General features: G+C 61.3%; 53 protein-coding genes (2 of these 53 running past the window's edge). 27 read left to right on the forward strand and 26 right to left on the reverse strand.

Annotated elements, in window-relative coordinates; genetic code table 11:
- On the reverse strand, window positions 1-143 hold the beginning of the coding sequence (locus WNY80_RS01345) for a hemerythrin domain-containing protein (RefSeq protein ID WP_342885537.1). Its footprint begins 346 nt before the window's first position; 143 of the gene's 489 nt are visible here — the first part of the coding sequence; it begins with the start codon at window positions 141-143; the stop codon falls past the left edge of the window.
- A 225-nt stretch (window positions 144-368) separates the two neighbouring features.
- Between WNY80_RS01345 and ccoN the strand changes: the two genes are divergently transcribed.
- The 4 genes from ccoN to ccoP are packed head-to-tail and all read left to right on the forward strand — an operon-like array spanning window position 369 to window position 3764.
- A complete protein-coding gene (gene ccoN / locus WNY80_RS01350) occupies window positions 369-1988 on the forward strand; it encodes a cytochrome-c oxidase, cbb3-type subunit I (RefSeq protein WP_342885538.1) in 1620 nt (539 codons plus the stop codon).
- Between the two features lie 12 nt (window positions 1989-2000).
- Window positions 2001-2732, forward strand: coding sequence for a cytochrome-c oxidase, cbb3-type subunit II (gene ccoO, locus WNY80_RS01355; RefSeq protein WP_342885539.1), 732 nt, complete (start codon window positions 2001-2003; stop codon window positions 2730-2732).
- Between the two features lie 12 nt (window positions 2733-2744).
- On the forward strand, window positions 2745-2897 hold the full coding sequence (locus WNY80_RS01360; RefSeq protein WP_342885540.1) for a cbb3-type cytochrome c oxidase subunit 3: 153 nt from the start codon (window positions 2745-2747) through the stop codon (window positions 2895-2897).
- A gap of 3 nt (window positions 2898-2900) precedes the next feature.
- Window positions 2901-3764 (forward strand): cytochrome-c oxidase, cbb3-type subunit III, encoded by an 864-nt coding sequence (gene ccoP, locus WNY80_RS01365; RefSeq protein ID WP_342885541.1) that lies wholly within the window; start codon window positions 2901-2903, stop codon window positions 3762-3764.
- 281 nt (window positions 3765-4045) lie between these two features.
- Here the strand turns inward: ccoP and WNY80_RS01370 are convergent, their stop codons facing one another.
- Both WNY80_RS01370 and WNY80_RS01375 read right to left on the reverse strand, forming a co-directional pair.
- The gene (locus WNY80_RS01370; RefSeq protein WP_342885542.1) at window positions 4046-4408 is read right to left on the reverse strand and encodes a hypothetical protein; all 363 of its coding nucleotides are present in this window, start codon (window positions 4406-4408) and stop codon (window positions 4046-4048) included.
- Window positions 4409-4800: 392 nt separating this feature from the next.
- Window positions 4801-5628, reverse strand: a complete 828-nt coding sequence (locus WNY80_RS01375; protein ID WP_342885543.1) for a DUF4198 domain-containing protein — start codon at window positions 5626-5628, stop codon at window positions 4801-4803.
- A 27-nt stretch (window positions 5629-5655) separates the two neighbouring features.
- Between WNY80_RS01375 and WNY80_RS01380 the strand changes: the two genes are divergently transcribed.
- The 6 genes from WNY80_RS01380 (at window position 5656) to gndA (ending at window position 13181) form a co-directional block, all read left to right on the forward strand.
- A complete protein-coding gene (locus tag WNY80_RS01380; protein WP_342885544.1) occupies window positions 5656-6813 on the forward strand; it encodes a HupE/UreJ family protein in 1158 nt (385 codons plus the stop codon).
- A gap of 142 nt (window positions 6814-6955) precedes the next feature.
- Complete coding sequence (gene ccoG / locus WNY80_RS01385) at window positions 6956-8527, forward strand: cytochrome c oxidase accessory protein CcoG (RefSeq protein WP_342885545.1); 1572 nt, start codon at window positions 6956-6958, stop codon at window positions 8525-8527.
- Window positions 8527-9036, forward strand: a complete 510-nt coding sequence (locus WNY80_RS01390) for a FixH family protein (RefSeq protein ID WP_342885546.1) — start codon at window positions 8527-8529, stop codon at window positions 9034-9036. Before ccoG ends, WNY80_RS01390 begins: the two co-directional genes overlap by 1 nt.
- Complete coding sequence (locus WNY80_RS01395) at window positions 9033-11363, forward strand: cation-translocating P-type ATPase (RefSeq protein ID WP_342885547.1); 2331 nt, start codon at window positions 9033-9035, stop codon at window positions 11361-11363. Before WNY80_RS01390 ends, WNY80_RS01395 begins: the two co-directional genes overlap by 4 nt.
- Window positions 11360-11518 (forward strand): cbb3-type cytochrome oxidase assembly protein CcoS, encoded by a 159-nt coding sequence (ccoS, locus tag WNY80_RS01400; RefSeq protein ID WP_342885548.1) that lies wholly within the window; start codon window positions 11360-11362, stop codon window positions 11516-11518. Before WNY80_RS01395 ends, ccoS begins: the two co-directional genes overlap by 4 nt.
- Window positions 11519-11762: 244 nt before the next feature.
- Window positions 11763-13181 carry an NADP-dependent phosphogluconate dehydrogenase gene (gndA, locus tag WNY80_RS01405; protein WP_342885549.1) on the forward strand — a complete coding sequence of 473 codons (1419 nt, stop codon included), beginning with the start codon at window positions 11763-11765 and terminating at the stop codon, window positions 13179-13181.
- Between the two features lie 14 nt (window positions 13182-13195).
- Here gndA and WNY80_RS01410 read toward each other — a convergent pair whose 3' ends face one another.
- Complete coding sequence (locus WNY80_RS01410) at window positions 13196-13672, reverse strand: MarR family transcriptional regulator (RefSeq protein WP_342885550.1); 477 nt, start codon at window positions 13670-13672, stop codon at window positions 13196-13198.
- A 151-nt stretch (window positions 13673-13823) separates the two neighbouring features.
- On the opposite strand from WNY80_RS01410, the gene WNY80_RS01415 reads away from it, so the two are divergent.
- A complete protein-coding gene (locus WNY80_RS01415) occupies window positions 13824-14510 on the forward strand; it encodes a D-lyxose/D-mannose family sugar isomerase (RefSeq protein WP_342885551.1) in 687 nt (228 codons plus the stop codon).
- 133 nt (window positions 14511-14643) lie between these two features.
- Here WNY80_RS01415 and WNY80_RS01420 read toward each other — a convergent pair whose 3' ends face one another.
- Together WNY80_RS01420 and WNY80_RS01425 are read right to left on the reverse strand one after the other, a co-directional pair.
- Window positions 14644-14877, reverse strand: a complete 234-nt coding sequence (locus WNY80_RS01420) for a hypothetical protein (RefSeq protein ID WP_342885552.1) — start codon at window positions 14875-14877, stop codon at window positions 14644-14646.
- Between the two features lie 227 nt (window positions 14878-15104).
- Window positions 15105-16133 carry a helix-turn-helix domain-containing protein gene (locus tag WNY80_RS01425; RefSeq protein ID WP_342885553.1) on the reverse strand — a complete coding sequence of 343 codons (1029 nt, stop codon included), beginning with the start codon at window positions 16131-16133 and terminating at the stop codon, window positions 15105-15107.
- A 116-nt stretch (window positions 16134-16249) separates the two neighbouring features.
- Here WNY80_RS01425 and WNY80_RS01430 point away from each other — a divergent pair, with 116 nt between their 5' ends.
- A complete protein-coding gene (locus tag WNY80_RS01430) occupies window positions 16250-16723 on the forward strand; it encodes a hypothetical protein (RefSeq protein ID WP_342885554.1) in 474 nt (157 codons plus the stop codon).
- A gap of 199 nt (window positions 16724-16922) precedes the next feature.
- Entirely contained in the window at window positions 16923-18137 is a 1215-nt protein-coding gene (locus WNY80_RS01435; protein ID WP_342885555.1) for an acyl-CoA dehydrogenase, read from the forward strand.
- A 69-nt stretch (window positions 18138-18206) separates the two neighbouring features.
- Here the strand turns inward: WNY80_RS01435 and WNY80_RS01440 are convergent, their stop codons facing one another.
- From WNY80_RS01440 to WNY80_RS01450, 3 genes are all read right to left on the reverse strand, one after another.
- Window positions 18207-18818, reverse strand: coding sequence for a rhodanese-like domain-containing protein (locus WNY80_RS01440; RefSeq protein WP_342885556.1), 612 nt, complete (start codon window positions 18816-18818; stop codon window positions 18207-18209).
- A 529-nt stretch (window positions 18819-19347) separates the two neighbouring features.
- Window positions 19348-19860: a hypothetical protein gene (locus WNY80_RS01445; protein ID WP_342885557.1), complete on the reverse strand. Its 513-nt coding sequence runs from the start codon at window positions 19858-19860 to the stop codon at window positions 19348-19350.
- Window positions 19851-21362, reverse strand: a complete 1512-nt coding sequence (locus WNY80_RS01450) for an HD domain-containing protein (protein ID WP_342885558.1) — start codon at window positions 21360-21362, stop codon at window positions 19851-19853. The genes WNY80_RS01445 and WNY80_RS01450 overlap by 10 nt, the downstream gene beginning before the upstream one ends.
- Before the next feature lie 246 nt (window positions 21363-21608).
- Here WNY80_RS01450 and WNY80_RS01455 point away from each other — a divergent pair, with 246 nt between their 5' ends.
- Genes WNY80_RS01455 through WNY80_RS01465 form a run of 3 tightly spaced genes read left to right on the forward strand, consistent with a single transcriptional unit; the run spans window position 21609 to window position 26696 of the window.
- Window positions 21609-22859: a sarcosine oxidase subunit beta family protein gene (locus WNY80_RS01455; RefSeq protein WP_342885559.1), complete on the forward strand. Its 1251-nt coding sequence runs from the start codon at window positions 21609-21611 to the stop codon at window positions 22857-22859.
- 10 nt (window positions 22860-22869) lie between these two features.
- On the forward strand, window positions 22870-23199 hold the full coding sequence (locus WNY80_RS01460) for a sarcosine oxidase subunit delta (protein ID WP_342885560.1): 330 nt from the start codon (window positions 22870-22872) through the stop codon (window positions 23197-23199).
- The gene (locus WNY80_RS01465; protein ID WP_342885561.1) at window positions 23196-26696 is read left to right on the forward strand and encodes a sarcosine oxidase subunit alpha family protein; all 3501 of its coding nucleotides are present in this window, start codon (window positions 23196-23198) and stop codon (window positions 26694-26696) included. The genes WNY80_RS01460 and WNY80_RS01465 overlap by 4 nt, the downstream gene beginning before the upstream one ends.
- A gap of 88 nt (window positions 26697-26784) precedes the next feature.
- Here WNY80_RS01465 and WNY80_RS01470 read toward each other — a convergent pair whose 3' ends face one another.
- Entirely contained in the window at window positions 26785-28029 is a 1245-nt protein-coding gene (locus WNY80_RS01470; protein WP_342885562.1) for a cation:proton antiporter, read from the reverse strand.
- 277 nt (window positions 28030-28306) lie between these two features.
- Here WNY80_RS01470 and WNY80_RS01475 point away from each other — a divergent pair, with 277 nt between their 5' ends.
- Entirely contained in the window at window positions 28307-28912 is a 606-nt protein-coding gene (locus WNY80_RS01475) for a GNAT family N-acetyltransferase (protein WP_342885563.1), read from the forward strand.
- Window positions 28913-29012: 100 nt separating this feature from the next.
- On the opposite strand, the gene WNY80_RS01480 is transcribed toward WNY80_RS01475, so the two are convergent.
- A complete protein-coding gene (locus tag WNY80_RS01480) occupies window positions 29013-29294 on the reverse strand; it encodes a hypothetical protein (protein ID WP_342885564.1) in 282 nt (93 codons plus the stop codon).
- Between the two features lie 107 nt (window positions 29295-29401).
- Between WNY80_RS01480 and WNY80_RS01485 the strand changes: the two genes are divergently transcribed.
- The 5 genes from WNY80_RS01485 (at window position 29402) to WNY80_RS01505 (ending at window position 34964) form a co-directional block, all read left to right on the forward strand.
- Window positions 29402-30226: a LysR family transcriptional regulator gene (locus tag WNY80_RS01485; protein WP_342885565.1), complete on the forward strand. Its 825-nt coding sequence runs from the start codon at window positions 29402-29404 to the stop codon at window positions 30224-30226.
- Window positions 30227-30331: 105 nt separating this feature from the next.
- Entirely contained in the window at window positions 30332-30769 is a 438-nt protein-coding gene (phaP, locus tag WNY80_RS01490; protein ID WP_342885566.1) for a TIGR01841 family phasin, read from the forward strand.
- 202 nt (window positions 30770-30971) lie between these two features.
- Window positions 30972-31907 (forward strand): ornithine cyclodeaminase, encoded by a 936-nt coding sequence (locus WNY80_RS01495; protein WP_342885567.1) that lies wholly within the window; start codon window positions 30972-30974, stop codon window positions 31905-31907.
- A 256-nt stretch (window positions 31908-32163) separates the two neighbouring features.
- Window positions 32164-32856 carry a DUF6656 family protein gene (locus tag WNY80_RS01500; RefSeq protein ID WP_342885568.1) on the forward strand — a complete coding sequence of 231 codons (693 nt, stop codon included), beginning with the start codon at window positions 32164-32166 and terminating at the stop codon, window positions 32854-32856.
- A 224-nt stretch (window positions 32857-33080) separates the two neighbouring features.
- Window positions 33081-34964 (forward strand): AAA family ATPase, encoded by a 1884-nt coding sequence (locus WNY80_RS01505; protein WP_342885569.1) that lies wholly within the window; start codon window positions 33081-33083, stop codon window positions 34962-34964.
- A gap of 1197 nt (window positions 34965-36161) precedes the next feature.
- On the opposite strand, the gene paaE is transcribed toward WNY80_RS01505, so the two are convergent.
- The 7 genes from paaE to WNY80_RS01540 form a co-directional block, all read right to left on the reverse strand.
- Window positions 36162-37247 carry a 1,2-phenylacetyl-CoA epoxidase subunit PaaE gene (gene paaE / locus WNY80_RS01510; RefSeq protein ID WP_342885570.1) on the reverse strand — a complete coding sequence of 362 codons (1086 nt, stop codon included), beginning with the start codon at window positions 37245-37247 and terminating at the stop codon, window positions 36162-36164.
- Between the two features lie 11 nt (window positions 37248-37258).
- Entirely contained in the window at window positions 37259-37789 is a 531-nt protein-coding gene (gene paaD / locus WNY80_RS01515) for a 1,2-phenylacetyl-CoA epoxidase subunit PaaD (RefSeq protein WP_342885571.1), read from the reverse strand.
- Window positions 37790-37794: 5 nt separating this feature from the next.
- Window positions 37795-38571, reverse strand: a complete 777-nt coding sequence (paaC, locus tag WNY80_RS01520) for a 1,2-phenylacetyl-CoA epoxidase subunit PaaC (protein WP_342885572.1) — start codon at window positions 38569-38571, stop codon at window positions 37795-37797.
- Window positions 38571-38864 carry a 1,2-phenylacetyl-CoA epoxidase subunit PaaB gene (gene paaB / locus WNY80_RS01525; protein WP_342885573.1) on the reverse strand — a complete coding sequence of 98 codons (294 nt, stop codon included), beginning with the start codon at window positions 38862-38864 and terminating at the stop codon, window positions 38571-38573. The genes paaC and paaB overlap by 1 nt, the downstream gene beginning before the upstream one ends.
- On the reverse strand, window positions 38861-39856 hold the full coding sequence (paaA, locus tag WNY80_RS01530) for a 1,2-phenylacetyl-CoA epoxidase subunit PaaA (RefSeq protein ID WP_342885574.1): 996 nt from the start codon (window positions 39854-39856) through the stop codon (window positions 38861-38863). The genes paaB and paaA overlap by 4 nt, the downstream gene beginning before the upstream one ends.
- A gap of 95 nt (window positions 39857-39951) precedes the next feature.
- On the reverse strand, window positions 39952-40845 hold the full coding sequence (locus WNY80_RS01535; protein WP_342885575.1) for a PaaX family transcriptional regulator C-terminal domain-containing protein: 894 nt from the start codon (window positions 40843-40845) through the stop codon (window positions 39952-39954).
- A 70-nt stretch (window positions 40846-40915) separates the two neighbouring features.
- Window positions 40916-41524 carry a DUF938 domain-containing protein gene (locus WNY80_RS01540; protein WP_342885576.1) on the reverse strand — a complete coding sequence of 203 codons (609 nt, stop codon included), beginning with the start codon at window positions 41522-41524 and terminating at the stop codon, window positions 40916-40918.
- 298 nt (window positions 41525-41822) lie between these two features.
- Between WNY80_RS01540 and WNY80_RS01545 the strand changes: the two genes are divergently transcribed.
- On the forward strand, window positions 41823-43079 hold the full coding sequence (locus WNY80_RS01545) for a D-amino acid dehydrogenase (RefSeq protein WP_342885577.1): 1257 nt from the start codon (window positions 41823-41825) through the stop codon (window positions 43077-43079).
- 229 nt (window positions 43080-43308) lie between these two features.
- On the opposite strand, the gene WNY80_RS01550 is transcribed toward WNY80_RS01545, so the two are convergent.
- The 7 genes from WNY80_RS01550 to WNY80_RS01580 form a co-directional block, all read right to left on the reverse strand.
- Entirely contained in the window at window positions 43309-44109 is an 801-nt protein-coding gene (locus WNY80_RS01550; RefSeq protein ID WP_342885578.1) for a CPBP family intramembrane glutamic endopeptidase, read from the reverse strand.
- A 27-nt stretch (window positions 44110-44136) separates the two neighbouring features.
- On the reverse strand, window positions 44137-45408 hold the full coding sequence (locus WNY80_RS01555; protein ID WP_342885579.1) for a GGDEF domain-containing protein: 1272 nt from the start codon (window positions 45406-45408) through the stop codon (window positions 44137-44139).
- Between the two features lie 247 nt (window positions 45409-45655).
- A complete protein-coding gene (locus WNY80_RS01560) occupies window positions 45656-46258 on the reverse strand; it encodes an SDR family oxidoreductase (RefSeq protein WP_342885580.1) in 603 nt (200 codons plus the stop codon).
- Window positions 46259-46353: 95 nt separating this feature from the next.
- Window positions 46354-47730, reverse strand: coding sequence for an NAD-dependent succinate-semialdehyde dehydrogenase (locus tag WNY80_RS01565; RefSeq protein WP_342885581.1), 1377 nt, complete (start codon window positions 47728-47730; stop codon window positions 46354-46356).
- Window positions 47731-47853: 123 nt separating this feature from the next.
- Window positions 47854-48735, reverse strand: a complete 882-nt coding sequence (locus tag WNY80_RS01570; protein ID WP_342885582.1) for a DMT family transporter — start codon at window positions 48733-48735, stop codon at window positions 47854-47856.
- 327 nt (window positions 48736-49062) lie between these two features.
- Complete coding sequence (gene paaZ / locus WNY80_RS01575; protein ID WP_342885583.1) at window positions 49063-51096, reverse strand: phenylacetic acid degradation bifunctional protein PaaZ; 2034 nt, start codon at window positions 51094-51096, stop codon at window positions 49063-49065.
- A 56-nt stretch (window positions 51097-51152) separates the two neighbouring features.
- Entirely contained in the window at window positions 51153-53216 is a 2064-nt protein-coding gene (locus tag WNY80_RS01580; protein ID WP_342885584.1) for an FAD-dependent oxidoreductase, read from the reverse strand.
- Window positions 53217-53322: 106 nt separating this feature from the next.
- On the opposite strand from WNY80_RS01580, the gene paaG reads away from it, so the two are divergent.
- The 4 genes from paaG to WNY80_RS01600 all read left to right on the forward strand — a co-directional run bounded on the left by paaG (window position 53323) and on the right by WNY80_RS01600 (window position 56577).
- Window positions 53323-54120 (forward strand): 2-(1,2-epoxy-1,2-dihydrophenyl)acetyl-CoA isomerase PaaG, encoded by a 798-nt coding sequence (gene paaG, locus WNY80_RS01585; RefSeq protein WP_342885585.1) that lies wholly within the window; start codon window positions 53323-53325, stop codon window positions 54118-54120.
- On the forward strand, window positions 54117-54560 hold the full coding sequence (gene paaI / locus WNY80_RS01590) for a hydroxyphenylacetyl-CoA thioesterase PaaI (protein WP_342885586.1): 444 nt from the start codon (window positions 54117-54119) through the stop codon (window positions 54558-54560). Before paaG ends, paaI begins: the two co-directional genes overlap by 4 nt.
- A gap of 78 nt (window positions 54561-54638) precedes the next feature.
- The gene (gene paaK, locus WNY80_RS01595) at window positions 54639-55949 is read left to right on the forward strand and encodes a phenylacetate--CoA ligase PaaK (protein WP_342885587.1); all 1311 of its coding nucleotides are present in this window, start codon (window positions 54639-54641) and stop codon (window positions 55947-55949) included.
- A 4-nt stretch (window positions 55950-55953) separates the two neighbouring features.
- On the forward strand, window positions 55954-56577 hold the full coding sequence (locus WNY80_RS01600; protein ID WP_342885588.1) for a TetR/AcrR family transcriptional regulator: 624 nt from the start codon (window positions 55954-55956) through the stop codon (window positions 56575-56577).
- A 1-nt stretch (window position 56578) separates the two neighbouring features.
- Here the strand turns inward: WNY80_RS01600 and WNY80_RS01605 are convergent, their stop codons facing one another.
- Window positions 56579-56988: the final stretch of a citrate synthase family protein gene (locus tag WNY80_RS01605; protein WP_342885589.1), read on the reverse strand. The gene runs 769 nt beyond the window's last position; the window shows 410 of its 1179 coding nt (coding positions 770-1179); its start codon lies off the right edge, out of view — the gene reads right to left on this strand; it ends in the stop codon at window positions 56579-56581.

Consider the following 56988-nt stretch of genomic DNA (forward strand, 5'->3'; position numbering starts at 1 on the left):
TTTTGTCGGTTGATGCCGTCGGGGAGCGAATCGGCGATTTCTTCGAGCCGGTCGCACAGCAGCAATTGATCCTTGTGCGCCTTGCGCAAGGCGGCAATCGGGTCTTCTCCATGCGCCAGCTTGATGGTGGCGTTATCTGTCATGAGGTCTCTTCCCAGTCCAAGAGCGATGTTATTGTTCGTTTTGTTTCCCTCTCGGTGTAAAAAACTAGGTGGGGGAACGCTCTGCGTCCTTGACTTGGATCAATGCAGAATGAAGACGTCTCTGCGAATTGTGCCATAGTTCGGCGAAGGTTCGCAGCTTGTCTAAAGGGGGCAGGCACGGCGGCATTCCCGGCTCTATTCTGATACCCCTGGGGGATAACAACAATGAAATACGCTTTCGAAACAATCGCCGTGGGCCTCTTTGCCTTCTTGGCGTTGCTCGGCGTGGCTTTCGCCAAGGACGACCTGTTCGCGGCCCATATGTGGGTCCTGTTCTTCGTCCTGCTGGTGAGCACCGTGCTGTTGCTGCGGCGAGTCAATTTCTCACCGGTCACGGGCCAATCGGCTGACGGCAAATCAGGTTATTTTGACGAGGTGGTGCGATACGGCATCATCGCCACGACCTTCTGGGGTATCGTCGGGTTTCTGGTCGGCGTCATCGTTGCCTTCCAGCTGGCCTTTCCCGATCTCAACATCGAGCCATGGTTCAACTTCGGCCGCATGCGTCCGTTGCACACCTCGGCGGTGATTTTCGCCTTTGGCGGCAACGCACTTATCGCGACATCGTTCTACGTGGTCCAGCGCACCTCCCGCGCAAGGCTGTTCGGCGGCGAGCTCGGCTGGTTCGTGTTCTGGGGCTACCAGCTGTTCATCGTCATGGCCGCAACCGGATACCTGCTGGGCATCACCCAGAGCCGCGAGTATGCCGAGCCTGAATGGTATGTGGACCTGTGGCTGACGATTGTCTGGGTTGCCTACCTGGTTACCTTCCTGGGCACGATCATCAAGCGCAAGGAGCCGCATATCTATGTGGCGAACTGGTTCTACCTTGCCTTCATCGTCACCATCGCGATGCTGCACATCGTCAACAACCTGGCGGTTCCGGTGTCGTTCCTCGGTGCCAAGAGTTATTCCGCCTTCTCCGGGGTGCAGGATGCGCTGACGCAGTGGTGGTACGGCCATAACGCCGTTGGCTTCTTCCTGACCGCAGGCTTCCTGGGCATGATGTACTACTTCATCCCCAAGCAGTCGGGCCGTCCGGTCTATTCCTACCGGCTTTCGATCATCCACTTCTGGGCGCTGATCTTCCTCTACATCTGGGCCGGTCCTCACCATCTGCACTACACGGCTCTGCCGGACTGGGCGCAGACGCTGGGCATGGTGTTCTCGATCATGCTGTGGATGCCCTCATGGGGCGGCATGATCAACGGTCTGATGACGCTGTCGGGCGCATGGGACAAGATCCGCACCGATCCGATCATCCGGATGATGGTGATTGCTGTGGCCTTCTACGGCATGTCGACCTTCGAAGGTCCGATGATGTCGATCAAGGCGGTCAACTCGCTGAGCCACTACACCGACTGGACCATTGGTCACGTGCATTCCGGTGCACTCGGCTGGGTCGGCATGATCTCGTTTGGCGCCATCTACTACCTGGTGCCCAAGCTTTGGAACCGTCCGCGGCTCTATTCCATGCGTCTGGTCAACTGGCACTTCTGGCTCGCCACGCTCGGTATCGTTGTCTATGCGGCGGTTCTGTGGGTTGCCGGCATCCAGCAGGGCCTGATGTGGCGTGAATACGATGATCAGGGCTTCCTGGTGTATTCCTTCGCCGAATCCGTGGCGGCGATGTACCCCTATTATCTGCTCCGCGCCATCGGCGGGCTGATGTACCTGACAGGCGGCGTCATCATGGGATGGAACGTACTGATGACCATCCTTGGCCATGAGCGGAACGAGGCCCCCATTCCGGGCAGCGAACCCGTCATGCAGCCGGCAGAGTAAGGAGACAAAACCATGTCACTGTTAGATAAACACGGTATCATCGAGCGCAATGCGACGCTGCTTCTGGTCGGTTCGCTTGTGGTGGTCTCCATCGGCGGCATCGTCGAGATTGCACCGCTCTTCTACCTCGAGAACACAATCGAGAAGGTGGAGGGGATGCGTCCCTACTCGCCGCTGGAACTGGCCGGCCGCAACATCTACATCCGCGAGGGTTGCTATACCTGCCACAGCCAGATGATCCGTCCCTTCCGGGACGAGGTCGAACGCTATGGCCATTACAGCCTTGCGGCGGAATCGATGTACGACCATCCGTTCCAATGGGGATCGAAGCGGACGGGGCCAGACCTCGCCCGCGTCGGCAGCCGCTACTCGAATGAATGGCATGTCGAGCACCTCAAGGAGCCGCGCTCGGTGGTGCCTGAATCGATCATGCCAAGCTATTCGTTCCTGGCCACAACGCCGCTCAAGATTGCCAATGTCACGGCCGAGCTGAACGCGAACCTTGCCGTCGGTGTGCCCTACACCGAAGACATGATCGCCAATGCCGAGGCCGACCTGATGGCGCAATCCGATCCCGAGGCGGATACGTCCGGCATCGAGGAGCGTTATCCCAAGGCCAAGCTGGGCGATTTCGACGGCAATCCGGCCATGGTCACCGAGATGGACGCGCTCGTGTCCTATTTGCAGATGCTTGGCACGTTGGTCGATTTCTCGACCTACGACGAAGCCGCCGGTTACCGGTAGGGAGATGGTGTAATGGAAACCTATACCGCAATGCGCCATTTCGCCGACAGCTGGGGGCTTGTCTTCCTGTTCGTCGTGTTCGTGGGCATGGTGCTTTTCCTGCTCCGCCCTGGTGCCAAGAAAGCCGCCGACGAGGCAGCGCAAATCCCGTTGAAGGAGGACTGAGACATGTCCGAGAAACACATTGACGAGGTGTCCGGCGTCAGAACCACCGGCCATGAATGGGACGGCATCCGCGAACTGGACAATCCCATGCCGCGCTGGTGGCTGTGGACGTTCTACCTCTGCATCATCTGGGCCATCGGCTACGCGATTGCCTATCCGGCGATTCCGTTGATCAAGGGGGCAACCCCGGGGCTGCTTGGCTATTCGAGCCGTGCCGACGTGGTGGCCGAACTGGCTGACGCCAAGGCCGCACAGGGCGGCCTGCTTGAAAAGATCGCGGCGACCCCGGTGGGTGATATCGCGTCGGATCAGGAATTGCTGCAGTTTGCCATTGCCGGCGGATCGTCCGCCTTCAAGGTCAACTGCGCGCAGTGTCATGGCTCGGGCGCTGCCGGATCGGCCGGTTATCCGAACCTCAATGACGATGACTGGCTGTGGGGCGGGACGATCGACGAGATCTACCAGACCATTGCGCACGGCATCCGTTATGACGGCGATGATGACACGCACTACTCCGAAATGCCGGCCTTTGGCGACATGCTGGAGCCTGAGCAGATCAATGAGGTTGCTGCCTATGTGGTCAGCCTCAGCGATACACCTTCCGATCCTTCATTGGTTGCACCGGGCAAGGTCGTGTACGAGGAAAACTGCGCTGCCTGCCATGGCGACAATGCAGAGGGCCTGACCGATTTCGGCGCGCCGCGTCTGTCAGACGGCATCTGGCTGAAGGCGTCGACCGAGGCGGAGATCGTATCGCAGATCCGCAACCCCAAGCACGGCGTCATGCCCGCCTGGCTCGACCGCCTAGGCGAACCGACGATCAAGCAGCTGGCTGTCTACGTGCATACGCTGGGTGGCGGCCAGTAGGGACCATCGAGGCCCTGACCAAAGGGCCAGCTCGAACGAAACAAAACCCCGCCGGATGCAAGTCCGGCGGGGTTTTTTGATGAGGTAATTGAGCGGACAATTGACAGGAGACTGATGATATCGGCGTGACCGGTTCCTGAAGCGGGTGAGTGGCCGCCATGGGTCGTAAAGGACATGAGATTTCTTCAGCTCTCGGGCCTTTGCCACCTTGTCAAATGCGGCGCCGCGGTTGCCTGACTGTTGCCATTCGTTTGTCACACCGCATTGGTTTTACGGCAGGCCTATTTCACAGATCCAGAGAATCTCCATTTGTTTCTGAAACTGAAACGGAACCCATTTCCGGATTTAGAAGCCTTTACGAATGCGGTGGAGCATTCACCGCCGATCGGAATCTTGAATGAAGAGTTGTTAATTGCCAGATTGCCCCCTTTAAGGACAAAGGCATCAGCGGGTTGGGCCGTAATCCAGCCTTTATTGCAGCTGCCCGAAAGCTTCATTTGTGTCTTGCCCCCGGTAACCCGCAGCATCAACTTTCCACCCGAGGAATTAGCATGCCACTTGCCGGTCATTTCAGAGGCCGCAAATGATGGTGGTGTCATCAGAACAAATGCAAAAAAAACCAATAACGCTGACGTGCTTCGCATGACTTCATCCTCGCCCGTGTGTTTCTGTAAGTAGTCGTCGTAAATATTGTCGCGATGCACGCTTTATAAGTCAATATATATCGTTTTCCGGATTCAGTTTAGGTTTGAATTTTTCGAAGTGAAATCCTTGCGTTGTAATTGGTGAATTCTTGAAAACATGTCGTAATTTGACGAAGTGACCCGTTTCAAAATGTTGTTTCATGCTGGGCGGAGCTAGACATCTGGGTGACGTAAGTATGGATGAAAATCCCATGCCTGTATCCGGATTTAGCCTGAATCGGACAGGCGGCAAGGCAATGTAACTGCCAAATTCTCGATCGGTGGGGCGTTCGCTTTTCGCGAGTTTGGATAATCCCTGTTCGGCGCGGTCAATTCAGATTTCCAATCCTGTCTCACTCCACCCCAAACGTCAGCGAAGCCCAATAGCTCTGCCAATCCGCATTGCGGTCGGCGGGAGCCTCGATCATGTGCACGCTGGCGGCCATGTAGGCTCCCTGCGCCGGGAGGGTGAAGCTGGCCTGGCCGTTGTTGTCGGTGCGGGTGAGGGTTCTTGTGCCCACGCCGCCATCTTCGCCTTTGTGAAACAGCGCCACCTGCGTGTCGGCCAGCGGTTCACCCTCCCACAGCAATGTGAAGCTCATTGCCGCACCCGGCGTGAGCGTCAGCGGGTTTTGTCCGGCGACCAGCTCAAGCCGCATGCCGGTGGCGCGGTCCTGGTCCGTTGTCTCATCGCCGACGGTGACGAGCGTCTTGGCGCAGCGTGTGTAGATCTCGCTCGTATCGTCGCGCGCAAGGCCTCGGGCATCGTGACGGGCAGGGATGGCGTCGAGGCCTTCGAGCGCAAGGTATGATGCAAACTTCTCCCAGTCCCTGAAGCGGATACGCTCGCCGCCTGACACATAGGTGAAGATGCTCAGGCCTTCTGCGCGCGGTGTCAGGTTCAGCGCCGGCAGGTCTCCGGCAATGCCGTCCACATCTGTCTCGCCCAGACGGTCATGAAGCTTGAACGCGGCAAAGCGGGAGGGAATGTAGGGGAAGGCGTCGCCCTTGAAATCCTGTCCGACGCGCAGGTCTGCGCTGATTTCCGCTTCAGGGGTGACCCGAAAATCATGGGGTTCGATCCAGAATTCATGCGCAGAGACTGGACTTGCCACCAGCATCGCGCCAACTAGTGCGCATACAGTTCCAAGGGCCGCGTGGCGGCGTGCCGGTCGTTCCATGGTGTTTTCTCCAATATGGCTTTGCAGATGAAGATGTTCTCCCGCCCGATAAATCAAGTGCTTGCGAGCCTGGTGCTTGCCGTGCTGCTCCTTTTGCCGGGGTTGGCCGGCGCGCGGGCGCATGAAATCCGTCCCGCCATTGCCGATCTGGTGTTTGTTGGCGACGGCACCGTGCGGCTTGAGATTTCCCTGATCCTGGAAGCGGCGCTGGCGGAGATCGGTGTTGAGCATGGCGATACCGACGACAGCCCGAATTCCGGACGCTACGATGATCTGCGGCGTCTCGACGAGAGCGGGCTTGCGGTGGAGTTCGGGCGGTTCGAACGGCGGTTCCTGAACGGCGTCAAGCTGACCTCCGATGAGGGCGAGATTGCTCTCGACGTCACTGCCGTTGAGCTCGAGCCGGTGGGAGACACGGATTTCGCCCGGCTCAGCCGGTTGTCGCTGTCGGGTCAATTGCCGGTCAACGCCAGGGACGTGGTGTTTTCATTCAATCCGGCGTTCGGCCCGAGCGTCATCCGGGTTCCGGATGCGCAGGGCGAATACAGCTATTCCGCCTATCTCGGCGATGGCAGTCCCAGCGAGCCGATCCCGGTGGAGGGCGGGCTGACGGTCAGCGCCAGCCAGGTGTTTTTCGATTACATCGGCATCGGCTTCACCCATATCGTTCCCAAGGGGCTCGATCACATCCTCTTTGTTGTCGGGCTGTTCTTGCTGTCGCCGCGGCTCAAGCCGCTGCTGATCCAGATCACCGCCTTTACCGTGGCGCACTCGGTGACGCTGGCGCTGGCCATGCTGGGGGTGATCTCGGTGCCGGCCAGCATCGTCGAGCCGCTGATCGCGGCTTCGATCGTCTTTATCGCGGTGGAGAATCTGGCGACCAGCAGGCTCAGTCCCTGGCGGCCGTTCGTGGTGTTCGGGTTCGGGTTGCTGCACGGGCTCGGTTTTGCCGGTGTGCTGACCGAGTTCGGCCTGTCTCCGGCGCATTTTGTCAGCGGCCTGATCGGCTTCAACGTCGGTGTGGAAGTTGGGCAACTGGCTGTGGTGGCCGCCTGCTATGCACTGTTCGGCGCCTGGTTTTCCGACAAGAGCTGGTACCGGGCCCGTGTCAGCGTGCCAATGTCGCTGGCGATCGCCGGGGTTGCCGCGTGGTGGTTTGTCGAGCGGATCGGGTTGATCGCCTGAAAGTCCGGTTCCGTTTGCCCTGCCGTCGCTTTTGCCTGCGACCGCATGCTGCACCCGTCAACCGGCTGAAACGGATTGATCTTGATCAAGGCATATGGGAGGTCGCCTATGCATGGTACGCTCCAAACCAATGGTGCCCGATATGAACACGCAGACCCCCGCAAATCCTGATGAAATCGAGAGGCTTGAGGCCGAGGCGGTCAATGCCGCCTGGAAGCGCAAGCCCCTCTACGAAGCGCGCAAGAAGATTTTTCCAAAGCGCGCCGAGGGGACGTACCGCCGCTTCAAGTGGCTGGTGATGCTGGTGACGCTGGGGATCTACTACATCACGCCATGGCTGAGGTGGGACCGCGGGCCGTTTGCGCCGGACCAGGCGGTGCTGCTCGATGTTGCCAACCGTCGGTTCTATTTCTTCTTCATCGAAATCTGGCCGCAGGAGTTCTTCTTTGTTGCCGGTCTTCTGGTGATGGCCGGGTTCGGACTGTTCCTGATCACCTCGGCGGTTGGCCGGGCATGGTGCGGCTACACCTGTCCACAGACCGTCTGGGTTGACCTGTTCCTGGTGGTCGAGCGGGCGATCGAGGGTGACCGCAACCAGCGCATGAAGCTTGAGAACGCGCCGTGGACTGCGTCCAAGGTGTTCAAGCGGGTGCTCAAGCATGCCGTGTGGATCTTCATCGGGGTGGCCACAGGCGGCGCCTGGATCTTCTATTTTGCCGATGCGCCGACGCTGTTCATGAACTTCCTCACCGGCAATGCCGCGCCGATCGCCTATATTACCGTGGCGGTGCTGACGGCGACGACCTACACATTCGGCGGCCTGATGCGCGAGCAGGTCTGCATCTACATGTGCCCTTGGCCACGTATCCAGGCCGCGATGCTGGATGAAAACTCGCTGGTGGTGACCTACAATGACTGGCGCGGCGAGCCGCGCGGCCGTCACGCCAAGAAGGCAGCTGCGCAGGGGCTGGTGCAGGGGGATTGCGTCGATTGCAATGCCTGTGTCGCGGTCTGTCCGATGGGCATCGACATCCGCGACGGCCAGCAACTCGAATGCATCACCTGCGCCCTGTGCATCGATGCCTGCGACAACATCATGGACAAGCTCGACCGGCCGCGGGGACTGATCTCCTACGCCACGCTGTCCGATTATGCTGACAACATGGCGCTGGCCCAGGATCCCGAAACCGGCGCGCTCGATCCGCGGCGGGTGCGCACGCCCGACGGCGGTTTCGTCGATGCGGTCAAGCATTTCAACTGGCGCATCATTTTCCGCGCGCGGTCGCTTTTGTACATGGGCGTGTGGTCTGCGGTCGGTATCGGGCTGATTGTTGCGCTGCTGTCGCGTGACCGGCTTGAGGTCAATGTGCTGCACGACCGCAATCCGCAATATGTGCTGGAATCCAATGGCGACATCCGCAACGGCTACTCGGTCAAGATCCTCAACATGATCCCCGAACCGAGAACCATCTTCCTGTCGATCGAAGGCCTGCCGGGCGCAACCATGAAGATCCCGGGTATCGATCAGCCGGCGGGTGTTTCGTTCGCGATCCCTGTCGAGCCCGACCGTTTGCGTGAACTCAGGGTCAATGTGCTGCAGCCGAAGGAATTCGTCAGCTCTCAAACCGCGACGTTCCGCTTCATCGCCGAAGACAAGTCCAGTTTCGAGCGCGATTCCTACACGGCCAATTTCCACGGACCGGAGGCAAAGTGATGCAGATGCTGCGCTCGATATTCCAGCCCAAGGAATTCACCGGCAAGCACATGCTGGCGACGATGGTGGCGTTCTTCGGTGTCATCATCACCGTCAACCTGGTGATGGCGCGGTTCGCGATTACCAGCTGGAGCGGCCTGGTTGTGCCCAACACCTATGTGGCCAGCCAGGAATTCAACGCCAAGGCGGCTGAATCGCGTGCCATCGCCGCGCTCGGGTACCAGGCCAAGCTGATCCCGAATGTCGACGGACTGGAGATCGATTTCATCGATTCTGCGGGAAACCTCGCACTGGCAGATTCCATCGTTGCCGAGTTGCGCCGTCCTGTGGGCGAGCATCATGACCGTCACATGGTTCTGACCCGAGATCCGGACGGGATCTACAGGGGGGCAGGCGAACTTGCGGAAGGCGAATGGATCGCCACCGTGACGGCGATACGCAACGGCCAGACGATCTACAAGAAGGGCCGGCGGTTTCACGTCAAGGCAGACGGGAGCATGAGACCGTGAGCTGTTGCGCGGCGGGCACGGAAAGCGCTGCGGAACTTGAGGCGCTGAAATCGCAGGCACCTTCGCCCGAGGAAATGTGGCTGTCGAGCCGGGCGCTCGGCGATGGATTGCACCAGGTCGACCTGATCGTTCCGGGTGTGCATTGCGGCGCCTGCATTGCGCTTCTGGAGAAGGAATTGCCAAAGACGCCGGGCATCGATCACGCCCGGGTCAACCTTTCCACCCGCCGGGTCTCGGTGGTGTTCGACGGTTCCGATGACGCGGGGAGGCGGGAAGCCACCCTGACCGCGCTTGGTGAAAAACTCAATTCCCTGGGCTACCCCGCGCATTTGCCCGGCGGTGCCGACGAAAGCGCCGACCCTGTCATGCGCGAGTTGCTCAAGGCGCTGGCGGTGGCCGGGTTTGCCTCGATGAACGTGATGCTGCTTTCGGTGTCGGTCTGGTCGGGAGCGGAGGCTGCGACGCGGGATCTGTTTCACTGGATCTCGGCCCTGATCGCTGCGCCGGCGCTGGTCTATTCGGGCCGGATCTTCTTCACATCGGCCTGGGGTGCGCTCAGGCACGGACGCGCCAACATGGATGTGCCGATCTCGCTCGGGGTGATCCTTGCCTACGGGATTTCTCTGCATGAGACCATCACCCATGGCGAGCACGCCTATTTTGACGCCTCGGTGACGCTGTTGTTCTTTCTGCTGGCCGGGCGCACGCTTGACCACATGATGCGCGAGAAGGCCCGCTCGGCGGTGCGCAATCTGGTGCGTCTGTCCCCGCGCGGGGCGATGGTGATCCGCGATGACGGTCGCCGCGAGTTTCTCGCGCTCGACGAAATAGAACCCGGCATGCGGCTGGCGATCGCGCCGGGCGACCGGCTTCCGGTGGACGGACGGATTGTCTCCGGCCGGTCGGATATGGATTTTGCGGTGGTCAATGGCGAAAGCGCGCCACAACTTGTCGAAGCCGGATCGCTGGCGCCTGCGGGCACGCTCAACCTTACCGGCCCCCTGGTGCTCGAGGCAACGCGCAGCGCCCAAAATTCGTTCCTGGCCGAGATGGTGTCGATGATGGAAGCGGCGGAAAGCGGCCGCGCGGGCTACCGGCGCATTGCCGACCGGGCCTCGGCCATCTACGCGCCGGCGGTGCATCTGCTGGCGCTGGGTACCTTCATCGGCTGGATGGTGGTTTCGGGCGACTGGCGCACGGCTATGCTGACAGCCGTTGCCGTGCTGATCATCACCTGTCCCTGCGCGCTGGGGCTCGCCGTACCTGTGGTCCAGGTGATTGCCGCAGGCCGTCTGTTTGAAAACGGCATCATGGTCAAGGACGGCTCGGCGATGGAGCGGATGGCCCAGGCCGACCACGTGATTTTCGACAAGACCGGAACGCTGACACAGGGCAAGCCGCAATTGATCAATTCCGCCACGGTGGACGCTGATCACCTGGCAATCGCTGCGCGGATCGCCAGGGCGTCGCGCCATCCGTTGAGCCGGGCGCTTGCAAACCTTGATCAGCCGGGCAGGGACCTGCCGGATTTCGAGATCACCGAAGTCCCCGGCGACGGGGTTAAGGCGGTATCGCCCGATGGCACCGTCTACCGGCTGGGCCGCGCCGCGTTCGCGCTTGAGGAACGGGCCGACGGGATCGAGCGTGCTGCCGATGCCAGTCAGGTGATCCTGTCGCGCAACGGCCAGTTCCTCGATGTCTTCCTGTTTTCCGATCAACTGCGCCGGGGTGCTGCGCAGGCGGTCGCGCGGCTGGCGGAGCTTGGCGTTGATGCCGAAATCCTCTCGGGTGACCGCGAGACGCCGGTGAAGGCGCTGGCAGCGGAACTCGGCCTGGCCGAATATGTCGCGGGCGTGCGCCCTCGCGGCAAGGTCGAACGCGTTCAGGCGCTGGCTGCGGCCGGCGGCAAACCGCTGATGGTTGGCGACGGTCTCAATGATGCGCCCGCCCTGTCGGCAGCCTATGTGTCGATGGCGCCGGCAAGTGCTGCCGACGTCGGACGCATGGCTTCGGATTTCGTGTTTCTGCATGATTCCCTTGAAGCCGTGCCGCTGGCAATCGCGGTCTCGCGCAAGGCGGGCAGCCTGATCCGGCAGAATTTCGCGCTGGCCGTGATCTACAATTGCGTGGCGGTTCCGGCCGCGGTTCTGGGTCATGCCACTCCGCTGATCGCGGCACTGGCGATGTCGTCCTCGTCAATCCTGGTGGTGTTGAATTCGCTCAGATTGCGCCGCAAGACCAAGGTTGAAAATTTCGCCCGGTCATCTGCGCCCGATCCGGTTTCTCCCATGGCTGTTGCCGGCACTGGTGTTGGCGCTTCGGCATGAGCAACCTGGTTTTCCTGATCCCGATCGCGCTTTTTCTCGGAGCCTTGGGGCTTGGCGCGTTCTTGTGGTCGATGAAAAGCGGTCAGTATGACGATCTCGATGGTGCCGCCTGGCGGGTGCTCGATGATGGCGACGACAAACCGAAGCCGGATTGATCCCGCCGCGAAGCTTGCAGAGGCGCACGTGCCCCATTGCAAAACTGTGACAATGGAACAAGATAACCGCCGCCGGAGCTTGCTGCTTGGAGCGGCTTCGGTCACTGTTTGATCCGGCAATTCCGCGCTTCAAGCGTCGCGTTGAACGCGGAAAGGATGCGGTGAAACCGGGCATTCGTATTCTCGTTGTTTCCCCGAGACATTGCATCCGGTTCTGAGCCGCCAACATGAACGGGAGGCCGGGATGGCTGAAGCAGAAATAGGTGTGATCGGTTTGGGCGTCATGGGCGCCAACCTGGCTCTCAACATCGCCGACAACGGTTATCACGTTGCCGTCTACAACAGGACCACCTCCCGCACGGAGGAATTTGCCGCCGCTGCGGGTGACTTGTCCGAGCGGGTGACAGCCTGCAGCACGCTTGAAGAATTTGTCGCCGCCATCCGTCCGCCGCGACCGGTGATCATCATGGTCAAGGCCGGGGAGCCCGTTGATCAGCAGATCGCCGCGCTCAAGCCTCTGCTTGAGGCCAATGACATCATCATCGATGCAGGCAACGCCAATTTTCGCGATACCATGCGACGGTTCACCGAGCTTGAGGGCTCCGGCCTGACCTTCATCGGCATGGGCGTTTCCGGCGGTGAGGAAGGCGCACGCCGTGGGCCGTCGATCATGGTCGGCGGCAAGCAGGAGGCCTGGCGCCGGGTGGAACCTGTGCTCACGGCGATTTCCGCCAAGTACGAGGGCGAGCCGTGTGCAGCCTGGCTTGGCGAGAATGGCGCCGGGCACTTCGTCAAGACGATCCACAACGGCATTGAATATGCCGACATGCAGATGATCGCCGAGGTCTACGGCGTCATGCGCGACCATCTCTCGATGGATGCGGCCTCAATTGCCGCCGTGTTCTCTGCCTGGTCGACAGGGCCTCTGGATTCCTACCTGATCGACATTACCGCCGAAGTGCTCAGGGTGTATGACGCTGCAACGGAGCGCCCGATTGTCGATATCATTGTCGATGCGGCAGGCCAGAAGGGCACCGGCCGCTGGTCCGTGATCGAGAGCCAGATGATGGGTGTGCCGGCGACCGCAATCGAGGCGGCCGTGGCGGCGCGCAGCCTGTCGGCCATGCGTGAGCAACGGGCGCGTGCAGAAGAGCGCTTCGGGCTTCCCGCGCAGCAGAACCGGCGTGAAGGGCAGCTGGTGGTCGATGATCTCGAAAAGGCGTTGCTTGCGGGAAAGGTCGCGGCTTATGCGCAAGGGTTTGCGGTCATGGCTGCGGCTTCCGATGAGTTCGGCTGGAACCTGCCAATGGCCACCATCGCCCGCATCTGGCGCGCCGGCTGCATCATCAGATCCCGGTTTCTCGATGAAATTGCGACCGCCTTCACCCGGGATCCCGATGTGGAGAACCTGGCGCTGACCCCGGCCTTCTCGAAAATGATCGAAGATACCGACATGAGCCTGCGGCGGATTGTGGCCGAGGCGGCGCTGAATGGCCTGCCGGTGCCGGCGCTGGCAAGTGCGCTTGGGTATTTCGATACCTACCGGCGCGGACGCGGAACTGCCAACCTCATTCAGGCGCAGCGCGATTTCTTCGGTGCGCACGGGTTTGAACGGCTTGATGCAGACGGTGAACACCACGGTCCGTGGGGCGGTTCAGTCTGATTGCGAGGCGCTGGTCAGGAGCCGGCGACCTTGGTTTCGATGGCGCTGATGCCCTCTTCGAGCTGGTCGGCACCTGACTTGCCCAGCATTTCAATCAGCTTTGCCTCGTAGGTGTGGGCAAGGCTGACCAGATCCCGGTAATGGGTGCGGCCATCACGCGTAAGTTCAATGTGTTCGACACGACGATCGGTCTGATCGACCTGGCGTGTGATCCACTTGCGCTCCTCGAGTGCACGGATGGCGCGGCTGACCTTGGTCTTGTGCATGGAAGAGTGGGCGCCGATCTCCGTGGCGGTGATCCGGTTGAACTGGCCGATGGTGGCCAGCGTCCGCCACTCGGGCCGGGTCAGGCCATGCCGTTCGCGATAGAGGGTGGCGAACTGGCGGCTGATGATCTCCGCTGCCCGGGCCAACCGGTAGGGGAGGAACCCCTCGAGCGCAAGCGAGCCATCGCCAGGAGTGTCTGCGGATTGTCTCTGAGGCAAAGTCATTGTCGTTTGCTGGTCCCGCTATTGTTGCAACTGCGACTGTTATGCCGGCCCCGCATAGCGTGAAAGTTTGACCGGTGCAATTGCCACACCGGGAGCCAGGTTCTAAATCTGGATTCATCGGGTGAACCAGCCGGCCCGGTTTGGGGATGTCATGGAACGCAGTCAGATCAACGAAATCCTGGAAGAAAGCGACCGCTTTATCCGTTCTTTCGGTTATGTGATGCCGCCCTTTGCCTATTGGAGCCCGGCGGAAATGCGCGCGCGGACAGCTTCGGACGCAGGAGCCATCCGCGACAACAGGCTGGGCTGGGACATCACGGATTACGGGCAGGGCAGGTTCGATGATTTGGGCCTGTTCCTGTTTACCGTCCGCAACGGCTCGGCGGCAGACCTGGCCGCAGGCCGGGGCATGCTCTACGCCGAGAAGATCATGATCTCGCGCAAGGACCAGCTGTCGCCGATGCACAGGCACAACATCAAGGCCGAAGACATCATCAACCGTGGTGGCGGCAAGCTGGTGCTGGAACTGTTTGCTGCTGCCGAGGACGGATCAATCGATCCTTCGGCTGAGGTTTCTGTCCATACGGATGGGGTGCTGCGGACAATTGCCGCAGGCGGCCTGCTCAAGCTCGATCCGGGCGAAAGCGTCACCCTGATGCCCGGTGTCTGGCATGCGTTCTGGGGAGAAGGCGGCGATGTGCTGATTGGCGAAGTCTCGACCGTCAATGACGATCTGACGGACAATGTGTTCCGCGAGCCGATCGGCCGGTTTTCGATGATTATCGAGGATGAGAAACCACGCCATCTGCTGGTCTCGGATTACGACACCTGGCTGTAGGCCGCAATCGCAGGGGCTGACGGATTTGACGTCAGCCGGAACCCCGCATGGCTCCGGCTGACGTTACGGGAAAACCGCGCCGCAAATCCTGACCCCGCCCCCGAGGCGGATGGGCTGCGGTTTTCCGGTAGGGTTAGGCGTCGACTTTTTCGAGAAGACCGATCCTGGCGGCCTTGGCCAATCCGGCGAGCCGGTTGGGGACGCGCAATTTCAACAGCACGATATTGATGACGGACGCGATTTCCGCTGTCGTCATTTCCAGTTCCCTGCCCATCTGTTCATCGGAGTGGCCTTCGGCGCATCCGCACAGACAATGCAACTCGATTGCCGTTAAGGGCAGAAACCCGATATTGTTTCCGAGATCCATAATTGTGTTCCTTGTTGCCGGGTGGGCCGGCCGTAGCGCTGGTGTGAGAAAAAGCGGCGGAACCCGAAAGCCCGTCGCGTAAACCACCAGAGTTTGTTTCAGATGATGGGAGAGTTATGCCTCGTCCTGGCACAGTGCGCATTCACGCCACGCGCCAAAAACTTACGCGGGTCAAGTTTGCGTAAACAATGAAGCTGGATTGTTCTCGAATTGGCCGAACTGGCTGCTCAGGGAGCTTTCCGGTTCTCTTTCCGGTACTGGCTGGGTGTCATGCCGTACCAGCGGATTGCCGAACGGGTGAACGCGGCGGGTGCGGAAAATCCCAACTTGTAGGTGATGCTCGAAAGAGTGAGATCTGTTTCGGAAAGCAGTCGTGCAGCCATTTCCCTGCGGCACTCGTCGACGATTGCCTGCATGCTGGTCCCGGCGTCCGTCAAACGGCGCTGCAGCGTGCGCGGGCTCATGCCAAGCCGTTCGGATTCGCTTGCCAAGGTAGGCGTGTTGCTGGCCAGATTTTCGGCGACATGAAACCGTATGGCGGCCACGGGATCATCGGGATCGGTCCTGCGCAGAGGTATCGCATCCATCTGCTGGGACATCATTGCAAACAGCCGCGGGTCGGCATCGGGATTGATGCGCTCAAGACAATCCGCAGGAATGATCATGGCATTGACCGGGGCATTGAAGCTTACATTCTGAGTTAGTAACTGTTTGTGTAAACTTGTATTTATCGGTTTCTTGCGCTCCAGCTCCAGCCGAACCCTGTTGATGTCGTCGCCAAGAAACATCCGCAATATATTGAAACCCTGGGCAGTGCCGAGATCGACATACTGGCCGCGATGCAAGATCAGTGGCGAGAACGTCCACTCAAAATGGGCGGATCGTGCGCCGATCTCCAAAGTACAAAGCCGGGTCTCGCTGATCTTGCCCATGTTGCGGCCAAAGAACATGAGAAAGTCACGCACGGTGGGCGCGTTCATCAGCCCGTAACCGAAGGGGCCGGAAGCGCCCTTTTCAAAACCGGCAATCGATTTCAGGCCAAACAGGTCATCGCCCGCTATCAGGGCGAGCGCTTCCATGTAGCGGCACAACCGGTCCAGGCTGATGCGCTTGTTGATGTCGTCGAAACACGCGGGATCCAGAGCGCAGGCGCGCGCGATCGGGTCTGCATCAATTCCCAAACTTTCGGCATACCGACTTATTCCGGACGCAAGGCCGGCGGCGACTTCAAATTGATCTGCAAGAGTCGTAATCATGAACTTGGCGTCCAAAGTGAAGAGTTTGGCATGAAATGTAAACGCCAAAGACGCATCGCTGTCGAGTTCAAAGCTATGTTGGTCTCAATAACTGCATTCCAACCGGCACTTTTCCTATGACCTCGCATTTTGCACCAACCGAATTCCGGCTGCCCGCCGGTGCGCACCCGCGAATTGAAGCGTTTCATGCGCTCTGGCAAGACAAGGGGCAGGGCGACTTGCCAAGGTCCTCACTGTTTGATGTTGCCACACTCGATGCGCAGTATCCGCTGCTGACGCGGATCGGAATGGATGAGTCGGGCAAGAGCCTGATGTGGCTCGACGTTGCAAATGCCGCGCAATGGCCGTTCAAAACTCCGGTCAAGAACCGTCCGGTGATCGAATCCGTGCCGCAGACCAGCATCAAGCGGGTGATTGGCGCATTCAAGCAGACGCTTGCAAGCGGAATTCCGGATTATTATGAGACCACGTCCTGGACCGACATCGGTCGCACCGTTTCACTGGCGCGCATCGCGGTGCCGGTAAAGGGCGAGGCTTTGACAGAGCTGATGGTCTATTGGGAAGTGATCGAGGCGCACGAGGTATCCTAGGCCGCCGTGCGATCCTGTTGGCGGCTTGGTCCGCCGATGGCTTTGACGGTCTGCCCGTACGGTCTTCGGGATCCGGTATCGAAATTTATTTTAAGCCTATAGTATCTCGGGTAATCCATGTTAAAGAAGGGGCAGAGGCTGTAACGTGCCCTTGAACAAGGGCGGATGCCGCCCTTCTGGATCAAACTGGAGTTTTGCAATGTCCGTGTCGCCCGCCGCTTCGACCAAATCCTCTAAATCCTCGTTTCAGTGGGACGATCCGTTCCTGATCAATGATCAGCTGAGCGAAGAAGAGCGGATGATTGCGGATGCAGCCAGGGCGTTTGCCGCCGATAAGCTGATGCCGCGGGTGACGGATGCCTATCTCAACGAAGTGACCGACCGCGACATCTTCTCGGAAATGGGCGAGGCGGGCCTGCTGGGCGTGACCGTGCCGGAGCAGTATGGCGGTGCGGAAGCCGGTTACGTGTCCTACGGCCTGGTGGCGCGCGAAGTCGAGCGGATCGATTCCGGCTACCGCTCGATGATGAGCGTGCAGTCGTCGCTGGTGATGTACCCGATCCAGGCTTACGGCAGCGAAGAGCAGCGGATGAAATATCTGCCGAAACTGGCAAGCGGCGAGTGGGTCGGCTGTTTCGGCCTGACCGAGCCGGATGCCGGTTCCGATCCGGGTGGCATGAAGACCCGCGCCAAGAAGGTTGACGGCGGTTACGTGCTCAACGGCGCCAAGATGTGGATTTCCAACGCGCCGATCGCCGATGTGTTCGTGGTCTGGGCCAAGTCGGAAGCGCATGACAACCAGATCCGCGGCTTTGTGCTGGAAAAGGGCATGAAGGGCCTGTCGGCGCCGAAGATCGGCGGCAAGCTTTCGCTTCGCGCCTCGATCACCGGCGAGATCGTCATGGATAATGTCGAGGTTTCCGAAGATGCGCTGCTGCCGAATGTCTCGGGCCTGAAGGGTCCGTTCGGCTGTCTCAACCGCGCGCGCTACGGCATTTCCTGGGGCGCGATGGGTGCGGCGGAAGATTGCTGGCACCGGGCGCGGCAGTATGGCCTTGACCGGCACCAGTTCGGCAAGCCGCTGGCCGGCACGCAGCTGTTCCAGAAGAAGCTCGCCGACATGCAGACCGAAATCGCACTGGGGTTGCAGGGCTCGCTTCGCGTCGGCCGGCTGATGGACGAGGGCCGGTTCGCGCCGGAGATGATCTCGATCGTCAAGCGCAACAATTGCGGCAAGGCGCTCGACATCGCCCGGATGGCCCGCGACATGCACGGCGGCAACGGCATCCAGGCCGAGTATCACGTCATGCGTCACGCGCAGAACCTTGAAACCGTCAACACCTACGAGGGCACGCATGATGTGCATGCGCTGATCCTCGGCCGGGCACAGACCGGCATTCAGGCGTTTTTCTGAGGTTTTGACCGTCAGGTTTTGAAGTTACGGTTTCGGGCTCAGGTGCACTCCACTTGAGCCCGAAATGTTTCAAAGACCGCCTTCGACCGTGGTCAGGCCAAGGATCTTCCAGGCCTGCATGCCGCCGCGATAATAGAAGATGCGATTGGCGGGATAGGTTTCGCGCAGCATGGCGCGGATGGCGGTGGGGGACTGGCCGCACCACAGGCCGTTGCAATAAAGCGCCACATTCCTGGCATTGGTGCAGTCCCAGGCTCCGTTGCTGCCGGTGCAGCCCAGTTCATCCAGGCGTCCGGCGATTTCGGTGTAGGGAATGTTGAGCGCGCCGGGAATGGTTTCCTCGGCATGCCAGTCGACCGTGCGCGCGTCGACCACCATGGCGGTGTCGTCAGAGAGCATGTCGAGCAGTTCGAGTTCGCCGATGGTGGCGACGCCCTCGGCGACCTGTGCCGGCTGGATGCAGAACGGCGGGCAGGCGCGCGAGGTCTGGGCAAAATAGCCGGTGATCTCGTGATCGGTGTCCTGGATGCGTTCGATGGTCACCGGGCCGTCTTCTGTCTGAACCTCGACGCTGGCGATGCCGGGGCGGATGTTGACCTCTTTCTTGTCGTCCGCGGCAAGGGCGGCCGCTGATCCAAGCAGCAGCCACATCGCCGATACGAGAGCAATCATCCGGGTCATCAGTCTTCTCCTCACTGGCCCGGTGTGACGCGGCAGAGCTGCGCCGGTTCCGGGTAAAATATTCAGATGCGCCTATGTAATGGGCTGGGTTCGGGCGGGTCAATGCTGGTGGTTGTGTATGCGGCAATCGAGTTTGCAGGAATGTTGGCGGGGCAGGTGTCAGCTGAATTGTCGTTTAGCTAGGACTGCCAATTTGGGCATGCTGTGCCCGGGATGTGGCAACCTGTATCCATTTCACGCGTGCATTGGGGAAGCAGGACCGCGAAAGCCTACCTCCGCCAAGTGATCCGCGGACCCGCAATATCCGATCTGGCGGAGTGCGGGTTTAGGTGTAGCGTGAGGAGTGATGGTCAAAATGCGGCGGGGCGGCGGATAGGGAAAGTGCTGGGAGTGAGCAGGCGAATGGAGGCTATGCGATGGATTAGCCCCTCCCACCTGTTGAGAGAGGCATTGCGGATGCCTGCTGGCTTACGCTCGTACTTAAAGAAACAAGATTCGCGCCCTGCCTTATCGGATCCCGCATAGTTTATTAGATAACAGGAAGTGGATTCGGGGTTGGTATCTGTGCAAGTTCACGAAGAAGCTCTCTGGCTCTATCTATCCGTCCATTTTCGGTTTTCTCTGGCTTTCGCCTTGAAGTTTCATCCCACGGATCCGGAAATCCTTCTTTGGCAAGAAAGACTGCTGTAGCAGCCAACTCTAAGTCAATGGCGTCAGCATTAGCAGCTGCCGTTGCGAAGCGGCGACGATTTTCATCCGCTGCGATATTGGCAAAGGCTTCGGTCGTGAAGATGGAATATGAGCCACCCCAAGATGCAGAGTGTTCGGCTTCATGTAGATCCCCAATTAAATGTCCCAGCCGTGCTGCAGAAGCCAAATCTTCGCTGTAGGGTCCATAGTGTTTGTATTTGAACTCTAATCCGCTCTCCATGCCGGTTACAACTAGTAAATACGCAATTTTTTGCAGGCGGGTTCGACCTACTATTTTGCCCCCGGCATCAGATATAATGCCCGCAATTTTTTTGGTTTGTGCTAGCGACATTTCTCGACCTCCTCTTGAATTATACTGTTGATAATTTCAAAAGCTTCAGTGTCATCGTGGTTGTGGTAGGCACGGAGGAGCGTAAAATCTGTAAGGTTTGCAACAACGGTAGAACGTTGTTTGAGGTCCACGAGCTCTCCTCCGTCAGTCCGTACATTGATTCTTTCTGTGGGTCCAATGGAGCCGATACTTTCCTTGTAGGGCGAGCGCTTTGCTTCATCGATCAGGATGCGAGGGATATCCGCTGAATTAGCATTGGACCACTCGGTTAATATCTCGTTTACTTTCGCGCAGCAGGTCTCAATTCTCGCCTTAGGCTCGGGTTGGTTCCTGCTTTCAGGATCAAACTCGTGACTGATACGTGTTCGAACATCAACACATTTGTAAAGCTTACGATCTCTAAGCCTAACGGCGAAGGCTTGCACGAGGGTGTCCTTCGCTTCCGCCATAAGAGAAAGTGCGCCCCAAATAACCGTGTCGTCGAGACAAAGCGCGATTTCCAAGGAATTAGGTTCTTGAGCAAACCTGATAAGGGGATGATTATCAGGCAACCCCGTTTCTATTGCACTGCCATCTCTGACGAGCGCAACAACACGAACGAGAAGTTCTGAGAATATTTTTTCTGCGCCGCGCGTTGCCTTGTGAAAATAGACAGTTGGGTAAAGTTGAAATAGTCCCAATACGTAGGCTTCTGCTGCGTGAATCGCTTTCGGCCCAATAACAAAAGTTTCAACAGAACCGGTTTGTTTCTCATCGACCCCAGTCGGTAGGGAGCCGATTTCAAGGTTGGCAGCCAGCCAAGTGAAGTCGATAGCCGCATGCTGTGACCCGGTCATAAGCCGATCTCGTCGCATGTAATCCAGTCGGTCCGCATCGAATTGACTTGATACGACAGCATTGTGAACGGTTATACGACCTTCCTTTTTCACCATATCGGCAACATCTATTGCAAACCCGCTGCCCATTTCATTTAAGATTTCAGCGACTTCGCCATCGCGTATCAGCAAGTCACTCACATGTTCGTGATCTGCGAGCCGTAAGCCAAGCCGTTTTCCTACTGTTTCGAATGCATGACTGAATGGTCCATGGCCTAGGTCGTGAACCAACGCCGCCGCCAAGGCTCGATTCTCTCGGGACTCAGACCTATCGCCAACCGTTCGCACGACAGTCATCAGTTGCCTCGCTGTATGAAAAACACCGACGCTATGCGCAAACCGAGAGTGGCTAGCGCCCGGATACACCAAGTCTGAAAAACCGAGCTGCTTGATACGACGCAGTCGTTGAAATGGCCGAGTTTGAAGTACCCGCCAAAGAGCACGTTCGAGTTCATCGTGTAGATCGAACTCAATTAGATTATGAAGAGGATCGCGAATCCTTTGAAGAGTCATTTCAAACGCGATACGCGATTCTTTGTATTTAGTCAGCAATTGAGTTGTAGCTGAGCCTTCGCTCAGCTTGTGCGCGTGGAAGCCTCCCGGTGCGTGAATGCTGTGTAACTTCATAGAACAATTGTAGAACAAAAAGATCGATTTGGCGAATAGAAGATCAACCAAATGTACGCAATGCGCTGCCAGCCAATTAGAGTTTTGAACAAAATTGGTTATGTGGTGATCGGTAAACGCGGTTTTCGGCGATGGACAAGACGCACACGTCCCCCAAAACAATCCCCGCCTTCGTCGCTCGCCGCCATTGACTCCGTACCCCCTCGGGCATTCCTATGCGGGTGAATTCGGGGCAGGGCTTGGCGCATGAAATATTCCGCATTTTCCATCTTCCGGCAGGGGCTGTCGGGCAACAAGGGCTGGCAGCCGGCGTGGCGGGAGCCGGAGCCGAAAAGCCATTATGACGTGATCATTGTCGGTGGCGGCGGGCATGGGCTGGCGACAGCCTATTACCTGGCGAAAAACCACGGCATCACCAATGTGGCGGTGCTGGAAAAGGGCTATCTCGGCTCGGGCAATGTCGGGCGCAACACCACCATCGTGCGGGCCAATTACCTGCTTGAGGGCAACGAGCCGTTCTTCGCGCATTCGCTGAAACTGTGGGAAGGGCTCGAGCAGGAGCTGAATTTCAACGCGATGATGTCGCAGCGCGGGGTGATCAACCTGTATCACTCTGACGGACAGCGCGATGCCTATGCGCGGCGCGGCAACGCGATGCGGCTGGCGGGCGAGGATGCGGAGCTTCTGGGGCGCGAACAGGTGCGCGAGATGGTGCCGTATCTGGACTTCGACAATGCGCGGTTTCCGGTGCATGGCGGGCTGCTGCAGCGGCGCGGCGGGACGGCGCGGCATGACGGCGTGGCCTGGGGCTATGCGAGATCGGCGGACAGCCGCGGCGTCGACCTGATCCAGAATTGCGAGGTGACCGGCATTCGCCGCGAGGGCGGACGGGTGGTTGGCGTCGAGACCTCGCGCGGCTTTATCGGCTGCACCAAGCTCGGGCTGGCGGCGGCCGGCAATTCGGGCCGCGTGGCGGAAATGGCGGGGATGCGGCTGCCGATCGAGAGCCAGGTGCTGCAGGCGTTTGTCTCCGAGGGGATCAAGCCGTTCATCGACCAGGTGGTGACCTTTGGCGCGGCGCTGTTTTACATGTCGCAGTCGGACAAGGGCGGGCTGGTGTTTGGCGGCAGTCTGGACCTGTACAATTCCTACGCCCAGCGCGGCAACCTGGCGACGGTGGAAAGCGTGATGGAGGCGGCCTGCGCCATGGTGCCGTCTGTGAGCCGCGTGAAGGTGCTGCGGGCCTGGGGCGGGGTGATGGACATGTCGATGGATGGCTCGCCGATCATCGATCGCACGCCGGTCGACGACCTCTATCTCAATTGCGGCTGGTGCTACGGCGGCTTCAAGGCGACGCCGGCCTCGGGCTGGTGTTTCGCGCATCTGCTGGCCACCGGCGAGACGCATGAACTGGCGAAAGCCTTCCGGCTCGACCGGTTTTCGCGCGGTTACCAGATTGATGAAACCGGGCATGGCGCCCAGGCAAACCTGCACTAGGGGCGGAGATATGGCCAGTCTGATCACCTGTCCCCATTGCGGGGTTCGGCCCAAGGAAGAGTTCACCATTCGTGGCGATGCGAAGCCGGTGCGGCCCAAGCCCGAGGCGAAATTTGCCGCCTGGGACGAGTATGTGCATTTGCGCGACAATGTTCGTGGCGTCATGCATGAGCACTGGCAGCATTCGGGCGGTTGCCGGCGCTGGCTGGTGGTGGAGCGGGATACGTTTTCCCATGATGTGCATGGGGTGACAGATGCGGCGGAATATACTCGGGCGCGGGCCAAGGCAGGGACGACAGGCAAAGCGTCGAAGAGCGCCAAGGGGAGGGCGAGATCATGAGCTTCTCCCGGTTTGACAATGGCGGACTGATCGACCGGTCGCGCAAAATCGGCTTTTCCTTTGATGGAAAACAGTTCGAGGGCTTTGCCGGTGATACGCTGGCCTCGGCGCTGCTTGCCAATGGCGTGGGCCTGATGGGCCGCTCGTTCAAGTATCACCGGCCGCGCGGGCTTTTGAGCGGCGGGGCGTCGGAACCCAATGCGCTGGTGACGCTGGGCGATGGCGCGACGCGGGAGCCGAACTTGCGCGCCTCGATGGTGGCTCTTCGCGACGGGCTCAAGGCGGAAAGCCAGAACCGCTGGCCATCGCTCGGGTTTGACGTCGGTGCGGTGAATTCTGCGCTGTCGCCGTTTCTGGGCGCAGGCTTTTACTACAAGACCTTCATGTGGCCGGCGGCCCTGTGGGAAAAACTCTATGAGCCGGTGATCCGCCGCGCGGCGGGGCTGGGACGGGCCAGTTATGTGCCGGACGCGCAAGAGTATGAAAAGCGCTGGGCGCATTGCGACCTGCTGATGATCGGCTCCGGGCCTTCCGGGCTGATGGCAGCACTTGCGGCAGCCCGATCCGGGGCGCGGGTGGTGCTGTGCGACGAGAATGCTGATTTTGGCGGGCGGCTGATCCGCGACCGGGTGGAGATCGGCGATGCCGACGGGCCGGGGTTTGTTGCGGGCGTCATCGCGGAACTGGCCGGCAATGCGAATGTGCGGCTGCTGACCGACACCACGGTGTTTGGCGCCTATGACAGCAGCGTGTATGGCGCGGTCGAGCGGCGCGATGGCGCGGGGTCCGGACCGGCGCAGCGGATCTGGCGCATCGCGGCCAAGCGTGCGGTTCTGGCGGCAGGCGCGGAAGAACGGCCACTGGTGTTTGGCGGCAATGATAGGCCCGGCGTGATGACGGCGTCCGCGATGCGCGGGCTGGTCAACGCGCAGGCAATCCGGCCGGGGGACCATGTGGCGGTATTTGCCACCGGCAGCTCGGGCCACGAGACGGCGCGCGATCTTTTGGCGCGCGGGCTTGCGGTGACGGTGATCGATGCGCGCAACGATGTTCCCGCTGCCGAGCTTGCGGCGTCGCAAGGTGCGCGGGTGCTCAGGGGCCACGTGGTGGCGGATGCGCTGGGCGGCAAGGCTGTTTCAGGTGTCGAGGTGGTCGACCGGACCTCGGGCAATAGGCAGGGGATCAAGGTCAGCGCGCTGGCGATGTCGGGCGGCTGGAACCCGGTGGTGGGGCTCGCCTGCCATCGTGGCGACAGGCCGGTGTGGGACGAGGATAAAGGCATGTTCCTGCCGCCAGCTGAACGGGACGGTTTGAGCGCTGCGGGCAGTGCGGCCGGGGTGCTGGATCTGGCGGGATGCCTGAAAAGTGGGGCGGACGCTGGCGCGCGGGCCGCAAGCGAGCTCGGGTTCAAGCCGAAGGCGGTTGCGTTGCCGAAGGTACGCGAGGCCTGTGGCGGGTCCGTGGGTTTCACGACGCTGTGGCATGTGGGCGAGGCACGCGGCAAGGCCTTTGTCGATTTCCAGAACGATGTCACCGTGTCCGACCTGGGGCTGGCGGTGCGCGAGGGCTATGGCCATGTGGAGCTGGCGAAACGCTACACCACCACAGGCATGGCGACCGACCAGGGCAAGCTCTCGAACGTCAACGCCATCGGCATTCTGGCGGAAAACCGCGGCGTGAGCCCGGATCAGGTCGGCACCACGACATTCCGGCCGTTCTACACGCCGGTGAGCATCGGCGCACTGGCAGGCGAGCATCGCGGCAGCCACTACCGTCCGGTGCGGCGCTCGCCGCTGCATGGCTGGGCGGAGAAACACGGTGCTGTGTTCATCGAGGCCGGGGCCTGGATGCGGGCGTCGCATTTTCCGCGCCAAGGCGAGGCGGGCTGGAAGGAAGCCTGCGACCGCGAGACATTGGCCGTGCGCGCGGGCGTCGGCATCTCCGATGCCTCGACGCTGGGCAAGATCGATCTGTCGGGTAGGGATGCGGCCAAATTCCTCGATCTGATCTACACCGGCAAGATGTCGACCCTTGCCGTCGGCAAGGCGCGCTACGGCCTGATGCTGCGCGAAGACGGATTGCTGATGGATGACGGCACGGTGAGCCGGTTGGGCGAGAGCCATTATCTCATCACCACCACGACGGCGGCAGCCGGCGAGGCGATGGCGCATATGGAGTTCTGCGCGCAGGCGCTGTGGCCGGAACTGGATGTGCGGCTGGCGTCTGTGACTGATCAATGGGCGCAGATCACGGTTGCTGGGCCGCTCTCACGCGATGTGCTGGCGCGGGTTGTCGATGCGGATCTGGGCGAGGAGGCGATGCCGTTTCTGGCGGCGCGCGAGGTGAGACTGCATTCGGGGTTCGAGGCGCGACTGTTCCGGATTTCATTTTCGGGCGAACTGGCGTTCGAGCTGGCGGTGCCGGCGCGGCACGGTGAAGTGGTTGCCGATGCGATCATGGAGGCGGGGCAGCCCTTCGGGATCACGCCTTACGGGCTGGAAGCGCTGAATGTGCTGCGGATCGAGAAGGGCTTCATCACCCATTCCGAGATCGACGGGCGGACGACGCCGGGCGACCTGGGGCTTGGCAAGATGGTGAGTGCCAAGAAGGACGATTTCATCGGCCGGGTGATGCTGGGCCGCGAAGGCCTGCAGCGCGAGGATCGCGAGCAGCTGGTGGGCTTGCGGCCGGTCAATCCGGAAAACAGGATTCTGGCCGGCGGGCATCTGCTCAAGCCGGGGACCGATCCGACCATGGCCAATGACCAGGGGCATGTGACCTCGGCCTGCTGGTCGCCGCATCTCAAATCGACGATTGCGCTGGCGATGCTCAAGCGCGGGCGCGAGCGGCATGGCGAGCGGCTCAACGTGTGGGATCCGTTGCGCGGAATCGAGACCGAAGTGACGGTCTGTGCGCCGGTGTTCCTGGATGCATCAGACAATCGCGCTGATACGGCGGTGGGTGAGCATGCGCCGGTGCGGCTCACGCACCGGACGGCTGCGGATCTGCTCGAGGGGCTTACCGCCAGCGCGTCAGACAGGGTATCGTTGACGCAACTGGCAGACGCGCCGGTCTGTCTTGTCGCCGGGCCGGTGGGCAAGGATGCGGCGGTGCGGCGGGCGGCGAAGGCTGGTGACGGCCTGGATCGTTCGGTGCAGCCGGGGCAGGCGCTGGCGGTCGGCGGGGCCGGAGAGAGCTTTGCCGACCTGGCGGCGCGTCTGGGCGCGGCGGAAGAGCTTAGCCTGTGCGATCTGTCGGATGCGCGGGTCAGGTTCTCGATTTCGGGGCCGGAGGCCTGCGGGATCATCGCCACCCAGTCGGCGGTCGACACGGATTTGAAGGTGTTCAAGGCCGGAGCGAGCGCGCCGACCCTGTTTGGCCATGTGCCGGTGCAGCTGACGCGGCTTGGCAGGGACGAGTTCGAGGTGATGGCGTTTTCGACCTATGCGCGGGATCTGACTGAGAGCCTGTCGCGGGCGATCCGTCTGATTAGCTAGCCTGCGGTTTTGCTCTGCCGGGAGATCACGCGGTACGGGGTCAGGAAGCCGGATATGCCAACAGTTGCCGGGGCGCGGTTCGTTGCGGTCATTCTTCCTTCAGGCGATCCATGGCCCAACCGACGGTGAAGCCGTGCAGGATCGTCGACATCAGGATGACGAGCGCAATGAGGGACCAGAGCTGGCTTTCGTTGATGAACTCCACATGGCTGCCCGCATAGCACAGGTAATAGATCGAGCCGACGCCGCGCACGCCATAGACGGAAATCACCGCCCGGCTTCGGCTGTCGAGATCGGTTTTGGACAGCGCGATCCATCCCGACAGCGGGCGGATGACCAGAATCAGCAGAACGGCCATGGCAAAGTGGGTCCAGGTCAGATCGACGAACAGGATCGGCAGGACGCTGCCCAGCGCGATCAGAAGCAGCGCGGTGAGCGCGTGCTCAATGGATTCCGAGAAATCATGCAACTGGCGATGGAATGGATGATCTTCCTCGATACGCCGCAATGTCAGCCCCAGAACAGCCACGGCAATGAAGCCATAGCCTTCGATCAGTTCGGTCGAGCCATAGCAAAGCAGCACGCCCGCCAGCGCGATGACGCCGGAGCTGGTGTTGGCGAGAACAGCGCCTTTCGGCACGGAAAAGAGGACAAATCCCAGCGCCCGTCCGCCGAGCCAGCCCATGCCGATACCCAAAGCGATGCGGTAAACGATGTCGCGCAGGAACCAGTCCAGAGCCCAGGTGCCGGGGTTGAGGCCTTCGGCGGCCACGATCAGCCCGAGATAGACGAAGGGAAAGGCCAGCCCGTCATTCAGGCCTGCTTCGGTGGTCAGGGTGAAGCGCACCGGGTGCTCCGCCCCTTCATGCGGCGGTCCGACTTGAACATCTGCTGCCAGGACCGGGTCTGTCGGCGCCAGCACCGCGCCGAGCAATATGGCGCCGGCCACCGTCAGCCCGGCGAAGCCGATGCCCAGCAGGGCGACGGCCAAGATGGTGAGGGGCATGGCGATCAGGAGCATGCGGGAGGTGGGTTTCCAGCGTCTCCAGGGGCGCAGGCTGTCGATGCGCATTCCGGCGCCGAACAGGGCCACGATCACCGTCAGTTCGCTCACCAGTTCCCAGGGCAGCGGCGTCTGGCGCGGATCGGGCAAGGTCGGCAGTCCCGGTATCAGCAAGGCGGCTGCAGCTCCAAACAGGATCATCAGCGGGGCAGCCGCCGGCTCGCGCCTGGAGACCAGGCGCGGCAACCAGCGGGCAAGGATGACGACTACGCCGATGACAGCCAGCGCGATGTGATATGAATTGAAGGCGAAGAACGGTTCGTGCTGCAAAATCGGATCCCGGGCCAGAGTGTGGGCAATGGTTTTACCACACCGGGTAAGGGGAGCGAACAGCTGGAATGATCGCGTCCAACCGGACAGCCGGCTGCCATGGCGGGCATCGCGGCTATCTGATCTAGCCCGGCCATCAGCCTGCCGATGGTGGCGCCTGTTCCGGGCCTGAACACGAAATATGACTTTAGTCACATAAACGTGTCTTGATTTTGCTGCGTTGCAGCATTAGATCGGGTCAGGATATTTCGGGAGGAATGACCGTTGGAGGTCGACAATGCTCTTGAAGTTTCTTCTCAAACCGCGTGAACCGGAATTCGCCCTGGGCGATGACATCAAGCTGAGATATCTGTGTCCTGCGGACGCAGAGGCTTTCCGCAACCACATCCATGCACTTCATTTCGAGGATTTCCGTGACCGTTTCAACGGTCTGGTGTCCGACTACTGGCTCGACAAGTATATCGAGCGGTCGCTGAACGAGGCCATCGTCATCGGTGCGTTCGAGGGCGACACCCTGGTTGCGGTCGCGGAATTGCACACCGGCGGCAAGATCGAGCCGGGTCAGGGCGAAGCGGCTTTCTCGGTGGCGTCGGACTGGCGGCACAAGGGGCTGGGCACGATCCTGCTCAAGGCGCTGCTGCGGGCTGCATCGGAAAACGACATCTCGACGATCATCGTCATGACCGGGGCGCAGAACCACGCGATGAAGGCACTGGCACGCCGGTTTGGCGCAAGGATGCAGTTTGCCGGAGACCAGTCGGTCGGGCGGATCAATGTCGCTGACGGGCTCAGGCTGGCTGCGCGCAAGCTTGCGGACCGGAACTTCCCTGCACCACCGATCCCGGTTGCCGAAGCGCCTTCGGTTCCGGCGCCTCTCGTATGAGAAACTGATTCAACTGTCTGCGAATTTGATTCCGGATGCTCCTTTAAGTGTCAGAAATATAACGAGAATTCATTTGCGCTCCCTGTGTCCGGGGTGGTGCTCACTCTCCCTTGTTGGGATGAGAGAGCTTTGCCGCCGGGGCTGAATCATGCCGCCTGTCGTGGCTTTTCAGGCGGCGATTCACGTGTCTGACAACCAAGGCTGGCGAGCGGGCTGCTGCGACCAGGCTTGCTTCAATCCAGCTGACGGCCAGGTAAATGGCGCGGGCGCTGGCGCCGCCGTGGGCCTGCATGAACCGGTCTTCATCGCGCAGTGCGCGGCCAGGGTGTTCGTCCCGGAACGGACTGCCGCCGGTCGGTCTGGCTGATCTGTCGTGGTGCATGACGCGGGTCCTTTCACACATTGCGGCGATGCCGCCGGGCTTGACCTGAGGCAGGTTTACTGGCTCGGTGGCCGATGTGAAATGAAACGGATTGAAGGGTTCTTTTCATGAATGAAGCGATGGCCGGGTGGGACGATCTTCAGCTGTTTCTCGCGGTGGCGCGCGAAGGCGGGCTGTCGCGGGCGGCGAAGGTGACCGGGCGCAGTGCGGCAACGCTGGGCCGGCGGATGCTGGCGCTGGAGCGGGCGATGGGGTGTGAACTGTTCATCCGGCACGATCGCGGCTATGAGCTGACGGCTCACGCGCGACAGCTGCTGGGCGAACTGTCGGAGGTGGAGGCGCGCATTGTCCGGCTGACGGCGGCAAGCGGCGACGCGGAGCGGCCGCTGGTCAAGCTGTCGGCGGGGTCGTGGACGACGCTGGCGCTGCTGGACAGGTTCGACGAGATTGCCGGCAGCCCGGCCGATATCAGGTTGCGGTTCATCTCCACGGAAACCGAGCTGGACATTCCCCACCGCGAAGTGGTGATCGGCGTGCGCAACCGCCGCCCGAGCGAAGAGGGGCTGGCCGGGCGCAGTCTGGCGCGGGTGGAGTTCGCGGCCTATGCCCGTGCGGATGCGCCGGAGCGCTGGATCAAAGTGCTGGCCGACACCCCGTCGGCGCGCTGGCTGGACAAGAAGACCGGCAATGATGCGGTCTGCGAAGTCACCTCGCCGCGCAACAGCCTCGATCTGGCGCTGGCCGGGAAAGGGATGGCGCTGCTGCCGACCTTCATCGGTGACCGGCACGAGAGCCTGCAGCGCCGTGGCAGCACTGTCACCGAGCTTGGCCACGAGCGCTGGATCGTCACCCACCAGGACGACCGGCACCTGCCCGAAGTGCGGCGCACGATCGACCGGCTGTGCCGGGTGCTGGGCGCGCCGCATGGATGATGTGGTGCGAGCCCGGATAAAGCATTGGGGCTTGGGCCCGGGATCTGTATAGTCGGGGCAATTGCAACCGGCGGGCCGCGCCCTGCCGCAACCGGGAGACATCCGATGGCTGAGAAGAAATCAACCGACGATCTGGTTTCGATGTTCATGAATTTCGGCAAGGACATGAAGCTTCCTTCGCCCGACCTTGAAGCGCTGGTCGAGCGCCACAAGAAAAACCTGCAGGCGCTTGATACGGCTGCCAAAACCGCCGGTTCTGGTGCGAACTCGATTGCCGCGCGGCAGCGCGAGATGGTGCAGGAAGCGCTCAGCGAGATTTCGGCGATGACCGAGAAGGTCAAGGGCGGCAGCGACCCGCAGGCGCTGATGGCGGCGCAGGCGGACTTTGCCAAGCGCTCGTTTGAAACGGCGATCAAGAACACCAGCGAGATTGCCGGGCTGGCGCAGCAATCCTCGAGCGAGGCGTTCAAGGTGCTGCAGCAGAACATGCAGGAAACGCTTGAGGAAGTGCGCAAGGCGATGACCGGCCAGACGAAGAAGTAGGCGGCGACCGCCAGATGAGTGAAGCCCGGCCGGTGGCGCAAGTGCGTCACTGGCCGGTTTTCGTTTGGGCGGCTGCCGTGAGCGCCTCCCGGTGTTCCTCCGGCCTTGCAATGCTCCGGACCACCGGCCCGGCGAGGCCTTGCGGCAGGCGCGGACCGGGCCTAAATCGGATGCAGGCATTGATTGATTGATAGGACTGAACATGCGCATTGTTACCGGAGACGATATCCGTTCGACCTGTTCCTGGCCGTTTGCGGTGGAGGCGTTGCGCGCCGGCCACCTGATGCCACCCGCGGACTTGCGGGATTCGCTGGTGGAGAATGCCGGCCGCAAGATGCTGGTGCGCACCGCCTGGATCCCGGGGCTGGCATCCGGCGTCAAGGCGGTGACGATCTATCCCGACAATCCCTCGGCCGAGCCGCCGATGCCATCGGTGCAGGGGCAGGTGCTGCTGTTTGACGAGGCGCAGGGCAATGTGGTGGCCGTGCTCGAGGGCGTTGACCTGACCGCCTGGAAGACGGCGGGGGATTCGGCGCTGGGCGCATCTTTCCTGGCGCGGCAGGACGTGAAAACCATGCTGATGGTCGGCGCCGGATCGATGGCGCGGCCGCTGATCGACGCGCACCGGACGATGCGGCCGTCGCTCGATCACGTGATGGTGTGGAACCGCAGCAAGGGCCGTGCGCGGGCCCTGGTGCATTCGCTCGAGGCTTCAGGGATCGAGGCTGAAACAGTGGACGATCTCGATGCGGCGGTCTCCCGCGCCGACCTGATTTCCTCGGCCACCATGTCGACCGAGCCGCTGATCAGGGGGGCGGCGCTGAAACCCGGCACCCATGTCGACCTGGTCGGTGCCTACACGCCGGCGATGCGCGAGGCGGATGATGATGTGCTGACAAGCGGGCGGCTGTTCGTCGACAGCCATGCCACCACCATCGGCCATATCGGCGAGGTGATGATCCCGATGCAAGCCGGCGTGATCGGCAAGGCCGACATTGAAGGCGACATGCATGATCTGGTGCAGGGCCGCGCCGGCCGGCGGACCCCCGACGAGATCACCGTGTTCAAGAACGGTGGCGGCGCGCATCTCGACGTGATGATCGCGCATGCGGTGTATCTGGCGCTCGAAGGGCGCTGAGGGGGCTGACGCATCAGGTTCAGCGATCCGCCTGCCTCACCCCATGCCAGGACAGGCTTGCGCAAGGCCTGGCGGGCACTGCTTTCCAGGCCGCTTGTCAGTCGCGACCGCGCGCGGTGCAGGGATCGCGATTGCATGCCGGAGGGTTGCTGCAGGGCCAGCCAACGCCGAGTGGCGCGTTTGTGCGGTGCCTGCAGGAATTGATTAACCATTTAAAGCCATAATTTCACTCAGGAAACCAGAGCTCGTTCTCACAATGTCGATGTTCAGATACTACGCGGCCAAGACCACAGGGAAGGACCTTGTTCCTGCCAAGGCGGTCCACACCAATTTTCTCAGGACCGGGCGGATTGCCCGCCAGGAGGACTGGGTCGAGGAGGAACGCCGCTTCCTGACCGAGGAAGAGGTGGCGGCGCGGACCGGCCTGCGGCTGGAAAATGCCGGCAGGAAGACGCACCAGCGGCTGAACCGGTTCCACCGCAAGATCAGGTTCCCGGAAATCATCTTTCACAAGACGCTGGCCCAGGCGCCGCACCTTGGCTATGTCCATGTGACGGCATCGAAAGCCGACTTTGCCGAGTACAAGGATGTTACCTGGGGATTCTACATCGCCAATTTTTCAGCCCAGATCGGGGCCCCGATCGGGGCAGAGACCGGGGCCGAGATCCGGGTTGGCACCGTTGCCGGCCAGGTTGCGGACGGTTCCGACGACACCCCCGCGGGCGAGCAGTTCTTCCACCGCGTCGAGCCGGGTTACTCACGGATGTATTTCGCCGTGGCGATGAAGGATGGCAAAGACGGCACGTCGCGCCAGCAGGTGATCAACCGCGATGTGCGCGAAAACGGCGTGCTGTTTCGAACCACCGACCCGAAAACGGCACTGAAAAACGTGCTGATGCTCGGCGCGCGGAACGCGGAGTTGCGCAAGATCGTTGCGGCGATCGGGTGAGGGGCTGTGGGGATGATTGTGGGAGGCTACATTTTTACTGCGTTTTTTGAAACAATACTATAAAATAGTGAATGCAAAAGCGATAACTGTGGGGCTCTCAATTCTTTGCGGAAGGAAGCTGGGGGAAGTGGTGAACGCACTGATAAGAAAACCCATGATTGGAAGATGTCTCTAGGGAATCTAACATTTCAACTCTGTTTAACCAGAAATAGTCGGAATCATCAATGCAAGTGCGCTCTTTGGAGGTGTCGGGTCTACGCTCGATCCGGAATGCAAAACTGACATTTGACGATGTGACAGTACTGATCGGTGGGAATAACGCAGGAAAATCTACGATCCTGCATGCTCTCCGGCTTTTTTTCGATGCTGCGCCTAAAGTGACAAAGGATGACTTTCACAAACGTACCACAGAATCGATAGAAATTGTCATCACATTCGATAATTTAACGAACAGTGAAGTAGAAGAGTTTGGGTCTGCTGTAGTTGACGGAAAACTCACTATTTCAAGAACCTTGTCAAACGATAAGGATAGCAATCTAACCTATAGCGTTCGGGCTCGAACATATCCTCCATTTAATGCTATTAGAGCTGAGTCGAACAAAAATGCGATGCGAACGGCGTTCAATAGACTTGTAGATATTACAGATGGACTTGAGCGGGCCGCAAACGCGGATCAAGTTGTTGAACGGATGGATGCGTGGGAGCGAGCAAATCCCGATAAGCTCAGTTTTTCTTATGTCCGAGGTTTTTTTGGGGCGCCGAATGTGGCGAATGGGAAGCTACGCAAGAAGACGAATTTGCACTTCATTCCAGCCGTAGCAAATGTCCCGGAAGAGACATCTGATACAAAACGAAGCCCCATTATTAGTTTGCTTGCAGATATCGCAAGGCAAACCTACGAAAACAGACAAGAAGTAAAAGACTTTATCGAAAAGACCGAATCTGACTTCGAGGGTATCGTTGCACCAGAGAATTTTCCTCAACTTGGAAAAATTAGTGAACGCCTGACCTCAACGATCAAAAAGTATTATAGCGAATCCCGTTTGGTCGCTGACTGGCAATCCGAAGAGGGAGTCAAATTCAGCTTCCCGCAACCTGTTATAATGGTCGAAGATGGTGGGTTTTTGAGCGGTTTAGAGCACGTTGGTCATGGGCTTCAGCGAGCAGCTCTCTTCTCGGTAATAGAGTTTTTGGCCGAAAGCAGTGCAATGTCCAACGATGAGGGTTTTGACGAGGCGCAAAGCGATATAGTTCTCCTAATTGAAGAACCTGAAATTTATCAACATCCTCATAAGCAAAAATTGATTAGTGATGCTTTTCGAAAAGTTTGCCATTCTTATAGTAAATCAACCGGAATAAGATTTCAGGTTGTTTTTGCTACGCACTCAGAGAAGTTCGTTGACATCGAAAACTTCCATACCGCCCGGATAATTCGGAGGCAGACCGTGGAGGACGATGTCGTGCACAATATATCTGCTATGACAATCGGGGAGTGTTCGAGGTATTTCGCGGAATTGCTTCAAAGGGCGCCGATGCCGGATCATTCCTTCCGTGCGAAGCTTCACATCTTCTCAAGAGAAATATGTGAGGGCTTTTTTGCTAGGAAGATAATTTTGGTTGAAGGGGTGACCGACAAGGCGATCCTCGAAGGGGTTTACGGTTCATTTCAACGTGGCAACCTCGCTGAGGGTATTGTGATTGTGTCTGTCGATGGGAAGACCAAGATGGACAAGCCTTTTTACATATTTAACAAATTGGGTATTCCGACCTACGCTGTATTTGACTCCGACGCGAACAGTAATGAAAAAAAGACTGTAGCAAATAAGATTTTACAGCAGATTGCCGGCGTCGATGAGCCTGAGGAGTTCCCAAACGGTTGTTTTGATAGATTCGCGGCTTTCGAAAGAAATTTGGAAGGGTACACAAAGCATGTTTGCGGCGAGCAGTGGCATAGAGCTTTTGAAACTGTTGCGAACGACTTAGAGTTGCATCTCTCCGACATTTGTAAAACTCCACTGGCAGTCAGCAAAGTTGTAGAATTGCTGCGCGCGGAAGGTGTTCAGTTTCAAATGTTTGATGAAATTGTCGCCAAGGTGGATGCATTGTAGTTCGATAGATTGTTATGTCTCTGGAGATGCAGGCGCTGTATTTTTGCATTGATGATGCTGAACAAACAATCATACCAATTCCCAATTGAAGCAGAGGATCATGTATTGCCCGAAATCCACGATTGGGCGACAAACTTTAGCACTAGATTTTCCGTATCTGGCCTTATCTGACAGTTCAGCGTAAATCTGGCTTTGATTTTCCAGAGCTTGTAGAGAGAAGTTATCCTCCATGGTAGCGATGCCGCCGTTGGTGCGTATTCCTCGGTGGTCACTACGGACCTCTGTTTTCGTCATCCTCGGGCGCAGACCCGAGGATCCATTCCGTGATGTTTCACAATGGTTTGCTGGTGGATGCGGCACGGCATGGATCCTCGGCTCGGAGGCCGAGGATGACGACGGAGAGAGGCGGAGTGCAAGGAGACAGTTTACTTTCTCGAGCGTCGCCCGAAAAAGTAAACTGTCCCCGACCTGTCCGGTCTTCGCCGCTACAGGCGGCGGCTCCGCTACCAGCCTCCTATTACGGGCTCGATATGTGCACATTCCCACCCCATCACCCCCACCATTCCTGCCCCTTTCCCCACCAAACCCGCCCCATTTCATCCACACCCTCCACCGCCGTGCCAGACTCGGTCCGCTTCCGCTGCCGGATGGATCGCGAACGTTTCGATGCAGGCGGGAGGGAATGCCCTCTGTTCCAGCGCAAACGTCAGCGTGACGGGCAGGGGGAGGCGATGGCCAACGCGGTTCCGCTGGCGGCGTGCGCTCCTTCGGGAGGGCCGCAAGCCAGCCACCGGGCCGGGGTCCAGGGGCCTGTCTGCATCTTGCGGGCGAGGCGGGACCAGCGGAACGGGCCTGTGGCGGACATGTTTGCAAAAGGCAAGCAGGGTCCGTGCCGGAACACGCGCCCAAAGCATCTCCCGCGGCCTGTCCATGCCGCGGCCGGGGCAACCCGGGCGGAGGGCCCTGAAGAGGGGCAGGTGAGTAAGCCGACTTCCGTGTCTTGCGAGGCCGACGCCTGTCGGATGGGGACGCCATCCGGCGAATTCCGGGCCGCGCGCGCGTAGCGCCACCCTATTACTAACTTACCAGAGGCACTGCCCGCGCGCGGCCCTCCGGACCTCACTTCCCCTCACACCCCGGCGGCACAGTCGCGCGGGCTGCGCTTGCGGCTGTCCGGATGGATATCGCGGCTACACCCTATTGCGCATCAAAATCCAGCACCAGCCTGTCCGTGTCCGGCCGTGCCTGGCAGCTCAAGGTAAACCCGGCTTCGATTTCCCAGGGTTCGAGCGAGAAGTTTTCGTCCATGGTGGCGGAGCCTTCGACGATCTTGCAGCGGCAGGTGCAGCACATGCCGCCGGCGCAGGAAAAAGGCAGGTCCATGCCGGCCTTGGTGGCGGCTGTGAGCACGGTGTCGGTGCTTGCGTCGACCTCGATGGTGCGGCGGGCGCCGTCGAGGATGATTTCCACCGCAGCGCCGTGGCTGGCGCCATTGGCACCCTTGGCGGCTTTCGGCTTGGGCGCGGGTTTAGCGCCGGGGGCGGGGGTGAAGAGTTCGAACTTAATCCGGTCTTCGTCAACGCCGAGGGCGGCCATGGCGGTGGATGCCGAGCGGATCATCGGCTCGGGGCCGCAGATATAGATGGCGTCGGCTGATTTCGGGTCGATGACGCCGAGGCTCGCCAGGCTCTCGAGCTTTTCGGCATCGAGCCGTCCGTTCATGATCTCGACGTCCTGGACTTCCTCGTCCATCACGTGCAGCAGCGTGAAGCGGGTGGTGTAGCGGTCCTTGAGATCATTGAGATCATCGCGGAACATCACGGACGAGGAATTGCGGTTGGCGTAGAGCAGGGTGACGGTGGAATTGGGCTCGCCGGCGAGCACCGACTTGGCGATCGACAGGCAGGGCGTGATGCCGGAGCCCGCGGCCAGCAGCAGGTAATCATGGTCGCCGCCGATCTGAGCGGTAAAGCGGCCCTGCGGCGGCATCACCTGGATGCGGTCGCCTTTTTTGAGCGTCTGGGCGAAGCTCGAGAAGCGGCCATCCTCGATGCGCTTGACGCCGACGGTGCGGTGGCCGGTTTCATTCAGCGGCGAGCAGATCGAATAGGAGCGGCGCATGTCCTCGCCATCGATGTCGGCGCGCAGCGTCAGGTACTGGCCGGGCAGGAAGGCAAAGGTGTCGCGGCTGTCTTCGGGAATGGCGAAGGTGATGGCGACGGCGTCCGGGGTTTCGTTGCGGACAGCGGCAATTTCGAGTTCGTGAAAGCGGGGAGCGGCCATCGGTGAAGTCCTCAGATGCACTTGAAATAGTCGAAGGGTTCGGCGCAGGCGTTGCAGCGGTAATGCGCCTTGCAGGCGGTGGAGCCGAATTCGGAGACCTTGGCGGTGTCGGTCGAGCCGCAGCGCGGGCAGGCAACCGTGTCTTCGGCAAAGAAGGCGCGACGGCCGCCGGAGGAACCCACCGGCGGGGCGATGCCATAGGTGCGCAGCTTCTCGCGGCCTTCGTCCGTGATCCAGTCGGTGGTCCAGGGTGGCGAAATGACACGCTCGATTGTGGAGTCGATTCCGGCGCTTAGCAGCGCTGTTTCAACCGCCATCTCAATGGCAATCACCGCCGGGCAGCCGGAATAGGTCGGCGTCAGCCTGACCACGATCCTGCCGGTCTCGTCCCGGCTGACCGAGCGCAGGATGCCGAGATCGGCAACGGTGACGCAAGGCACTTCCGGATCGGGGACAGTGCTTGCCACCTCGAGCGCGCGGGCGAGCTCGAAGTCTGCAACACTGCCCGAAGGCTTGCCGGAGGTTGGTGCCGGGGCGGACATTCCGCCTACCAGGTCTGGCCGGGATAGGCGCGCTGCATGAATTGCAGCTCTGCCAGCAGGTGACCCATGTCCTCGCCATGAATGCCGTCGCGGCCGCCCTTCTGCATGACCCGGATCTCGGGCGCGGTCAGTTTGGCGGCAGCGAACACGGTGGCGATGGTGTCGTCCCATTCCGCGCGCATGCTCTCGGGATCGGGCAGCAATTTGGCCGCCACGGCGTCGGCGCGGGCGGGCGAGGCCATGAACAGCTCACCGGTGTAGCGGTGAAGCTCGATGACGGCGTCGGCCATGCGCCGGGCACTTTCTTCGGTGCCGTCGCCCATGCGGATGACCCATTCGCCGGCATGGCGGAGATGATAGGCCATTTCCTTCTCGGCCTTGGCGGCGATGCCGCGCAGGGTCTCGTCGGACGAGGTGGCGGCAACCGTGCGCCAGAAGGGCTGCATGAAGGCTGAGAAATAGAGCTGGCGCAGCATGGTGTGGGCGAAGTCGCGGTTTTCGCGCTCGACCAGCAGGCAGTTGCGGTATTCGCGCTCGCGGCGCAGGAAGGCGAAATCATCCTCGCTGCGGCCCTTGCCCTCGATCTCTCCGGCATGGGCATAGAGCGCGCGGGCCTGGCCGAGCAAATCGAGCCCCATGTTGGCCAGCGCCAGTTCCTCCTCGAGGATCGGCGCGTGGCCGCACCATTCCGACAGGCGGTGGCCGAGGATCAGGCAGTCATCGGCGATTTCGACGATGGCGGCGACGGTGGTCGCTTCAGCGCTTGCAGCGGCGGCGCCCATCACATGTGCCCCACTTCATCGGGGATGTCGTAAAAGGTCGGGTGACGGTAAATCTTGTCGTCGGCGGGCTCGAAATTCGGCTCTGCAAAGGACGGATCGGAAGCCGCTATGTCGGACGAGCGGACCACCCAGATCGAGTTGCCTTCGCCGCGGCGGGTGTAGACATCGCGGGCCGACTGCAGCGCGAGCGCTGAATCAGCGGCGTGCAGCGAGCCGACATGGCGGTGATGCAGGCCGTTGCGCGGGCGGATGAAGACTTCCCACAGCGGGGTCAATTCGTGCTTGTCGGTCATTCGGCTGCCTCCTGGGGGATATGCTTTTGTTCGGCGCGCTTATTTGCGTGGGCGAGGGCTGCTTCGCGCACCCATGCGCCATCGTCCCAGGCCTTGTTGCGGTCGCGCAGGCGGTCGCGGTTCATCTGGCCATTGCCGGAGACGACGGCCTTGAACTCGGCCCAGTCGATCTCGCCGTGGTCGTAGAGCTTTGTCTCCTCGTTCCACTTGAGATCGGGATCGGGCACGGTGAGGCCGAGATACTCGGCCTGGGGCACGGTGGCGGTGATGAATTTCTGGCGCAATTCGTCATTGGAGAAGCGCTTGATCTTCCACTTCATCGACTGGTCGGAATTGGTGCTGTCGGTGTCGGAGGGGCCGAACATCATCAGCGACGGCCACCACCAGCGGTTCAGCGCGTCCTGGGCCATTTCCTTCTGCTCGTCGGAACCCTTGGCCAGCGTCATCATGATCTCGTAGCCCTGGCGCTGGTGGAAGCTCTCTTCCTTGCAGACACGGATCATGGCGCGGGCATAGGGCCCGTAGGAGCAGCGGCAGAGCGGGATCTGGTTCATGATCGCAGCCCCGTCGACGAGCCAGCCAATGGCGCCAATATCGGCCCAGGTCGGCGTCGGGTAGTTGAAGATCGAGGAATACTTGGCCTTGCCCGACAAAAGCTCTTCGGTCATCTGCTCGCGGGAGACGCCCAGCGTTTCGGCGGCGGAATAGAGATAGAGGCCGTGGCCGCCTTCGTCCTGCACCTTGGCCAGAAGCGCGATCTTGCGCCTGAGCGATGGCGCGCGGGTGATCCAGTTGCCCTCGGGCAGCATGCCGACGATCTCCGAATGCGCGTGCTGGCCGATCTGGCGCACCAGGGTGCGGCGATAGCCTTCGGGCATCGGGTCGTTGGGTTCGATTTTTTCCTCGCGGTCAACGCGTGCCTGGAACGCCGAAAGAAACTCTTCCGATTCCGTGGTGCTTGAGTCCGCGCCGATTAAGCCCTGGCTGTACATATCGAGATCCTCCGCAGTGAAGGATAGCATATGTTACAAGCTTAAAGAATGTCAAGTGTATCGTGTAACACGTTGTCGAGGGACGGGGTTTTGCATTAGCTGCCGCCAAAGCGCTGGGCCAGGCGCTTGTCCGGCGGCGGCAGGGCGCCCGAAGGGGTGGCCGCATTGGCATCGAGCCAGGCTTCCGAGGGTGCAAGCACGCGGGCATAGATCGAGGCGACAAGCGCGCGGGTTTCGGGTTCGGGGTCGCCGGGCTGGACCAGGTCTGCCGGCACGGCGAGCACGCGCAGCGCAAGGCGCCGCCATTCATGGATCATCAGGCATCTGAGCGCCATGGCGTCTTCCGGTGAAGGTGCCGGGGCGTGGTCGAGCGCAGCGCTGACCGGCAGGTAGGCCTGCTGCAGGGCCTCGATCTCGTCGGCGCGCCGGGCCTTGGCCATCTGCCCGATCATGGCTTCGCCCGGAACGAGGGCAGATGCATCCGCAAATGTGGCGCCGGACAGAAGCAGTTTTTTGGGCAGATCCGCGGCGCGGGCAAAACAAAGGACAACCTGCGGCGCGAGCTGCAACGCCCCTGCGGTGTCGAGAGCGCGCAATGCAGCGTCCGGCAGCGGGTCGGCGGCGATGACCAGGGATTTCGGCGTCTTGGCAGGCAGCAGGGAAGATGCGGCATAGATCCGGCGCTCGGCGCTCAGCACCGTCTCTCCGACATCGCCGGACAGCTGGTAGAAACTGTTGCGGCCCTCGCGGGAGCGCTCGATCCAGCCATCGGCGGACAGCCGCGAGATCGCGGTGCGCACCGCGCCATGGCCGATGCCGAGCCGCTGCAGCAGGGTCTGCACCGTGCTGGCCGAGACCACGCCGCCGCGCGGGCCGATGGCATCGCCAAGAAAACTGACGATCAGCGACCATGCCGACAGGTGCTGCGCGGCCTGCAGGGCCGTCAGGCGGGCGGTGATGAGTCTGGCTATCGGATCGGGTTCAAGCATGGCGGAAAGGCAATAACCGGATTTGGGCGGGGCTGGAAGGGGGGGGGCAGGGCCGTGCTGCCATCCCGCCTTACTGCCGGGTGAAGACCACGCCGAGATTGTTGGCGGGCATCTCGGTGACGGAGGTCAGGGTCAGGCCGGATTTCTTTGCAAGGCTTTCGACATCCTCGAGCAGGCGGATGCCCCATTCCGGATTGCGGGCGCGCAGGCTGGTGTCGAAATCCGCGTTGCTGGGAACAAGCGGCTGACCCCGGCGCCGGTAGGGGCCGTAAAGCACCAGAACGCCGCCTGACGGCAACAGCTTTCCCGCACCGCCGAGCAGACCCTGTGTGGCCGGCCAGGGGCTGATGTGGACCATGTTGATGGCGATCATCGCGTCGGCCGCAGCAATCGGCCAGGTCTCGGCCGAGGCATCGACATCGAGCGGCGGCAGAACATTGGCCAGGCTTTCGGATTTCACCCAGTCCTGAACCGAGGCGCGGGCTTCCGGTGACGGATCGGAGGGTTGCCAGACAAGGTTGGGAAACAGGCGGGCGAAATGGATGACGTGCTCGCCGGAACCGCTGGCAATCTCGAGCACGGTTCCGCTGTCGGGCAGGACGTGGCGCAACAGCTCGGCGATCGGGCCGCGGTTGCGAAGGGCGGATGGGCTGGAGAGTTTGGCGTCCTGTGATGACATGTCTGGTCCTTGTGGCCGTGCAGGGCGGTGATGGCCGCTGGCGCAGCGCAATCTGCAACCGTTACCCTGCACAGGACGCCAGCGCCATGCAATCCGAAATCCGGGTCACCCGGGTTCCAGGCTTTCGCGCAGGGAATTTCAGACGATTCCGAGGCTGTATGCCGGGGCTGCGCCGGATCAGGATGATGGCCTGTCGGCGACTGGTTTATCCGGGTTGCACTGCAGGTTGTTTGCACTAGGGTGGGCGTTTGATTTGCTTCACCAGACACGTTCGAAACACCGGGAGGGACCGCCAGTCATGAGAGTTATCGTTATGGGAGCTGGCGTGATCGGCGTCACCACGGCCTACTATCTCGCCAAGGGCGGGGCGCAGGTTGTGGTGCTTGACCGGCAGAACGGGCCGGGGCTGGAAACAAGCTATGCCAATGCGGGCGAGCTCAGCTACGGCATGACCTCGCCCTGGGCCGCTCCGGGCGTACCGATGAAGGCGGTCAAATGGCTGTTCATGAAGCGGCGGCCGCTGTTCATCTGGCCGCTGATCAGCCCGACCATGTGGAAGTGGGGGCTGCAGATGATCGCCAACTGCAACGACGAGAGCTACCGGATCAACAAGGGCCGGATGGTGCGGGTGTCGAATTATTCGCGCGACGTGATGCCTGATCTGATCGCGGAAACCGGCATCGAGTATGACGGGCGGGCGCAGGGCACGCTGCAACTGTTCAGGACTGCCAAGCAGCTCAAGGATTCGCGCGCCGACCAGGAGATCCTGGCGGAGTATGATTCCCCCTTCGAGGTGCTGGACCGCGACGGCTGCATTGCGGCCGAACCGGCGCTGGGTCAAGTGCGCGACAAGTTTGTCGGCGGGCTGCGGCTGACGGCGGACCGGACCGGCGATTGCCGCCTGTTCACCATGGCGCTGGCGGAGAAATGCGCCGAGATGGGCGTCGAGTTCCAGTATGGCCAGTCGATCCGCTCGATCGCGGTCGAGAATGGCAGGATCGCCGGGGTGGAGACCGAGATCGCCGGGCGGATTAGCGGTGACGCCTATGTCTGCGCGCTTGGCAGCTACGGCCCGAAGCTGCTCGACCCGATCGGCATCAAGTTGCCGGTCTATCCGGTGAAGGGCTATTCGGTGACGCTGCCGGTGACCGACGACGAATTCGCGCCGCAATCGACGATCATGGACGAGACCCACAAGGTGGCGATTACCCGGCTGGGCGACCGCATCCGCGTGGCCGGCACTGCCGAGATCGCCGGCTATTCCAACCGGCTCGGCCCGCACGCGACGGATACGGTCAAGCACGTGATCAGCGACCTGTTCCCCAGGGGCGGCGACATTTCAAAGGCTGAAGGCTGGACCGGGCTGAGACCGATGACGCCGGACGGCACACCGGTGCTCGGGGCCTCGCGCTACGACAATCTCTATCTCAATACGGGCCACGGCACGCTGGGATGGACCATGGCCTGCGGCTCGGGCCGCGCGGTGGCGGACGTGGTGCTGGGCAAGGAGCCCGAGATCTCGTTCGAGGGGCTGACGGCTGAGCGGTATGGCTGAGGCACACATTCGGGTGTGCACTGCATGGCCTTTGCATGTGGGGCTCAGGTGCGGCCGGGGAAAACCGCCAGCGACCGGGTAACCGACGGCGTGGTCTCATCGTCCGGCCGGCCAGAGGGCGGGTCGGGCTTTTTGCGTTTGATGGTCGTGGCTTTATCGATCATCACCCGAGACGGCTTGCGCCCCGCTTTTCTTTTGCCCAATGCGCGCCGGTGCCGTCCATGACGGATCAATCCATGGCTGACTGGGGTATAACTTCGGTGCTTGCATCCTCCCGGTTAAACATCGAGTCCCTGTTGAGCCAGATGGTGCCAAGTGCTGCGAAGACGAAAAAGATCGTGTCATAGGGCTGTGCATCCGGCCAAAGCGGATTGTTCAACTGAAAATGAAACAAGACGGCGATCAGGATGCTGCCGCGTGCATTGTTGAAAAATGGCGTCAGTATCAGGCTGACCGCGATGGAGCCGATGAAGAACGGTGTAAATCCCCAAGCGCTTTGCGGTGTGCCGCTCAGGAAAAACGCGGGCAAATGCCAAACGCCCCAAATCATGCCGAGGACAAGCCCTGCCCAAATCGGCGCCATGTGTCTTTGCAACAGTGGCAACGCCACGCCTCTCCAGCCAAATTCCTCAACCGGCCCAAGGATCAGCATGAAGCCCATGGCGGCAAGCGCTGCACTTACGTTCTCAAAAGGAAACGGCGTATCAAACAGGTTACCTTTCACGGCGGAGCCGGCGAAATAGGTCAGCGGAATGCCGAATACCAGGAACGCATACCAATAGGGTGATGCCCGCCAGAGGAAAAGACGCGAGAGAAATCGTTTTGCCGCATCCAATCCTCCAGTCCACAGCACCAGCGAGACAGCGGCAATCGCAGGTGCGTAGACTGATACGATAAAGAGCGGATTGGTTGCGCTGACCGGTCCAAATATCGCGACAACCCGATCATGATAAAGCACCAAGATCGCGAACAGCCCCCATGCCAATCCAAAGGTGATGATCAGATAAGGGATCATTGCGCGTGTGGTCATTTTCATTCCCCGCGGCCAGCCCGGTTGTCAGGCCACGCTGCGCGGGTTTTGCTTTTTCGCAGGGTGCTTTCTGGCCGGATGCGTCTTGTCCGGGCCGGAGCGGGCGCCGACGCCGTCGGGCGGCGGGGCGATCACGGTCTGGTTCTTGCCCTTGTGCTTGGCCAGATAGAGCGCCTCGTCGGCGCGGCCTATCAGCATTTCCGGCGTCTGCTCACCTTCCCACAGGGCGAGGCCAATGCTGACGGTTACCCGGCTTGCGGTGGGACTGCCGGGGTTTTCAAGCCGCAGCGAAGCGATGGACTTGCGGATCCGCTCGGCGACGGCAAGAGCGCCGCTTGCGGTGGTGCCGGTCAGCACCACGAGGAATTCCTCGCCACCGTAGCGCGAGACGATGTCGCCATCGCGTACGGCGTCGCGGATCTTGTTGGTCACCGTCTTGATGCATTCGTCGCCGGCGGCATGGCCGAGGCTGTCATTGAGGTTCTTGAAGTCGTCAATGTCGATCATCAGGAAGGCGATGGGCGGCCTGTCGCCGGCAGAACTGCTCCAGATCCTGTCAATATCCTCCTGGGTCGAGCGGCGGTTCTGAATGCCGGTCAACGGGTCGAGATTGGCGACAAGCTGCAACTCGGCAAAGAGTTTGGCCAGTGCCTCCTGATCGCGGAGTTCGCGGATTTTCGATCTGAAGCCCTTCCACTGGCTTCTCAGTGTCGCCTTTCGCGTCGTGGCGAAGGTGAGGATGGCGCCGCTGTAAAAGCAGCTGATGCCCAAGGCCAGCAGCGGATCGGCAACCGGGCCGATGATGATCATCCCGGCATGCAGGGTGACCGCCGTGGCAACCGCCGTGACCGTCCAGCGGAACTCGATGGGGAAAAACAGGATTGCGGTGGCAAAGGTGAACAGCCCCGCCGTCAGGTAGCGTTCGAACAGGGGCACGCCGCCGAGTGCGCCCAGCGCACCGGACTCGAGCATGATGGTTGCCGCCAGCACGGTCAATGTCGCGCCCTGGACCCAGTTTGGCCGCTGCCGTCCCCAAAGCATGTAGAGGCCAATGAGAATGGCCGAGGCAATGATACCGCGGATGACCAGTGTCGCCGTCAGCAGGGACGGCTCGATGAGGTAATCGAACGGCATCAGGAACAAGTTGAAGACGAAGGCCGCCTGCAGCCATGCGCGGGCCTTGAGCGAATGCGCGGCCCAGGAATAGGCATTATAGATCGCGGCGAGTTTCGGAGGGGCGGCTAAAACGCGGCTTTCCTGCGTCAGCAAGCTGTCAGGCAGCATGACACGATCCGTCATCGCTGTCTCAAGCGCGTCGTTGTAAACCTGCCGGCTGTGTGCCCGGTGACTGGTTTGCGCGGTTTTCCTCATTTGCTGAAGAGTGTAGCCCCGCTTTGTTAAAAATGGCTTTCGGGCTGAAAACGCGCTCCAAAGCGTGAAAATGCAGCAATTTTCGACAAAACCGTATTTCGCCGGGTGGCGGAATGGTGCGGGCGAGGTGGCGCTGAAGCATTTGACAGCGCCTCCTTCTGCATGGGGCACGGGCTTAGGCCGACTGCATGTTCAGTACTTGCCCGTCATAGCACCCTGTCGTCGTGGCTTGGGCCAGCACATGGGCCACATCGGCGCGCGAGGCTTCGGTGGACTTGTCGACATCCTCGCCGAGGATCACATCCGCGCTGCGGCCGTTGTCGGTCAGGGCGACCGGACGCAGGATGGCGTAGGTCAGGCCGGAGGCCTTGAGGTGTTCGTCGGCTGCGTGCTTGGCCTTGAGATAATGCGCCAGCTTGCCCTCGGGGTTGGCCTGGTCGGCGCCGAAGGAGCTGAGCATCACAAAGCGGGCAACGCCGGCCTCGCGGGCCAGATCGACCAGACGTTGCGCGCCGTCGCGGTCAACCTTGTCGGTCATCTCGGGACCGGTGGAGCCGCCGGAACCGGCTGCAAACACAACTGCATCCATGCCGTCGCACACACCTGCCTTCAGATCGGTCAGGTCGCCCTGACGCAAGCCGGTGCCCGCGGGCAGGGCGCTGGTGTCCGAGCTTTCGCGCACCAATGCGGTGGGCCAGTGGCCCTGATCAATCAGGTCCTGGACAAGTTTGCGACCGGTCTTGCCGGTTGCACCGGCAACGAGAATATTCATGTTCATACTGTGCTCCTAGGCTCAGAGGTGGTCCGGATGGCGCATTCGCGCGGATTTAGGGGAGGAGGTGTGCGGCGGGGCAGACCGGGGCCGCCGCCTGGTCAGGGCAGGAAGATCGCCTTGGTGTTGACGAACTCCTTCATGCCAAAGCCGCCATGTTCGCGGCCGTAGCCGGAATCCTTGACCCCGCCGAACGGCATGTTGGGATCGGCCGCGCCGAAGGAATTGATGCGGATCATGCCGGTGTCGAAGTGGTCGCGTGCCAGTTCCAGCGCGCGCTCTTGGTTTTTCGAGAAAATGCCGCCGCCCAGGCCATAACGGCTTTCATTGGCCAGACGCATGGCGTCTTCGTCGTCCCTGGCGCGGATAACCGATGCCACGGGTCCAAAGATCTCGTCGTCATAGGCTGGCATGCCCGGCGCCAGATCGGCCAGCACCGTGGCCGGGTAGTAGGCGCCTTTCCGGTCCGGTGCGGTTCCGCCGCAGAGAATTTTGGCTCCCTTGGCGACGCTCTCATCGACCTGGCTTTTGACCGTATCGAACTGATCCTGGCTTGAGAGCGGGCCAAGCTGGCTGTTCTCGTCGGTCGGATCACCCAGTGTGATGCCCTTCATCTGCGCGACGAAGGCATCGACAAAGGTGTCGTAGACTTTCTCGGTGACAATGAAGCGCTTGGCCGAAACGCAGGTTTCGCCATTGTTGTAGAGCCGGCCCATGACCGAGTATTTCACCGCTGTCTCGATGTCGGCATCCTCAAGCACCAGGTAGGCGTCGTTCGAGCCCAGTTCCAGCACGGTCTTTTTCAGCGCCTTGGCAGCGACCGCGCCGATATGTCTGCCGGCGCCATCGCTGCCGGTCAGGGTCACGCCGCGGACTTTCGGGTGGGCGATCAGCTTGTCGCTGATGTCGTGGTCGATCAGGATCACCTGGAAAAGGTCTTCGGGCAGGCCTGCCTCGATGCACAGTTCACGCAGGCGCAGGCCCGAACCGGTGCAGATGCTGGCGTGCTTGAGCACGCAGCCATTGCCGGCCATCAGGTTGGCGGCGAGCACGCGGACGGGCTGGTAAAGCGGGAAATTCCAGGGCTGGATCGAATAGATCACGCCAACCGGCTGGTAGCTGACCACGCCGCGCTTTTCCCTGGTGCCGTGGGTGCGTTCCTCGTCGGAAAGCACGTCAGGCCCATTCCGGGCGGTGTATTCGAAAATCTGGGCGCAAATCTCGACTTCGGTATGGCCGTCCCTGAGCAGCTTGCCGGTTTCCCGCGTCATCAGGGCGGCAAGTTCATCGGCATTGTCGCGCAGTTTCTGTGCAATCTCGTTGAGATACGGCGCGCGCTCCGCATGGGACAGGTTGCGCCAGTCCAGAAAGGCTGCGTGGCAAGCCTCAAGCCGATCAATCGCTTCAGCCTCGCTCATCCGCTCGTAGGTGTGGATTTCCTCTTCGGTGGCGGGATTGATTGTGGTGATCGTTGACATGCTGGCTCCTTGTGAAACTCGAGCGGTCAACGAACGGCGCTGCCATAAGTTCCTTTCCGGAGCCGTGTCCGATGTGCCGGATGCCAGCTAACGCCGGTTCGCACCATGCCGGAAGCCATTTGCTCACCGGCCCGTCCTGTGTTCCCTCCAGATGATGAACACGCCGCTGGCGATGATCACGGCCGCACCGGCGAAAGTCAGCGCGTCGGGGATTTCGTTCCAGAACATCCAGCCCAGAAGCGTGGCCCAGATGATGGCGGAGTAATCCAGCGGCGCCACCACCACGGCGGGGGCGAGGCGGAAGGCCTGGGTCATCATGGTCATGCCGGCGGTGCCGAAGATGGCGATTGCGCCGAACAGCCAGAGATCCTGAAACCTGACCGGGGTCCAGATGAAGGGCATGATGAACAGGCTGATGAGCGCGCCGGTTCCGGTCATGTAGAGAAGCAGGGTCCAGACGCTTTCGCGGCTGTCGACCCAGCGCGCCGACAGCATCAGCAGTGCGTAGACGAAGGCGGTGGCGACGGGCAGCAGCGAGACGGTCTGGAAGGCCGATGTGCCGGGCCGGACGGCGATCAGCACGCCGGCAAAGCCAACGAGGACGGCGAGCCAGCGGCGCCAGCCGACATGCTCGCGGAAGAGCAACGCTGAAAGTGCCGTGATGAACAGCGGTGCGACAAAGATCAGCGCCGTGGCTTCGGCGAGACCCATATAGGTGATGGAGGTGAAGAACAGGAAGGTGGCGCCGACCCAGAGCCCACCACGCATCAGATGCGCCAGTGGGCGGTGTGACCGCAGCGCTGCGGTGCCGCCCATCCTGTGGGCGATCAGGATGGCGAAGGGCAGCGCAATCAGGTTGCGCAGAAACTGGATCTGGAACGGCGAATAATGCGCCGTCAGGGTCTTGGCCAGGGCATCATTGACGCAGAGACAGGCGACGCCGACGCACATCAGGATGATGCCGGCAGAGGTGCGGGCGCGCGGCTCGGTCGGTGTTTGCAGCAAGACTCTCTCCCCTGGCTGTTGACGCGACCCTAACAGCATCGGCCCGGAAATCGAGCCTGATTCTTGGTGCGAGATAGATGGGTGGGTGCAGAGCAGGACAGGTGTTCGGGATCGGGACGTTGTGCCCTTGGATGCCGTCATTTCCTGCCTCGAGCCGGGATCCAGCGACCCGGCGTCTGCCGGGTCAAAGACCCTTTTCAGCCCAAAGACCTGGTCTGGCTGGATACCGGAGGCTATGACGTCGCTTCGCTTGTCTGGATCAAGTCCGGTAAGACGGGAGGTGGAAGGGGCCGACGGATTGCCAGGGGCGAACGTCCCCAAAATCCATCAGCCGTACTGGTTCATCGTGTGCAGCTCGTATTCGGCTACGTCGTCGCCATCCTGGTTGGTGACCGCGACATGCCAGCGGACTTCACCGTATTCGTCGGTGCGGCGGGTCTTGCGCTTGACAGTGAGCGCCACGGAGATGGCGTCGCCGGGCGAGACGGGTTTCATGAATTTGAGCCCGTCGAGACCGGTGTTGGCGAGAACCGGGCCGGGATCGGGCGAGACGAACAGGCCGGCTGCGAAGGACAGAAGCAAATATCCATGGGCGACGCGGCCGGGGAAGAACGGGTTGGCCCTGGCGGCTTCCTCGTCCATGTGGGCGTAGAAGGTGTCGCCGGTGAAGTGGGCGAAAGTCTCGATGTCCTCAAGCGTCACGGTGCGCGGGCCAGCCTCGATGGTGTCGCCGATTGCGAGCTCATCGAATGTGCGGGTGAAGGGGTGGGCCGATGACTTCGGCCTGGCGGCACCCTTGACCCAGGTGCCGGTAATGCCGGAGATGATGTCGGGGCTGCCCTGGACCGCTGTGCGCTGCATGTAGTGCATGACGCCGCGGATGCCGCCGAGTTCCTCGCCGCCACCGGCGCGTCCCGGTCCGCCGTGAACCATATGCGGCAAGGGCGAGCCATGGCCGGTGGCCTCCTTGGCGCTGTCGCGGTTGTTGACATAGATGCGGCCGTGGGCGGCGCCGGCATCAATCAGCAGCGAGCGGGCGACGGCGGGATCATGGGTGATGACGGAGGCGACCAGACTGCCCTTGCCGCGGTTCATCAGGGCGCCTGCGTGGGCGAGATCGCGGTAGGGCATCAGGGTTGCCACCGGGCCGAAGGCTTCGACCGAATGTACGGCTTCGGCTGCATCGGGATCATCGCAGGCAAACAGCATAGGCTTGACGAAGGCGCCCCTGGCCTTGTCTGCGCCATCGACTTCGAAAGTGTCGGGATCGCCGGTGAGAACCCGGCATTCGGCTGCGATCTGGCGGGCCTTGTCGAGCACGTCGGCTTTCTGGGCGGCGGAGGCCAGCGCGCCCATGCGGGTGGTTTCGAGCGCCGGATCGCCGATGCGGATGGTGCCCAGTTTTGCGGCGATGGCGTCGCCGACCGAGCCAAGCAAGGCCTCGGGCGCGATGATGCGGCGGATGGCGGTGCATTTCTGACCGGCCTTGGCGGTGATTTCGCGCACCACTTCCTTGACCAGAATGTCGAATTCCGGGCTGCCCTCGGTAACGTCCGGGCCGAGCACAGAGGCGTTGAGGCTGTCCTGTTCGGCAACGAAGCGGACGCTGTTTTCCAGCAGGACCGGATTGGAGCGCAGCATCAGCGCTGTTTTGGCCGAACCGGTGAAGCCGACCACGTCCTGATAGTCCAGCCGGTCGAGCAGATCGCCCAGCCCGCCCGAAACCAGCTGCACGGCGCCTTCGGGCAGGATGCCGCTTTCGATCATGCGGCGGACGGCCTGCTCGGTGACATGGCAGGTGGCGGTGGCCGGCTTGACGATGGCCGGCATGCCGGCGAGCAGGGTGGGGGCCAGCTTTTCGAGCATGCCCCAGACCGGGAAATTGAAGGCGTTGATGTGAACGGCAACACCGTGCAGCGAGGTGGCGACATGCTGGCCGACAAAGCTGCCATTGCGCGACAGCATTTCCAGATCGCCATCGACATAGATGTGGCCGTCGGGCATCTCGCGGCGGCCTTTCGAGGCATAGACCAGCATGGTGCCGATGCCGCCATCAATGTCGATCATCGAGTCGGGCTTGGTGGCTCCGGTGGTGTAGGACAGGGCGTAGAGTTCGTCCTTGAACTTGCCGAGTTCCAGCGCCAGTGCCTTGAGCATCCGGGCGCGGTCATGGAAAGTCATGTCACGAAGCGCCGGTCCGCCCTTGGTCCGGGCGAAATCGATCATGGCCTGCGTGTCGAGCGACGACTGGCCGGCAATCGCCAGCGGTTCGCCGGTAACTGCACTGGCGATCGGGCGGGCGCCGTCATCGGCGGCCAGCCACTGACCGGCGAGATAGCTGTGCACATTGATCAAACCCATTTCTCTCTCCCTTTTGGCGGTGGGCCGCCTGTCGTCCTGCAGTCTATGTGGATGCGTCAGCTCTTGAAGACGCCTGCGGCTTTCCACGAGCCGGGGCTCTGCGCCTCGATGGCGGCAAAAGCCTCGCGCATCCGGTCCATGCCTGTCTCCTCGGCCCAGAACATCGGGCCGCCGAGATGTTTGGGGAAACCATAGCCCTCGGTCCAGACGATATCGATGGCGGTGTCGCTGGTGGCGATGCCTTCCTCGAGGATCAGGTTGGCCTCGTTGACGATGGCCGCCATGATGCGGATGACGATGTCATCGGCGCTGAACGACTGCTGCGCGGTGCTGTGCTCGGTGCGCCAGGCTGCGACCATGGCTTCGATATCGGGATCGGGCTTGCCGGAGCCGCTTGTGTGATCGTACCAGCCCTTCTTTGCCGGGCTGCCACGGCCCTGGCGGCCCATTTCGCAGAGCTTGTCGGCGATATCGACATAGCGGCCGGGCCAGGTGCCGGCCGCCAACTGCCGCTTGCGGTTGGCCCAGCTGATCTGCAGCCCGGTGCGGTCCTGCAATTCATACGGTCCCATCGGCATGCCGAGGCCGCGCATCGCCGCATCGACATCATAGGGCGAGGCACCGTCGGCGACCATGTAATCGGCCTGGCGGCGATAGGCCGAAAGGATGCGGTTGCCGATGAAGCCGTCGCAGACACCGGTCTCGACCGGGATCTTGCCGAGGCCGCGGGCGAAGGCAAATGCGGTCGACATGGTCTGGTCGGTGGTGACCGAGGTGCCGACGACTTCGACCAGCTTCATGATGTTGGCGGGCGAGAAGAAGTGCAGGCCGAGGAAACGGCCAGGCCCGGGCATGCCTTCGCTGATCATGTTGGGATCGAGATAGGAGGTGTTGGTGGCGATCAATGCCGTCTCGGACATGACATCGGCGAGCTGGCTGAACACGGCGCGCTTGACTTCGGGGTCCTCGAATACGGCCTCGATGGCAATGTCGGCATCCGCGGCAGACGCGTAATCGGCGCCGGCGGAGAAGGCCGCGCGGCGGGCGTTGGCCTTGGCTTCGGTGATGCGGCCTGACGCCAGGTCCTTGGCGATGATGGCCTCGACGCGGCCACTTCCGGCGTCTGCGCTCTCGGTGTCGCGCTCAAGCATGGTGACACGATGGCCGGCGGCGAGGCTGGCGGCTGCGATGCCTGCGCCCATCAGGCCGCCACCAACGATGGCGACATGCTTGATTTCGGCAGGCTGAAACGCTTTCAGGCGCTCGGGGCGGGTGACAGAGCGGCTGGCGAAGAACAGCCGACGCAGTGCTCGGGACTGGGCGCTGGTGCGCAGATCCAGATGGGTCTGGCGCTCGATCTTGCTGCCTTCCTCAAACGACACTCTGGCTGCGAGCGCGGTGGTTTCGAGCGCGATCATCGGGGCGTCTGCGCCCTTTGCCGATTTGGTGATTTCCGCCTTCAGCGCTGTCAGATCTGCATCTGCAACCGGGCGGGCCGAGGTGTTTTGCGGCCGGGCGGGCAGGTTGTCCCTGAAAGACGCGATGGCCTGCACCGGATCGCCCGAGAAGACCAGATCCAGCCCGCCGAACTCCTCAAAGGTCCTGGCGTTCACCGGCTTTCCGTTGGCGGCCATGCGGGCTGCACGTTCCAGTCCGATGACGCGGGGTAGGCGCTGGGTGCCGCCGGCGCCGGGAATCAGGCCGAGATTGACTTCGGGAAGACCGAACTTGGTTTTCTCGTCGGCAATGCGCCAGGCGCAGGCGAGCGCCAGTTCCAGCCCTCCGCCAAGCACTGTGCCGTGCATGACGGCGATGAACGGCGTTTCGCTGGCTTCTATGGCGTTGAGCACATCCGGCAGATGCGGCAATGGTGGCGGTCCGGCAAATTCGGAGATGTCGCCGCCGGCAACGAACGTGCGCCCGGCGCAGACAAGTGCCGCGGTCTTGCATTTGGCCTCGTTGACCAGGCGGACGGCCTCCATCAGATCTTTTCTGACGCTGACGGAGAGCGGATTGACCGGCGGATTGTCGATGGTCACCAGGGCATGACCGTTGTCTATGGCAACGTCGACCACCCTTGTTTCCGGATCGGTCTGAAGGGTGGTTGAAGGCGTGGTCACGGTGGCGGCTCCTGGCGTTTCGAGGTGAAATTTTAAGTATCAAATACCGTCAGATTATTAATTGACCAACCGGTCGGCTTATGCAACCATTATTTTCAGGAGGACCATGGCCATGAGTGAACCGGTACTACATTCCTGGAACGGCGGCGTGCTGGAAATCACGCTGAACCGTCCGGATAGATTGAATTCTTTCAACGATGACATGCATCTGGCTCTGGCCGAATGTTTGGAGACCGCGCGGGACGATGCTCGCTGCCGGGCGGTGTTGCTGACAGGCGCGGGGCGCGGGTTTTGTGCAGGTCAGGATCTTTCGGCAAGGGACCCGGCCAAGATGTCGGGTCCGCCGGACCTGGGCGATACGCTGACCCGGTTCTACAATCCGCTGATCCGCCGCATCCGCACGCTGGAAAAACCTGTGGTTTGTGCCGTCAACGGGGTGGCTGCAGGTGCTGGCGCCAATGTGGCGCTGGCCTGCGACATCGTGCTGGCGGCACGCAGTGCGAAGTTCATTCAGTCTTTCGCCCGGGTTGGCCTCATTCCCGATGCGGGTGGCAGCTGGATGCTGCCGCGGCTGATCGGTGAGGCGCGAGCCAAGGCGATTGCCATGACCGCGGAGCCGGTCCTGGCCGAGAAGGCCGCAGACTGGGGCATGATCTGGCGGGTTGTCGAAGATGCCGAGCTGATGGCAGAGGCGAGGGCGCTTGCCGCCCGTCTCGCAGCCGGGTCCACCACGGGCCTGGGGCGGATGAAGGTTCTGATCCAGGCCGCTGCCGGACAGGAGCTCGATGCCCAGCTCGACCTTGAGGCCGTGACCCAGCGCGAAGCCGGGTTCTCCGCCGACTATGCGGAAGGCGTTACTGCCTTTCTTGAAAAGCGCGAGCCGAAATTCGGGGGCCCGAAATGAGCGGCATTTCCGATCAGGAACGCGCCGAGCGGTCGTCTGCGGCAATGCTGAAGGACGACCACACCACCAAAGGCATGGGCATGACCATCGATGCGGTGGGACCGGGCATGGCGACGCTGTCGATGGTGGTTCGCAAGGACCATCTCAACGGTCATGGCAGCTGTCACGGCGGTGCAATCTTCACGCTGGCCGACAGCGCTTTCGCCTTTGCCTGCAACAGCCACAACACGATCACCGTGGCGCAGCATTGCTCGGTGACCTTTCTTGCCCCGGGCCGGGAAGGTGACCGGCTGACCGCTGCCGCGCGGGAGGTGACACTGGCCGGACGATCAGGCGTCTACGACGTGACGGTGACGCGCTCGGATGGCACCGTCATAGCCGAGTTCCGCGGGTTGTCGCGGACTGTTTCGGGCACGCATTTCGAGGAGCCTGCTGCCTGAGCCGGCGGCAGAACAAAATTTGGGAGAGGACGCGCCGGTTCAACGGGAACGGCCGTCCGGGTATTGCAGGAGAACCCGATGCTTGACTTGACGCCCGACCGGGCAAGCCTGGATCCGATTGAAACCGCGTCGCGTGACGAGATATCCGCGCTGCAGCTCAAACGCATGAAGTGGTCGCTGGCGCATGCCTACGAGAACGTGCCGCACTACAAGGCGGCGTTTGACGAAAAGGGCGTGCATCCGGACGACCTGAAGACGCTGGCTGACCTGTCGAAGTTTCCGTTCACGACGAAAATTGACCTGAGGGACAATTATCCCTTCGGCATGTTCGCGGTGCCGCGCGAGAAGGTGGTGCGGGTTCACGGCTCGTCGGGCACGACCGGCAAGCCGACCGTGGTCGGCTACACCGCCGGCGACATCGACATGTGGTCGGACCTCGTGGCGCGCTCGATTCGCGCCTCGGGCGGGCGTCGCGGCGATATCGTGCATGTATCCTACGGCTACGGGCTGTTTACCGGCGGGCTTGGCGCGCATTACGGCGCCGAGCGGCTGGGCTGCACCGTGGTGCCGATCTCGGGCGGCATGACCGAGCGGCAGGTGTCGCTGATCACCGATTTCAAGCCGCAGGTGATCATGGTGACGCCGTCCTACATGCTGTCGATCCTCGATGAATTCCGCCGCCAGGGCGTCGATCCGCGCGAGAGCTCGCTTGCGGTCGGCATTTTCGGGGCAGAGCCGTGGACCAATTCGATGCGCAGCGAGATCGAGCAGGCCTTCGACATGCACGCCGTCGACATCTACGGGCTATCGGAAATCATGGGGCCGGGCGTTGCAAACGAGTGCGTCGAGACCAAGGACGGATTGCACATCTGGGAAGATCATTTCTATCCCGAGGTGATCGATCCGGTGACGGGCGAGGTCTTGCCCGATGGCGAGATCGGCGAGCTGGTGTTCACGACGCTCTCCAAGGAAGCCTTGCCGATGGTGCGCTACCGCACCCGCGACCTGACCCGGCTGCTGCCCGGGACCGCACGGTCGATGCGGCGGATGGAGAAGATCACCGGGCGGTCCGATGACATGATCATCCTGCGTGGCGTCAATGTGTTCCCGACGCAGATCGAGGAGCAGATCCTCAAATGCGCTGGGCTGGCGCCGCATTTCCAGATCGAGCTCTCCACCAACGGCCGGATGGACGACATGACGGTGCATGTGGAATGCACAATCGAACGTGCGGACGCGGATGCGCGGGCGGCATCGGGCAAGGAGCTGGCGCATCACATCAAGAGCGTGGTCGGGGTGACTGCCCGGATCAATGTCCAGGAGCCGGGCAATGTTGCGCGCTCCGAGGGCAAGGCCAAGCGCGTGGTCGATAACCGGAACCGGACCTGAGGCCATGGCCCGGACCATCGCCAAGGATCACGAAGCAAAGCGCGAGGCGATCTTGAAGACCGCCGCGGTTTTCTTCGCGGAACAGGGCTTTGACCGGGCCTCGATGGGCAAGCTGGCAGAGGCGTGCGGCGTTTCCAAGGCTTTGATATACCACTATTATCCGTCCAAGGATGCGCTGCTGTTCGATATACTCGACACGCATCTGACCGCGCTGGTGGATGTGGTGGAGACTGTGGCCAGGCAGCCGGGTACCGCCTCGGAACGGCTTCGCGCCCTGATCCGCGCGATCCTGATCGCCTACCGGGATTCCGATGCCGAACACAAGGTGCAGCTTGATGCGCTGTCCTCACTGCCCGAGGACAACCAGGTTCATCTGCGCGCGCTGCAGCGGCGGCTGGTTGCCTGCATGTCGGAATGCGTGCGGGAGATCGAGCCGGAACGGTTCAAGGCGCGGCCGGAACTGCTGGCGCCGGTGACGATGTCGGTGTTCGGCATGCTCAACTGGTTTTATCTCTGGTACAAGCCCGGCGGACTGGTGGACCGGGACGCGTATGCCGATATCGTTGCGGATCTGGTCATCGGCGGGCTGCCTGCGGTGTGTGCCGGGGCTGCCGGCAGCGCGAGCTAGGTCAGGGCCGCTTGCCGGTATAAAGCGCTCTTGGCCGGATCAGCTGGTTCGTGGCCCGCTGTTCGAGCCCGTGCGCGATCCAGCCGGCCGAGCGGCCGATGGCGAACAGCAGAAATGCTGCGCCTTCGGGCAATTGCAAATGGCGTCTGAGTGCAACAAGCGCAAAATCGATCGACGGGGCGGCGCCGGTCAGATCGGCGGCTGCGGCAACCAATCGCGCAGCCTCGGGAAAATCAGGCGTTATTGCCGACAGCAGTACCTTGGCGCGGATATCGCCGTCGGGGTAGAGCGGATGGCCGAAGCCGGGCAGGGCGCCGCCGGCCTGCAGCCTGTCGCGCAGGGCTTTTGCCGGGGCATCGGGGTCGATGCTGTTCCACAGGGCTTCAACCTGCGTGGTGGCGGCACCATGCC

Origin of the sequence: Hoeflea sp. AS16 (genome assembly GCF_038900095.1) — a bacterium.
Classification (GTDB): Bacteria; Pseudomonadota; Alphaproteobacteria; order Rhizobiales; family Rhizobiaceae; genus Hoeflea.

Bases quoted from the DNA above. Each gene is read 5' to 3' on its own strand.
- ccoN (WP_342885538.1), top strand. From the start codon at position 369: ATGAAATACGCTTTCGAAACAATCGCCGTGGGCCTCTTTGCCTTCTTG.
- ccoO (WP_342885539.1), top strand. From the start codon at position 2,001: ATGTCACTGTTAGATAAACACGGTATCATCGAGCGCAATGCGACGCTG.
- WNY80_RS01360 (WP_342885540.1), top strand. From the start codon at position 2,745: ATGGAAACCTATACCGCAATGCGCCATTTCGCCGACAGCTGGGGGCTT.
- ccoP (WP_342885541.1), top strand. From the start codon at position 2,901: ATGTCCGAGAAACACATTGACGAGGTGTCCGGCGTCAGAACCACCGGC.
- WNY80_RS01370 (WP_342885542.1), bottom strand. From the start codon at position 4,408: ATGCGAAGCACGTCAGCGTTATTGGTTTTTTTTGCATTTGTTCTGATG.
- WNY80_RS01375 (WP_342885543.1), bottom strand. From the start codon at position 5,628: ATGGAACGACCGGCACGCCGCCACGCGGCCCTTGGAACTGTATGCGCA.
- WNY80_RS01380 (WP_342885544.1), top strand. From the start codon at position 5,656: ATGAAGATGTTCTCCCGCCCGATAAATCAAGTGCTTGCGAGCCTGGTG.
- ccoG (WP_342885545.1), top strand. From the start codon at position 6,956: ATGAACACGCAGACCCCCGCAAATCCTGATGAAATCGAGAGGCTTGAG.
- WNY80_RS01390 (WP_342885546.1), top strand. From the start codon at position 8,527: ATGCAGATGCTGCGCTCGATATTCCAGCCCAAGGAATTCACCGGCAAG.
- ccoS (WP_342885548.1), top strand. From the start codon at position 11,360: ATGAGCAACCTGGTTTTCCTGATCCCGATCGCGCTTTTTCTCGGAGCC.
- gndA (WP_342885549.1), top strand. From the start codon at position 11,763: ATGGCTGAAGCAGAAATAGGTGTGATCGGTTTGGGCGTCATGGGCGCC.
- WNY80_RS01410 (WP_342885550.1), bottom strand. From the start codon at position 13,672: ATGACTTTGCCTCAGAGACAATCCGCAGACACTCCTGGCGATGGCTCG.
- WNY80_RS01415 (WP_342885551.1), top strand. From the start codon at position 13,824: ATGGAACGCAGTCAGATCAACGAAATCCTGGAAGAAAGCGACCGCTTT.
- WNY80_RS01420 (WP_342885552.1), bottom strand. From the start codon at position 14,877: ATGGATCTCGGAAACAATATCGGGTTTCTGCCCTTAACGGCAATCGAG.
- WNY80_RS01425 (WP_342885553.1), bottom strand. From the start codon at position 16,133: ATGATTACGACTCTTGCAGATCAATTTGAAGTCGCCGCCGGCCTTGCG.
- WNY80_RS01430 (WP_342885554.1), top strand. From the start codon at position 16,250: ATGACCTCGCATTTTGCACCAACCGAATTCCGGCTGCCCGCCGGTGCG.
- WNY80_RS01435 (WP_342885555.1), top strand. From the start codon at position 16,923: ATGTCCGTGTCGCCCGCCGCTTCGACCAAATCCTCTAAATCCTCGTTT.
- WNY80_RS01440 (WP_342885556.1), bottom strand. From the start codon at position 18,818: ATGACCCGGATGATTGCTCTCGTATCGGCGATGTGGCTGCTGCTTGGA.
- WNY80_RS01445 (WP_342885557.1), bottom strand. From the start codon at position 19,860: ATGTCGCTAGCACAAACCAAAAAAATTGCGGGCATTATATCTGATGCC.
- WNY80_RS01450 (WP_342885558.1), bottom strand. From the start codon at position 21,362: ATGAAGTTACACAGCATTCACGCACCGGGAGGCTTCCACGCGCACAAG.
- WNY80_RS01455 (WP_342885559.1), top strand. From the start codon at position 21,609: ATGAAATATTCCGCATTTTCCATCTTCCGGCAGGGGCTGTCGGGCAAC.
- WNY80_RS01460 (WP_342885560.1), top strand. From the start codon at position 22,870: ATGGCCAGTCTGATCACCTGTCCCCATTGCGGGGTTCGGCCCAAGGAA.
- WNY80_RS01465 (WP_342885561.1), top strand. From the start codon at position 23,196: ATGAGCTTCTCCCGGTTTGACAATGGCGGACTGATCGACCGGTCGCGC.
- WNY80_RS01475 (WP_342885563.1), top strand. From the start codon at position 28,307: ATGCTCTTGAAGTTTCTTCTCAAACCGCGTGAACCGGAATTCGCCCTG.
- WNY80_RS01480 (WP_342885564.1), bottom strand. From the start codon at position 29,294: ATGCACCACGACAGATCAGCCAGACCGACCGGCGGCAGTCCGTTCCGG.
- WNY80_RS01485 (WP_342885565.1), top strand. From the start codon at position 29,402: ATGAATGAAGCGATGGCCGGGTGGGACGATCTTCAGCTGTTTCTCGCG.
- phaP (WP_342885566.1), top strand. From the start codon at position 30,332: ATGGCTGAGAAGAAATCAACCGACGATCTGGTTTCGATGTTCATGAAT.
- WNY80_RS01495 (WP_342885567.1), top strand. From the start codon at position 30,972: ATGCGCATTGTTACCGGAGACGATATCCGTTCGACCTGTTCCTGGCCG.
- WNY80_RS01500 (WP_342885568.1), top strand. From the start codon at position 32,164: ATGTCGATGTTCAGATACTACGCGGCCAAGACCACAGGGAAGGACCTT.
- WNY80_RS01505 (WP_342885569.1), top strand. From the start codon at position 33,081: ATGCAAGTGCGCTCTTTGGAGGTGTCGGGTCTACGCTCGATCCGGAAT.
- paaE (WP_342885570.1), bottom strand. From the start codon at position 37,247: ATGGCCGCTCCCCGCTTTCACGAACTCGAAATTGCCGCTGTCCGCAAC.
- paaD (WP_342885571.1), bottom strand. From the start codon at position 37,789: ATGTCCGCCCCGGCACCAACCTCCGGCAAGCCTTCGGGCAGTGTTGCA.
- paaC (WP_342885572.1), bottom strand. From the start codon at position 38,571: ATGGGCGCCGCCGCTGCAAGCGCTGAAGCGACCACCGTCGCCGCCATC.
- paaB (WP_342885573.1), bottom strand. From the start codon at position 38,864: ATGACCGACAAGCACGAATTGACCCCGCTGTGGGAAGTCTTCATCCGC.
- paaA (WP_342885574.1), bottom strand. From the start codon at position 39,856: ATGTACAGCCAGGGCTTAATCGGCGCGGACTCAAGCACCACGGAATCG.
- WNY80_RS01535 (WP_342885575.1), bottom strand. From the start codon at position 40,845: ATGCTTGAACCCGATCCGATAGCCAGACTCATCACCGCCCGCCTGACG.
- WNY80_RS01540 (WP_342885576.1), bottom strand. From the start codon at position 41,524: ATGTCATCACAGGACGCCAAACTCTCCAGCCCATCCGCCCTTCGCAAC.
- WNY80_RS01545 (WP_342885577.1), top strand. From the start codon at position 41,823: ATGAGAGTTATCGTTATGGGAGCTGGCGTGATCGGCGTCACCACGGCC.
- WNY80_RS01550 (WP_342885578.1), bottom strand. From the start codon at position 44,109: ATGACCACACGCGCAATGATCCCTTATCTGATCATCACCTTTGGATTG.
- WNY80_RS01555 (WP_342885579.1), bottom strand. From the start codon at position 45,408: ATGACGGATCGTGTCATGCTGCCTGACAGCTTGCTGACGCAGGAAAGC.
- WNY80_RS01560 (WP_342885580.1), bottom strand. From the start codon at position 46,258: ATGAACATGAATATTCTCGTTGCCGGTGCAACCGGCAAGACCGGTCGC.
- WNY80_RS01565 (WP_342885581.1), bottom strand. From the start codon at position 47,730: ATGTCAACGATCACCACAATCAATCCCGCCACCGAAGAGGAAATCCAC.
- paaZ (WP_342885583.1), bottom strand. From the start codon at position 51,096: ATGGGTTTGATCAATGTGCACAGCTATCTCGCCGGTCAGTGGCTGGCC.
- paaG (WP_342885585.1), top strand. From the start codon at position 53,323: ATGGCCATGAGTGAACCGGTACTACATTCCTGGAACGGCGGCGTGCTG.
- paaI (WP_342885586.1), top strand. From the start codon at position 54,117: ATGAGCGGCATTTCCGATCAGGAACGCGCCGAGCGGTCGTCTGCGGCA.
- paaK (WP_342885587.1), top strand. From the start codon at position 54,639: ATGCTTGACTTGACGCCCGACCGGGCAAGCCTGGATCCGATTGAAACC.
- WNY80_RS01600 (WP_342885588.1), top strand. From the start codon at position 55,954: ATGGCCCGGACCATCGCCAAGGATCACGAAGCAAAGCGCGAGGCGATC.